Source organism: Kineococcus rugosus, assembly GCF_050871975.1.
Lineage (GTDB): Bacteria > Actinomycetota > Actinomycetes > Actinomycetales > Kineococcaceae > Kineococcus.
The window spans coordinates 1-55,643 of record NZ_JBJLSJ010000007.1 but is presented as its reverse complement, the minus strand read 5'-3'; the positions used below and the strand labels follow the sequence as shown (position 1 = coordinate 55,643).

Here is a 55,643-nt window from a genome sequence, read left to right as displayed (position 1 = left end):
CGCCCTCGAGGCCGTACGTCCCGAACCCCGTGCCGGGGCCGTAGCCGAGGCGGATGCCGAAGTAGTTCCCCACGTAGTCGTTGACGTGGTCGTGCCCGCAGAACATGCCCTTCACGTCGCCGCGCTCGAGGGCGGCGTGGAACAGGCCGGGGTTGAACTGCGCGGTGTACTCGCGCTCGTTGCGCTCCCCGACGATGGAGTGCTTGCCGACGGCCGCCTCGTGCGCCTCGTCGGTCGCCTCGGTGGGGGAGCCGAACCACATGTGCCGGAACTCCCACAGCGGGATGTGGAAGAACATCAGCCCGGGCACGGGGTCGGCCGCGCCGCCCTGGAGTTCCGCCGACGTCTGCCGGTACCAGGCGACCTGGTCGGCGTGGATGGTCTCGTAGGTGTACTCCTCGACGGCCTGCCCGGCGATCTGCTCGGGGGAGTAGCGGCCGGAGTCCAGCAGCCACAGCGCGAACGCGGGCCGGCCGGCGGCGCGGGAGGCGATCGGCAGCACCTGGTTGGAGTCGCCGCTGACCCCGCCGGCGGTGGACCCCACGTGGTGGGGGTAGGTCCGCAGGAACTCGCGGATGCGGGGCTCGGTCATCCCGGTGGCCGCCGCGGAGTCCTCGTCGTGGTTGCCGAAGGTGATGGCCCACGGGATGCCGCGGGCCTCGACCGGGCCGACGACGTTGTCGTAGGCGGTGCGGACCTGCTCGGCGGTGGTCATGTCGCCGTTGACGACGTCGCCGTTGAACACGACGAATCCGGGGTGCTCGGTGTCGAGGACCTTCTCGATGAGCTCGATGGTGCGGACGTCGGTGCGGTGGTTGTCCTGCGTGTCGTTGAACTGGACGACGCGGAAGGTGCCGTCGGCGGCGAACGCGAGGCCGGGGCGCCCGGCGTGCTCGGGCCGGCCGGGGTGGCCGGGGGCGGCGGTGGCGCCGGGGGCGGTGGCCAGGCCGGCGGCGGCCGCCGCGGCGCCGGCGCCGAGCACGTGGCGGCGGGTGGGTCGGGGAGTGGTCACGAGGGGGAACCCTGGCGCCCGCAAGTGACCTGTGCGTCACCTGAGCCTGACGATCAGGTGACGGGCGGTGGCCGTGCCGGGTCCGGGGGTCCAGACTCGGCGGGTGCCCCTCTCGCGTGAGGACCTCGTGCGGCTGCGGCGGGTGCGCGACCGCATCGACCGCGACCACGCCCAGCCGCTGGACGTCGCCGCCCTGGCCCGGCAGGCCCTCATGTCGCCGGGGCACTTCTCCCGCAGCTTCAAGGCCGCCTTCGACGTGACGCCGTACGACTACCTCATGACCCGGCGGATCGAGCGGGCCAAGGCGCTGCTGCGCCGCGGGGACGTGTCGGTCACCGAGGCGTGCTTCGCGGTGGGGTGCTCGTCGCTGGGCTCGTTCAGCGCCCGCTTCACCCGGCTGGTGGGCGTGACGCCCAGCGCGTACCGGGCCCAGGACCACTCCGCGGCGGCGGGCATCCCCAGCTGCGTGCTGGCGCGGGCGGCCCGGCCGGTCAGGATCGGAGAAGCGGGCCGGGCGTGAGCGGTCCTAGCGTCGGGCCCATGACGACCGTCTCGCAGGTGCTGCTGACCGTCCACGACCACGACGAGGCCCTGGCCTTCTACCGCGACCTGCTGGGCTTCGCGGTGACCCAGGACGTGTCCTACGAGGGGATGCGCTGGGTCACGGTGACGCCGCCGGGCGCCGACGTCCACCTCGTGCTGGAGACGCCGCAGTCGTGGCCGGACGCCTCGGCCGCCGACCGGGAGGCCGCCGCGGACCTGCTCGCCAAGGGCCTGCTGTCGCGGCTGGTGTTCACCACCGACGACGTCGACGCCCTGCACGACGCCCTGTCGGCGGGGGGCGCGGAGATCACCTCCGAGCCGGTGGACCAGCAGTACGGCGTGCGGGACTTCGGCGTGCGCGACCCCTCGGGCAACCAGCTGCGGTTCAACCAGCCGCTGACGGCCCCCGCCCGGGGCTGACCCGCCCGCGTCTCGGGCGTGCGGACGTGAGGTCGGTCACCCCCGGCCTCCGACACGCCGTCGTAGACGCCCCTGGGGAGGAGGCACCCCCGCGAGCTTGAGACACTGGGACTCGTGAACGCGTCGACGCCCACCCCGGCGAGCACCTCGTCCAGCGCCGCAGCCGCCGCCTCCGCGGCGCTGTTCGAGCGAGCGGGCGCGGTGATCCCCGGCGGGGTGAACTCCCCGGTCCGCGCCTTCCGGGCCGTCGGGGGCACCCCCCGCTTCATCGCCTCGGCGCGCGGGCCGTACCTGACCGACGTCGACGGCCGCGAGTACGTCGACCTGCTGTGCTCCTGGGGGCCGATGATCCTCGGGCACGCGCACCCCGACGTGCTGGCCGCCGTGCAGGCCGCCGCGGTCGACGGCTTCTCCTTCGGCACCCCCACCGAGCGCGAGGTGCTGCTGGCCGAGGAGATCGTCGCGCGCGTCGAGCCGGTCGAGCAGCTGCGGCTGGTCAGCTCCGGCACCGAGGCCACGATGAGCGCCATCCGGCTGGCCCGCGGCTTCACGGGCCGCCCCGTCGTGGTGAAGTTCGCCGGCCACTACCACGGGCACGTCGACGCCCTGCTGGCCTCGGCCGGCTCGGGGCTGGCGACGTTCGCGCTGCCGGACACCCCCGGGGTGACCGGCACCGCCGCGGCCGACACGATCGTGCTGCCGTACAACGACCCGGAGGCGCTGGCGGAGGTCTTCGCCGCCCACGGCGACCGCATCGCCTGCGTCATCACCGAGGCCGCCGCCGGGAACATGGGCGTCGTGCGCCCCCGGCCGGGCTTCACCGAGCTGCTGCGCCGCACCACCCGCGAGCACGGCGCCCTGCTGGTCTCCGACGAGGTCATGACGGGCTTCCGGGTCAGCGCCGCCGGCTGGTACGGGTACGAGGGCCTGGGCCTGGAGCACGCCCCCGACCTGCTGACCTTCGGCAAGGTCATGGGCGGCGGCTTCCCGGCCGCCGCGTTCGGCGGTCGCGCCGACGTCATGGCGCACCTGGCCCCGGCCGGTCCCGTCTACCAGGCCGGCACGCTGTCGGGGAACCCGATCGCGACCGCCGCCGGCCTGGCGACGCTGCGCGCGACGACCCCGGAGGTCTACGCCGCGGTCGAGGCGAACGCCGCCACCGTCCGCGACGCCGCGAGCGCCGCGCTCAGCGCCGCCGGGGTGCCGCACCTGGTGAACACCGCCGGGTCGATGTTCAGCGTCTTCTTCACGCAGCTGGACGAGGTCGTGGACTACGACCAGGCCCGGCAGCAGGACCTCGGGGCGTTCCGGGCGTTCTTCCACTCGATGCTCGACGCCGGGGTCCACCTGCCGCCGAGCGCCTTCGAGGCGTGGTTCCTGTCCGCCAGCCACGACGAGACCGCGATCGGCCGCATCCTCGAGGCGCTGCCCGCCGCGGCCCGCGCCGCCGCCGAGGGGGCTGGTCGGCTGTGACCCGCACGACGGCCCGCACGACCGTCCACCTCGTCCGGCACGGTGAGGTCTGGAACCCCGAGCGGGTCCTGTACGGCCGGCTGCCGGGGTTCCGGCTGTCCGAGCGCGGTCAGGCGATGGCCGAGCGGCTCGGGGAGTTCTTCGCCGACCACGACATCGCCTCCGTCACCGCCTCGCCGCTGCAGCGCGCCCAGGAGACCGCGGCGCCGATCGCGCGCTCGCACGGCCTGCCGCTGGGCACCGAGCCGCGCATCGTCGAGGCCGCCAACAGCTTCGAGGGCCACAAGGTCACCCAGGGGTCGGGCTCGATCCGCGACCCGCGGGTGTGGCCGCGGCTGTGGAACCCGTTCCAGCCCAGCTGGGGCGAGCCGTACGAGCAGCAGGTCTCCCGCATGGCCTCGGTGGTCCGCGACGCGCGGGACGCCTTCCCCGGCCGGGAGTCGGTGCTCGTCAGCCACCAGCTGCCGGTGTGGGTGACGCGGCTGCGCGCCGAGGGGCGCCCGCTGGTGCACGACCCGCGCCGCCGGCAGTGCGCGCTGGCGTCGGTGACGTCCCTGGAGTTCTCCGGCCGCACGCTGGTCTCGGTCGCCTACACCGAGCCCGCCGCCGACCTGCTCATCGGCGCCGACCCCATCGCGGGGGCCTGATGTCGTTGTCCCGCAGGTCGTTCGGGGTGGCCGCGCTGTCGACGCTCGTCGTCGCGGGCTGCTCCGGCGGCGACGGGCTGCCCGAGCCGGCGACCGACCGGAACTACATCGAGGGCGACGGCACCGTCGTGCAGTGGCCGCCGGAGGAGCGCCGCGAGCCGGTCGAGCTGAGCGGCACCACCGTCGACGGCTCGACCGTCGACCTGGCGGGCTACCGCGGCGAGGTCGTCGTGCTGAACACCTGGTTCGCCGGGTGCGCGCCGTGCCGGAAGGAGGCCGCCGACCTGGAGGCCGTCTGGCAGGAGTACTCCACCCGCGGCGTGCGGTTCCTCGGCATCAACACCTACGACACGGCGGCCGTCGCCGAGGCGTTCCAGCAGGCGCAGGGGATCACCTACCCCTCGATCCTGGACGCCTCCTCGGGCGCGGCGATGCTCGCGCTGCGCACGTACTCCCCGCAGGCCACCCCCACGACGCTGGTGCTGGACGCCGAGGGCCGGGTCGCGGCCCGCGCCTCGGGGATCGTGGAGCGCTCCACGCTGGCCGGGATGCTGGACGACGCCGGGGCCGCACCCGCATGACCCTGCCGGAGTACGTCCAGAGCGGGCCGCTGCTGCTGGCGGTGCCGCTGGCCGCGCTCGCCGGGCTCGTCTCGTTCCTGTCCCCGTGCGTGCTGCCCCTCGTCCCGGGGTTCCTCGCGTACGTGACGGGGCTGTCCGGCGGGGACCTGGAGCGGCAGCGGCGGGGCCGGATGGTCCTGGGCGCGTCGCTGTTCGTGCTGGGGTTCTCGGTGGTGTTCGTCCTCATCGGCTTCACCGCCGGCAGCCTCGGCGGCGCGCTCGCGCAGCTGCGGTACGCCGACGTCTTCCAGCGGGTCGTGGGGCTGCTCGTCGTCGCGGCCGGGCTCGTCCTGCTGCTCTCCCCGGCGTGGGCGCAGCGGGAGCTGAAGGTCCGGTGGCGGCCGCGGGCGGGCCTGGTCGGGGCGCCCCTGCTGGGGGTGCTGTTCGGGATCGGCTGGACCCCGTGCATCGGCCCCGTCTTCGCGGCGATCTCGGCGATGGCGTTCACCACCGGCCGCGGTGACCGGGCCGCGTGGCTGGGCCTGGTCTACTGCCTCGGGCTCGGGGTGCCGTTCGTCCTGGTGGCGCTCGCCTACGGCCGCGGCATGCGGGTCCTGGGCGTCCTGCGCCGGCACCGCGTCGCCCTGGACCGCTTCGGCGCGGTCCTGCTGGTCGTCATCGGGGTCCTGCTCGCGACGCAGCAGTTCCAGCCGCTGGTGAGCTGGCTCCAGTCCACCCTGGTCGACGACTACACGACGGTGATCTGAGCATGGCGAGCACGGACGAGACCCACCTCGACGACCTGCGCGACGCGTACCGCGACGCGGAGAGGAAGCCCCGGCGCGAGCTCGCCTCGGAGATGAAGCCGCTGGAGTTCGCGCGGTACTGCTGGCGGCAGCTGACGAGCATGCGGACGGCGCTGTTCCTCCTCATGCTGCTGGCCGTCGCCGCCGTGCCCGGCTCCACGTTCCCGCAGGAGAACAACGACCCCGCCGGGGTCGCGCAGTGGCAGCTGGACCACCCCACCGCGTACCCGTGGGTCGACCGGCTCCAGGGGTTCCACGTCTACTCCTCGGTCTGGTTCTCGGCGATCTACCTGCTGCTGTTCATCTCCCTCATCGGGTGCGTGACGCCGCGGGTCGCCGTGCACTGGCGGGCGCTGCGCTCCAAGCCGCCGCGCACCCCGGCCCGGCTCGGCCGGCTGCCCGAGCACCGGGGGGCCACCCTCGCCGCCGCGCCCGAGGAGGTCCTGGGCACCGCCCGCGAGGTCCTGGCCCGGCGGCGGTTCCGCGTCGAGCGCCGCGACGGCTCGGTCGCCGCGGAGAAGGGCCACCACCGCGAGACGGGGAACCTGCTGTTCCACCTGTCGCTGGTGGGGCTGCTCGTCGCCATCGCCTCCAGCTCGCTGTTCTCCTACTCGGGGCAGCGGCTCGTCACGACCGGCGGCACCATGACCGGCACCCAGATGGACAGCTTCTCCGGCGGCACCTGGACCACCATCGACGACGTCCCGCCGTTCACGCTGACGCTGGACTCGATGGACGTCGCGTTCGAGGCGCAGCAGACGTCGCAGATCGGTGAGCCCCGCCGCTTCTCCGCCGACGTCACCCTCACCGACTCCCCCGGGGACGACCCGCGGACCGAGACGATCCGCGTCAACCACCCCGCCAAGGTCGGGCACACCCAGATCTCGCTGTCCGGGAACGGGTACGCCCCCGTCCTGGTGGTCCGCGACGGGCGGGGGACCGTCGTGCAGGACGGGCCGACCCCGTTCCTGCCGCAGACGGGCAACTACGACTCCACCGGCGTGGTGAAGGTCCCCGACGCCGTCGACGCGGACGGCGAGCCCGTCCAGATCGGCCTGCGCGGGGTGTTCCTGCCGACGGCCACCACCAACGCCGACGGGGCGCCGGTCTCGGCGTTCCCCGACATGGCGCAGCCGCTGCTGGTCGCCAACGTGTGGACCGGCGACCTGGGGCTGGACGAGGGCGTGGCCCAGAACGTCTACACGCTCGACACCACGGCCATGACGCAGGTGCGGGGCGCCGACGGCCAGGCCCTGGCCCTGACGATGGTCCCCGGGCAGACGGTGCAGCTGCCGGACGGCCTGGGGTCGGTCGAGTTCGTCGGCGTCGAGCGGTTCGCCAGCTTCGACGTCCGCTCCACCCCGGGCCAGACCGCCGCGCTCGTCTTCTCGCTGCTGGCGACGCTGGGGCTGGTCATGTCCCTGTTCCTGCCGCGCCGCCGGGTGTGGGTCAAGGCGGTGCCCGCCGCCGGTGGCGCGGGCTCGCGGGTCGAGGTCGCCGGCCTGTCCCGCGGCAGCGACGCGGGGCTGGCCGAGGAGGTCGAGGGCGTCCTGGCGCGGCTGCGCACCGCGCTGGGCGAGCCCGAGGACCCCGGCGAGGACCCCGGCGAGGACCCCGGCGGCCGGCACGGATCGCCGGCGCACCCCCCGGTGGGGGACCATGAGCAGCCAGTGCACGCTCCCGAGGAGAAGTCGTGACCGTCGACGAGAACATCGCCCAGATCAGCAACGTGCTGCTCTACGGCTCCATGAGCGCCTACCTGTTCTCCTTCATCGCCTACGCCGCGGACCTGGCCGAGGGCGGCAAGGAGATCAAGGCCCGCGAGGCGCGGCGGGAACGGGCCGCGTCGGGCGGGGCCACCGCCACCCTGGAGAAGCCGGTCACCGACCGCCGCCGTCGCGCGGCCGCGGTCGGGACGTCCCTGTTCGCGGTCGCGGCGCTGCTGCACCTGGGCTCGGTGGTCACCCGCGGCGTCTCGGTGCACCGGGTGCCGTGGGGCAACATGTTCGAGTTCGCCCTCACCGGTTCCCTCGTCGTGGCCGCGGCGTACCTGGTCGCCGTCGTCCGCGCCCACCGCGCGGGCCTGGGGGGCGGGCGCGACGCCCGCTACCTGGGGACGTTCGTGGCCGGCCCGGTGCTGGCGACCCTGGGGATCGCGCTGCGCTCCTTCTACGTCGACGCCGCCCAGCTGGTCCCGGCGCTGGACAGCTACTGGCTGATCATCCACGTGTTCGTCGCCATCCTGGCGACCGCGCTGTCGACGCTGGGCTTCTCCGCGACGGTCCTGCAGCTGGTCCAGGAGAAGCGCGACCGGGTGCGGGCCGGCGGGGGCCGGCCCGGCGGGGTCTTCATGGACGCCCTGCCCGGGTCGGTGGAGCTGGAGCGCACCGCGTTCCGCCTCAACGCCGTCGCGTTCGTCATGTGGACGTTCACCCTCATCGCCGGCGCCGTGTGGGCGCAGGTGGCCTGGAACCGCTACTGGAACTGGGACTCCAAGGAGGTGTGGACGTTCGTCATCTGGGTCGTCTACGCCGCCTACCTGCACGCCCGCGCGACCCGCGGCTGGGACGGCAGGCGCGCCGCGTGGCTGTCGGTGCTCGGGTTCGGCTGCATGCTCTTCAACTACCTGGTCGTGAACATCTTCTTCCCCGGCCTGCACTCCTACGCGGGGGTCTGAACGATGGGTGTCACGCTCCGGTACACCGTGCTCCGGCTCGGGATCTTCGTGCTGTGCCTCGTGGTGGCCCGCGAGGCCGGCGCCGTCGGCTGGCTGGCGCTGCTCATCGCGGCGGTCGTGTCGGTCCTGCTGTCCCTGGTCCTGCTGCGCCGCCAGCGCGAGCAGATGGCCGCGGCGCTGCAGCAGCGCATCGACGGCCGGGTGCAGGCCCGGCAGAGCGGCACGGCGAAGCGGTCGCGGTTCTCCCGCGGCGTCGAGGACGACAACGACGCCGAGGACCGCAGGGGCTGACCCGCGCGGTCAGCGCAGCGGCACGCTGCGCAGCAGCTCGGGGCGCGCGGCGTCCAGCTCGCGCAGGTCGACGACGGCCGGGACGGTGCCGCCGGAGGTCTCGGCGGTCTCCAGCAGCACCTCCACGACGCGCCGCACCAGGAACGGCTCCTCGGCGGGGGTGACGGCGACCCGTTCGAGCAGGTCGGGGTCGCTGGTCACGACGTGCTCGGTGCGGGTCCCGTCGGAGCCGCGCAGCGTCGCGAGGTAGCGGTGCTCGCCGTCGGCGACGAGGTCGATGCCCGGAACGGTCTCACCCATGGGCGCACTGTCCCGCGCCGCGGCTCACAGCGCCAGCCCGAGGGCCAGCAGCGCCCCGGTGAGCAGCTCCAGCAGCCCGGTGTCCTTCAGGACGGGGACGAGGTCGCGGCCCCGCGCCCCGCCGAGCACGGTCCGCAGCGGCCGCTGGGCCAGCACCCCGGCCGCCAGCACGAGCAGCGCGAACGGGTGCCAGGGGGCGGTGGTCAGGGCCGCGACGAAGGCGCCGACGACGAGGGCGGCGTACAGCGCGCGGGTGCGGGCCTCGCCGAGGCGCACGGCCAGGGTGCGCTTGCCGACCTGCGCGTCGGTGGGCACGTCGCGCAGGTTGTTCGCCACGAGGATCGCGCAGGCCAGGAACCCGACGCAGCAGGCGCCGGCGACGGCGGTGCCGTCGATCCGCCCGGCCTGGACGTACGTGGTGCCCATCACCGCGACCAGCCCGAAGAACACGAAGACGAAGACCTCCCCGAGCCCGGAGTACCCGTAGGGGCGCTTGCCGCCGGTGTAGTACCAGGCGGCGGCGACGCTGGCGGCGCCCACCAGCAGCAGCCACCAGGTCTGCGAGAGGGCGACGACGGCGAGCCCGGCGAGCGCGGCCACGGCGAAGCAGGCGAACGCGGCGTCGCGCACGTGCCGGGGTTCGGCGGCGCCGGAGCCGACGAGCCGGAACGGGCCGACCCGGTCGTCGTCGGTGCCGCGGATGCCGTCGGAGTAGTCGTTGGCGTAGTTGACGCCGACCTGCAGGGCCAGGGCGACCACGAGCGCGAGGACGGCCGGGACCCACGCGACGCCGTCGATCGCGGCGGCCGCGCCCGTCCCCACGAGGACGGGGGTGATCGCCGCCGGCAGCGTGCGGGGCCGCGCGGCCGACACCCACTGCTGCACGCTGGCGCGGCGGTGGGCCGGCGGGGTGGAGGGCAGCGGGAGGTCAGCGGGGAGCTCAGCGGGGTCCGACACGAGGCACCATCCTCCCACCCCCGCGCCGGCCCCCGGCCGCGCGGGAGGCGCCCGGGCTCACAGGCCCCGCAGGAAGTCCTCGTCGTCGTCCGGGCCGCGGGGGGCCTGCCGCGGGGCGCGGGGGCGCGGGGCCAGGCCGGTGGGGCGCCCGGCGATGACGTAGGCCAGGCCCCCGGCGAGCGGGAAGAACAGGACGAGCAGGATCCAGGCCCACTTCGGCAGGTTGCGCACGGTGCCCTCGGGGGCCTGCACGATGCTCACCAGGCACCACACGGTCAGGGCCAGGACCAGCAGGGTCGGCAGGATCTTGCTCATGCCCCAGTCTGTCACCGGCGGGGTGGTTCCCCCACCGGGGCCCGGCCGCTCGCGAGGTCCCGCAGCCGGGCGCGGTCGGGCTTGCCGGGCCCGCGCAGCGGCAGCGCGGGCAGCACGAGCAGCTGGCGGGGTGCGGCGTACCGGGCCACGGCCCGCCCGACCCGGTCGCGGACGGCCGCCAGCGTCGGGACGGGCCCGCCGGGGTGCTCGGGGACGACGCACGCGACGACCCGCTGCCCCCACTCGGGGTCCTCGACGCCGACGACGACGACCTCGGCGACCCCGGGCATCCCGGCCAGGGCGTCCTCGACGACGGCGGGGGCGACCTTGACCCCGCCGGTGGTGATGAGGTCGTCGACGCGGCCCAGGACGTGGACGCGGCCCCCGCGCAGCTCGGCGGTGTCGTCGGTGCGGAACCGGCCGCCGCCGAAGGCGGGGTGGCCGGGCAGCCCGCGGTAGCCGCGGGCCACGACGGGGCCGGCCAGGACGAGCCGCCCGTCCTCCAGCGACGGCTCGACGCCGTCGAGGGGCACGCCGTCGTAGACGCAGCCGCCGCACGTCTCGCTGGAGCCGTAGGTCGTGACGACGGCGACCCCGGCGGCGCGGGCGCGGGCCAGCAGCGGGGCCGGTGTCGCGGCCGACCCGACGAGGACGGCGGCGTAGCGGGTGAGGGCGGCCACGGCCTCGTCCCCGGCGTCGAGCAGCCGCACGAGCTGGGTGGGGACCAGGGAGGTGAGCAGGTGCTCGCCGGTGGCGGCGGCGGTGGCGGCGACGAAGGCGGCGGCGGTGGAGGGGCCGGCGGGCAGGACGACGGGTTCGGTGCCGGCGCGCACCGAGCGCAGCAGCACCTGCAGCCCGGCGACGTGGTGGGCGGGCAGGGCCAGGACCCACTGCTGGCTGCCGGGCCCGGGGGCCAGGCGGGCGGCGGTGGCGGCGGCGGAGGCCCGCAGCGCCCCGGCGGGCAGCAGCGCGCCCTTGGGGGTGCCGGTGGACCCGGAGGTGGCGACGACGACGGCCGTGGGGTCGTCGGGGGAGTCCTCGGCGGCGGTGAGCGCGGTGCCGGGGGCCAGGGCCGCGGGCGGGGCGGTGCCCTCGGCGTGCGGGGCCAGGGCGTGCGGCAGCTCCCCGGCCAGCGCCCGGGCCAGGACGGGCAGCAGGGCGAGGACGGCGTCCCCGGCGGGGACGGGCAGCGGCAGCAGCGGGCGCACCGGCGCAGGGTAGGTCAGGGAGCCGGACACCTGTTGAACACGTACCGTGGTGGTTCGGAACGCGCAGTGAGTCGTTCCAGGTGACGGCCCGTTCGCCTTGCTCCATCCGGGGGGAAGCAGGCCGCTGATCTTCGATGGAGCGTGACCACCCGGTGTCGGAGTGTCAGGATGAGCCCCGGTCCGGCGGACAGCAGGGAGGTGGCGGATGAGCGGAGCCGTCCGCGAGCGCCGCCCGCTCGCCAGCGCGGTCTACGACGGCCTCGTCGTCCTCGCCGCCCTCGCCACCTGCGTGATCACCGCCTGGACCTTCCTCGGCGCCGACGAGCCCGGCCGCTGGCGCGAACTGGCCCTGTGCCTGGTCGTCGGCTTCCCGCTCATGCAGCTGCTCACCCGCTTCCCGTTCGCGATCAACACCAAGCACGCGGGCATCGAGGTCCAGTTCGACATCGGCGTCCTCGTCTTCCTGCTGTGCTTCGCCCGGCCCGCCACCGCCGCGCTCGCCTGGTGCCTGTGCGTCGTGCCCACCAACCTGCTGCAGCGCAAGAGCTGGGTCAGCCGCGTCTACAACGCCGGCATCGGCGTCCTGTTCATGCCCGTCGCGCTCGCCGTCCTCGACGCGCTCGGCACCTCCGGGACGGTCGACGGGCAGCCGCGGGCCGTCGCCGTGCGGATGGACCCCGGTGAGCTGCTGGCCGTCGCGCTGGCCGTCGTCGCGGTGTTCGTCGTCGACGTGGGCGTCTCGGCCGTCTCGGTGGCCGTGCAGGAGCGCACCTCGGTCAAGGACGAGCTGCTGCACTCCGGGGCGGGGCTGGCGATGGGCACCAGCGTGGCCGTCGGCGGGCTGGGCTACCTCGGGGCGCTGGTCTACGAGCACCTGGAGCCCTGGGCGGCGCTGCTGCTGGTCATCCCGATGGTGGTGACGATGGTCGCGACCCGCGCGATGCGCCAGACCCGCGACGTGGCCCGCCGCAGCGAGGCCCTGTTCGAGGCGGCCACCGCGCTGCACACCCAGGGCCGGCGCGCCGACCTGGCCCGCGCCCTGCAGAAGCACGCCCGGATGGTGGCCGGCACCCCCGCGGCGATGGTCCGCTCCGTGGGGCCCTCGGAGGACGAGATCGGCGTCCCCGTCGTGGCCGGGGACGGCGTCGTGCTGTACGTCACCGCCCCGCGGCGGCGGGACCCGAACCAGCGCGCCTCGGACGAGAAGGCCCTGGAGGCGCTGGCCTCGGTGGGGGAGGCGGCGTTCTTCCGGGTCAGCGCCAGCGAGGAGATGCACGGGCTGGCCCGCCGCGACGTCGTCACCGGGCTGCCGAACCGGCTGCAGTTCTCCGAACGGCTGGCGACCGAGCTGGACCGGGCCCGCGAGGGCGGCCGCCTCGACCGGCTCGTCGTGCTCTACCTGGACCTCGACGGGTTCAAGGGCGTCAACGACCGCTTCGGGCACGACGCCGGGGACGAGCTGCTGCGCCTGGTCGGGTCGCGGCTGCGCGACACCCTGCGCGGCGGCAGCACCGTCGCGCGCCTGGGCGGGGACGAGTTCGCGGTGCTGCTGCCGGACTGCCCCGACGTCGAGGGGCTGTGCCGCCGGGTCCTGGTGGCGCTGCGCGTGGAGGTCCGCATGCGCGGGCACGTCCTGCGCGTGCAGGGGTCCATCGGGCTGTCCCGGGCCCGCCCCGGCGACGACGTGGGCACGCTGCTGCGCAACGCGGACACCGCGATGTACCGGGCGAAGGTCACCGGCAAGAACCGCTGGGTCGAGTTCCGCCCCGAGCTGCTGGAGGAGGAGATCGCCCGGCTGCAGGTGATCGAGGACCTCCAGCAGGCGCCCGCGGAGGCGTTCGTCGTGCACTACCAGCCGATCGTGGACCTGCAGGGCGCGGGCGCGGGGGCGGTGGGCGCCCCGGTCGTCGGGCTGGAGGCGCTGGTGCGCTGGCGCCGCGACCGCGGCGGGACCGTCGAGCCGCTGGTGGGGCCCGACGAGTTCATCGGCCTGGCCGAGCGGTCCGGGACGGTCGTGGGCATCGGCGACTCGGTGCTGCGGCAGGTCGCGCGCGACGCCCCGCACATCCAGCGCAGCGCCGGCCGCCGGCTGGACCTCATGGTCAACGTCTCGCCCGTGCAGCTGCGCCACCCCGACTTCACCGAGCGGGTCGCGGCGGCCGTGCGGCAGACCGGGGCCAGCGGCTGCCGCCTGCACCTGGAGATGACCGAGTCGGTCATGATCGACGACGACACCGTCGACCGGTTGCGCGAGCTCGCCGAGACGGGGGCCCAGCTCACGATCGACGACTTCGGGACGGGCTTCTCCTCCCTCGGCTACCTGCGGCACCGGCCGTTCTCGTCCTTCAAGATCGACCGCAGCTTCGTGCGCGACATCGCGACCGAGCCGACGGCCCGCGCCCTGGTCGAGGGCATGGTGAAGATGGGGCAGGCCCTGGGCCTGACGATCGTCGCCGAGGGCGTCGAGCACGTCGAGCAGGCCGAGATCCTGCGGGAGATGGGCTGCCAGCTCGCCCAGGGGCACCTCTACTGCCGGCCGGTGGCGGTGGACGAGATCGCCGACGTGCTCGGCACCCCCGTCCTGCCGCAGTTGTCCGCCTGAGCGTGCGGGCCGGCCGGTGACGGGCGCGCCCGCCCCGTCGCCGGTGACGGCCGCGGCCGTCGTCCCGGCGCTGCTCGTGGCGCTCGCGCTGTCCCGGTCGCTGCGGCGGCAGCGGGAGGCGCTGCGCACGGTCCGCGCCGAGCTGGCCCGCGCCGAGCGGGGGGTGCGGGAGGCGCGGGCCCGGGAGCGGGCGGCCCTGGACCTGCGCGGGCGGGCGGCCCCGCGCACCGACCCGGTGACGGGCCTGCTCAGCGGGGCGGGGTTCTCCGCCGTCGTGCAGGAGGCGCTGCGGGGGCCGGGGCGCGCGGGAGCGCCGGTGGCGGCGCTGCACCTGGACCTCGTGGGGTTCCGGGCGCTGAACCGGGCGCACGGCCGGGCCGCCGGGGACGCCGTGCTCGGGGAGGTGGCGCGCCGGTTGCGGGCCGCGGTCCGCGGGACCGACGAGGCGGCCCGGCTCGGCGGCGACGAGTTCGCGGTGCTGCTGACCGACGCCGACGCGGCCGTCGACGTCGCCGTCCGGCTGCTGGCGGTGCTCTCGGAGCCGTACGAGGTCGGGGCGAGCCGGTTGCGGGTGGGCGTGGCCGTGGGGGTCGCGCACGGCCGGGTGGCCGGGGCGGGGCTGCTGCGGGCGGCGGAGTCGGCGGTGGCGGCGGCGAAGGCGGCCGGCGGCGGGTGCGTGCGGGTGTGGGACGAGGCCGCGGACCGGCGGCGCGAGGAGGTGGTCGGCACCGTCGAGCGCCTGCGCCGCGCCGTGCACGCCCCCACCGGCGACAACCGCCTGGAGGTGCACCACCAGCCGACGGTGGACGTGGACGCGGGGGTCGTCTCCGGCGTCGAGTGCCTCGTCCGGTGGGTGCGCGACGGCGTCCTCGTCCCGCCCGACGAGTTCGTCCCGCTGGCCGAGGAGCACGGGCTGGTCACCGACCTGGGCCTGGTCGTGCTGGAGCGGGCGGTCGCCGAGGCGCCGGTCCTGCACGAGGCCGCCGGTCGCGCCCTCGTCGTGGCGGTGAACGTCTCCGCGCCGCAGCTGCACGACCCCCGGTTCCTGCCGGCGGTGCAGCGGGCCGTGCGGGCCCTGGGGGAGGACCGGCTCGTCCTGGAGGTGACCGAGAGCGTCCTGGTCGCCGAGGACGAGGGGACCACCGCCGCGCTCGACGCCGTCGTGGCCGCCGGGGCGCACCTGACCGTCGACGACTTCGGGACGGGGTGCGCGACGCTGGCGTACCTGCGGCGGCGGCCGTTCACGTCGTTCAAGGTCGACCGCTCCTACGTGCGGGACCTCGAGACCGACCCCCGGACCCGGGCCCTGGTCGAGGGGCTGGTGCTGCTCGCCGCGACGATGGGGATGGGGCTGGTCGCCGAGGGCGTCGAGACGCCCGGGCAGGCCGAGCTGCTGCGGCGCATGGGCGCCCCGACCCACCAGGGTTTCCGGTACGCCCGGCCCGCACCGGTGGGCGAGGCCGCGCGGGTCGTCGCCGACCTGCAGCACCGGCTGGGCGCGGGGTTCCGCGGCGGCGCGAGCGACCGCTGACCGCGTCCCGCGTCCCTCCCTCTGGGTGTTCACCCTGGGTGTACACACTTCATCCGAAGACAACACACAGGAAACACCGGCGAAACACCTGATCACGAGGGTGTTCCCGACCGGCCCACCCCCGGACCGGCCGAGGAGCTCGAGGAGAACCGTGCGCGTTTCCCGCAGGAACTTCCTCCGTGGCGTGGGTGCCACCGGAGGAGCCGGAGCCATGTTCGGGGCGATGGGAGCGCTGGGCCTGGCGCCCGCCGCCGTCGCCACCCCCACCACCGCGTTCACCCCGCCCAAACCCTCCGACTTCACCCTCTCCGGCCGGTCGGCGCGCACCGTCCTCGTCCTCGGCGCCGGCATCGCCGGGCTGACGACGGCGTACGAACTCGGCAAGGCCGGGTACCGGGTCACCCTCCTGGAGGGCCGCGGCCGCCCCGGCGGCCGGAACTGGACGGTCCGCGGCGGGGACACCGAGACCGACCTGAACGGCGAGACCCAGCGGGTCCGGTTCGCCGACGGGCAGTACATGAACGCCGGCCCCGGCCGCATCCCCCAGCACCACGTCACGATGGACTACTGCCGCGAGCTCGGCGTCCCGCTGGAACCGTTCGTCAACCAGAACGCCAACGCGCTGCTCTACTACACCGGCGACACCGCGGTCTCGAACCAGGCCGTCACCCACCGCGCGGCCAAGGCCGACGTGTACGGCTACGTCTCCGAGCTCCTCGCCAAGGCCACCGACGCCGGGGCCCTCGACGGGGAACTGTCCGGCACCGACCGCGAGGCGCTCATCGAGTTCCTGCGCGACTTCGGCGACCTGGGGAACTCCACCGGCGACCCCGCCGCGGCCAACCTCTACCTCGGGGGCTCGGGCCGCCGCGGGTACGACGTCGCCCCCGGCGCCGGCCTGCAGTCCGGAACCGTCTCGCCCGCCCCCGCCCTCAGCGACGTCATCGCCAGCGGCATCGGCCGGGAGTTCTCCTTCGAGTTCGGCTGGGACCAGGCCGTCATGATGTTCCAGCCCGTCGGCGGGATGGACCGCATCGCCTACGCCCTCGAGCGCGCCGTCGGCCCCTCGAAGATCCGTTACGGCGCAACGGTCACCGGGATCCGCAACACCCCCACCGGGGCCGACGTCGACTACACCGACGCCGCCGGCGTCCCGCACACCGCCACCGCCGACTTCGTGGTCAACACGATCCCGCCGCACATCGCCGCGCGCATCCCGCACAACCTCGGCCCCGCCATCACGACCGCGCTGCAGGCCCCCCGCCCCTCGCCCACCGGCAAGATCGGCCTGGAGTACTCCCGCCGCTGGTGGGAGGAGGACCGGCGGATCTACGGCGGCATCACCAACACCGACCTGGACCTGTCGCACATCTGGTACCCGTCGTCCGGTTTCCACGGGTCCTCCGGCGTCGTCGTCGGCTACTACAACTACGGCCAGGACGCCCTGGACTACGCGGCCCTGCCGCACTCCGCCCGCCGCAGCCGGGCCGTCGTCAACGGCGCCCAGATCCACGGCGACGTCTACGGCCGGGACATCACGTCCTCGTTCTCGGTGTCCTGGAGCGCGACGAGGTTCTCCGAGGGCGGCTGGGTCGGCTGGGCCGACCAGGAGGGCCCGGACTACCGGACGCTGCTGGCGCCGCAGGGCAACGTCTACTTCGCCGGCGACCACCTCTCGCACGCCATCGCCTGGCAGCACGGCGCGATGACCTCCGCCCGCGCCACCGTCACCGCCCTGCACGAACGGGTCATGACCTCGTGACCACCCCGCCGTCCCCGACCGGAAAGAACTCCTGGAGGCCCGTCGTGAAGAAGCACCGCCGTCCCCTGGCGATCGCCGCCGGCGCCGCCCTGCTGCTGGGGGCCGGAGCCGGGGCCGGGGTCGCCGCGGAACGGTTCTCGACCCCCGAACCCGGGACCGTCGCGGTGAACCTGCCCGTCGGCAGCACCAACCCGAACATCGCCCGCGGCGTCGGGATCGGCGCCGGGACCGCGATCTACAAGTCCTCCGGCACCGGGCCCTCGCTCGTGAACCCCGACGCCCCCGCCGGCTCGGCGGAGAGCTACGTCGACTACGCCTCCTTCGGCGGGGAACTGCCCGAGGGCGTCACCCTCACCGAGGCGCAGGGCCTCAACGCGCTCGCCGCGATCGGGGAGAACCTCGCCTCGGTGGGCCTGGACTTCGACGACGTCATCACCATGCGGGTGTTCCTCGACAACGAGGCCGGGGCCGAGGTCGCCGACTTCGCGGGCTGGAACCGCGCCTACCGGCAGTACTTCGCGAACGTCGACCTGGAGACCCGCGAACCGGTGCTCGTCCCGATGGGCACCGGCGAACCGGCCGCCCCGCTGCGGGAGAACGCCGCCGTGCCCTCGCGCGCCGCCCTGGAGATCGGCACGCTGCCGGTGCCGGGCTGGCTCGTGGAGATCGAGGTGGACGCCGTCTACCCCGAGCAGCACCCCGTCGACTGATCGACGCCGACCGAGGACCGGTTCCCCGGGGCGGTGGGTCACCGCCGCGGGGGACCGGTCAGAAGTACCAGGGGAACGGCGACCAGTCCGGTTCCCGCTTGCCCAGGAACGCGTCGCGCCCCTCGACGGCCTCGTCGGTCATGTACGCCAGCCGCGTCGCCTCCCCGGCGAACACCTGCTGGCCGACCATGCCGTCGTCGACGGCGTTGAACGCGAACTTCAGCATCCGCTGCGCCGTGGGGGACTTGCCGTTGATCTCGGCGGCCCACTGCAGCGCGACGGCCTCCAGGTCGGCGTGCGGGACGACCTCGTTGACCATGCCCATGGCGTGCGCCTGCTGCGCGGTGTAGGGCCGGCCGAGGAAGAAGATCTCCCGGGCGAACTTCTGCCCCACCTGCCGCGCCAGGTACGCCGACCCGTACCCGGCGTCGAACGAGCCGACGTCGGCGTCGGTCTGCTTGAACCGGGCGTGCTCGGCGCTGGCCAGGGTCAGGTCGGCCACGACGTGCAGGCTGTGCCCGCCGCCGGCGGCCCACCCGGGCACGACCGCGATGACGACCTTCGGCATGAACCGGATGAGCCGCTGCACCTCCAGGACGTGCAGCCGCCCGCCCTCGGCCTTCGTGCGCCGCTCGTCGACGGTGTCGGCGGTCTCGCCCTGCGCGTACTGGTACCCCGAGCGGCCGCGGATGCGCTGGTCCCCGCCGGAGCAGAACGCCCAGCCGCCGTCCTTCGGGCTCGGGCCGTTCCCCGTCAGCAGCACGCAGCCGACGTCGGGGGTGCGCCGGGCGTGGTCCAGGGCCCGGGCCAGCTCGTCGACGGTGCCGGGGCGGAACGCGTTGCGCACCTCCGGGCGGTCGAAGGCGATCCGGACGGTCCCGCGGGCCGGGCCGTCCACCGTGCTGCGGTGGTACGTGATGTCCTGCAGGTCCTCGAAACCGGGCACCTCCGCCCAGGCCGAGGGGTCGAAGGTCTCGCTCACACCGTCAAGGGCCGACACGTCAGGCAGGGTAGTCCGGGGCATGCTGGGCCGGTGCCGCCCGCAGCCCTCCCCACCCTGCCCGAACTGCCCGACCTGCTCGACGCCGCCCACGTCGTCCGGCTCCCGCTGCGCCGCCGCTTCCGCGGCATCCTCGAGCGCGAGGCCGTCCTGCTCCACGGCCCCGCCGGCTGGGGGGAGTTCGCGCCCTTCCTGGAGTACGGGCCCGCGGAGTCCTCCCGCTGGCTCGCCGCCGCCGTCGAGGCCGCCTGGGAGGGGTTCCCGGCCCCCCGGCGCGACCGGGTCGAGGTGAACGCCACCGTCCCGGCCGTGGCCGCCGCCGACGTCCCGGCCGTCCTGGCCGGGTTCCCCGGCTGCCGCACCGCGAAGGTCAAGGTCGCCGAGGCCGGGGCGGACTTCCCCACCCGCCTCGCCGAGGACGTCGCCCGCGTCGCCGCCGTCCGCGCCGCCCTCGGCCCGGACGCGGCGGTGCGCGTCGACGCCAACGGCGGCTGGAGCGTGGACGAGGCCGAGCGCGCCCTGGGCGAGCTGGCCCCCCACGGCCTGGAGTACGCCGAGCAGCCCTGCGCGACGCTGGAGGAGATGGCCGGGCTGCGCCGCCGCCTGCACGCCGCCGGGACCGCCGTGCCGCTCGCGGCCGACGAGAGCGTCCGCAAGGCCGAGGACCCGCTGCGGGTCGCCGGCCTGGAGGCCGCCGACGTCGTCGTCCTCAAGGTCGCCCCCCTGGCCGGGGTGCGCCGCGCCCTGGACGTCGCGGCGGGCTGCGGGCTGCCCGTCGTCGTCTCCTCGGCCCTGGACACCAGCGTCGGCATCGCCGCCGGGACCGCGCTGGCGGCCGCGCTGCCGGACCTGCCGTTCGCCTGCGGGCTGGGGACCGCCGCGCTGCTGGAGCACGACGTCGTGACCGAGCCGCTGCTGCCCGTGGGCGGGTCGCTGCCGGTGGGGCCGGTGGCCGCCGACCCCGACCTGCTGGAACGCTCCCGCGCCCCGCGCGAGCGCGAGCAGTGGTGGCGCGAGCGGATCGCGGCCGCCCACGCCCACCTGACCTGACCGAACCGGACCGGGCCGGGGAGCGGGCGGGGGTCAGGCGCCCGCCGCGCGCACGGAGTTCGTGATGCGCGCCGTGCACAGCCGGCGGCCCTCCTCGTCGGAGATGACCACCTCGTGGCTCGTGAGGGTCCGCCCCAGCGAGATCGCCGTCGCCACCCCCGTCACCCGCCCCGAGCGCACCGACCGGTGGTGCGTGGCGTTGATGTCGGTGCCCAGCGCCAGCCCGCCCGGCCACACGTGCAGGTACGCCGCGACCGAGCCCAGCGTCTCGGCCAGCACGCAGCTGGCCCCGCCGTGCAGGAACCCCGCCACCTGCGTGTTGCCCTCCACCGGCATCGTCGCGACGGCGCGCTGCGCGCTCAGCTCGACGAACTCGATGCCCATGCGGTCGATGAGGGTCCCGGGGGTGAAGGAGGCGAGGATCTCCTCCAGCGGGGGTGTCGGCTGCGTCACCCGCGGCAGGTTGCCACACCCGGGCGGGCGCACCATGGAGGGGTGAACCCCTCGACCGCCCTCGCGACGGTCCTCGTCGACGCCTTCGTCCGGCTCGGCCTGCGACACCTCGTGCTCAGCCCCGGCTCGCGCAGCGCGCCGCTGGCCTACGCGGCCGCCCGCGCCGCCGACGAGGGCCGGCTGCGGCTGCACGTGCGCGTCGACGAGCGCAGCGCCGGGTTCCTGGCCCTCGGGCTGGCCCGGGCGGGTGAACTGGTCGCCGTCGTCACGACCAGCGGCACCGCCGTCGCGAACCTGCACCCCGCCGTCCTGGAGGCCCACCACGCCGGGGTCCCGCTCGTGGTGCTCTCGGCCGACCGCCCGCACGAGCTGCGCGGGTCCGGCGCCAGCCAGACCGCCGACGCGCAGGCCCGCATGTTCCTGCCGTCGGTGCGCTACAGCGCCGACCTGCCCGCCCCCGTCGACGCCCGCGCCCAGGCCCCGGCGTGGCGGTCGGTGGTGTCCCGCGCGGTCGCCGCGGCCCGCGGCCTGCGCGGTGACGGGCCCGGCCCGGTGCACCTCGACGTCGGGTTCGCCGACCCGCTGACCCCCTCGCCGGGGGACCTGCCCGCCTCGGCGACCGGGCTCACCGAGGTCGCCGGGACCGCCGCGCCGCGACCGGTCGCGCTGCCGCGCGGGCCGCGCACCCTGGTGCTGGCCGGTGACGCGCCCGACCCGGCGACCGGGGCGGCGGCCCGGGAGCTGGCCGAGTCCGCCGGCTGGCCGCTGCTGGCCGAGCCCAGCTCCGGGGCCCGCGGCGGCGAGCGCGCCGTCGGCCCGTACCGGCTGCTGCTCGACGCCTCCGACGAGGCCGGGCCGCTGGGCGCGGTGGAGCGGGTCGTCCTGTTCGGGCACCCGACGCTGTCGCGGCCGGTGACCCGGCTGCTGGCCCGCGACGACGTCGAGCTCGTCGTCGTCAGCCCCGCCGGGACGTGGCCCGACGCCGGGTTCCGCGCCGCGCGGGTGCTGCCCGCCGTCACCGTCGAGGGACCGGCCGGTGCCGCCGAGCAGGACTTCGCCGGGCGCTGGGACCGCGCCGCCAAGCTCGCCGTGGAGGCCGTCGACGCGGTGCTCGACGAGGCCGCGGACCTGTCCGGGCCGTGGGCGGCCCGCGAGGTCGTGCAAGCCTGCGCGGCCGACGGGTCCGCCCTCGTCGTCGCCGCCAGCAACCCGGTGCGCGACGTCGACCTCGCCGCCCGGCCGCTGGGGGTGCGGACCGTGTCCAACCGCGGCCTGGCCGGGATCGACGGGACGCTCGCGACCGCCGAGGGCGTCGCGCTGGGGCTGGGCCCGACCCGCCTGCTCGTGGGCGACCTGGCCTTCCTGCACGACATCAACGCGCTGCTGCCGGTGCCCGCCGAGACGCGCCCGGACCTGACGGTCGTGCTGGTCAACGACGACGGCGGCGGGATCTTCGAGACGCTGGAGCACGCCGCCGCGGTGCCGCGCTCCACGTTCGAGCGGGTGGTGGCGACCCCGCACGGGGTGGACGTCGCGGCGCTGTGCGCGGCCTACGGGGTGCCGCACGCGCGGCCGGCGACCCGGGCGCAGGCCGCGGCGGCGCTCGCCGAGCGCCCGCGCGGGGTGCGGGTCGTGGAGCTGGTCACCGACCGGGCCGCGGTCCGGCCGCGGCTGGAGCGCGTCGCCGCGGCGGTGCGGGCGGCGGTCCTGGACGCCTGAGCCGGCGGCGCCGGGGCGGGGTGGCGGGGATCACCGTGCCGGGGCGGTCGGCTGGAGGGTGGGGCCCGCGCGCGGCTGCGAGACTGGACGGGTGGGTACCTCCGACGTCCAGGCCCGACGCGAACTGGCCGACCTCACCAAGCGCCCGGCGCAGGTCGCCGGGATGTTCGACGACGTGGCGCAGAGGTACGACCGCACCAACGACATCCTCTCCGCCGGGCAGGACCGGCTGTGGCGGCGGGCGGTGCTGCGGGCCGTCGACGCGCGGCCGGGGGAGCGGGTCCTGGACCTGGCCGCGGGGACGGGCCGCTCCAGCGAGCCGTTCGCCGACCGCGGGGTCCTGACCGTCCCGTGCGACTTCTCCCCGGGGATGGTCCGGGCGGGCAAGCGCCGCCGCCCCGACCTGGGGTTCGTGGTGGGGGACGCGACGCGGCTGCCGTTCGCCGACGGCGTCTTCGACGCGGCCACGATCTCCTTCGGGCTGCGCAACGTGGTGGACCCCGACCTGGGGCTGCGGGAGATGGCCCGGGTCGTGCGCCCGGGGGGACGGCTCGTGGTGTGCGAGTTCTCGACCATCCCGAACCCGTTGCTGCGCAAGGCGTACACCGCGTACCTGCACCACGGGCTGCCGCGGGTGGCCAAGCTCGTCAGCTCGCACGGGGAGGCGTACGACTACCTCGTCGACTCGATCGACGCCTGGCCGGACCAGGCGGGGCTGGCGGAGCGGATCGCGGCCGCCGGGTGGGAGCGGGTGGCCTGGCGCGACCTGTCCTTCGGGGTGGTGGCCATGCACCGGGCCGTCCGTGCGCACGACTGAGCGCCGGCGACTAGACTTCGTGAAAGTTTTCACGAGCAGGACTCAGGAGCGGGGGACAGATGGACACGCCTGACGCGGACGTCCTCGTCGTCGGGGCGGGCCCGGCCGGGACGACCCTGGCCCGGCACCTCGCCGACGCCGGCCGGCGCGTCCTGGTGCTGGAGAAGTCCGCCTTCCCCCGCGAGAAGGTCTGCGGCGACGGCCTGACCCCGCGCGCGGTGCACGAGCTCGACCAGCTCGGCGTCAAGACCCCCGAGCGCGACGGCTGGCGCCGCAACCGCGGCCTGCGCCTGCTCGGCGGCGGCGTCCGCCTCCAGGTGCCGTGGCCGGAGATCTCCGACTACCCCGGCCACGGCCTCGTCCAGACCCGCCGCCGGTTCGACCAGACCCTCGCCGAGCACGCCCGCGACGGCGGCGCCACCGTCCAGGAGCGCACCAGCGTCACCGGCCCCGTCCTCGACGAGCGCACCGGGCACGTCGTCGGCGTCACCGCCCGCCCGGTCGACGAGTCCGGCCGCAAGGCCGGCGAGGAGCGCACCTACCGCGCCCCCGTCGTCGTCGCCGCCGACGGCGTCGGCGGCCGGCTGGCCCTGTCGCTGGGCCTGGCCAAGCGCGACGACCGCCCCCTGGGGATCGCCGTCCGCACCTACTTCACCAGCCCCCGCCACGACGACGACTGGATGGAGGCCTGGATGGAGCTGCGCGAGGGCGACAGCTCCACCGGCCCCCTGCTGCCTGGCTACGGCTGGGTCTTCGGCGTCGGCGACGGCACCTCCAACGTCGGTCTCGGGGTCCTGGACCCCGGGTCCGGCGACCTGGACTACCGGCAGCTGCTGCGCCGCTGGACGGCCGCGATGCCGCCGGAGTGGCGCTTCCGCGAGGAGGACCAGGTCGGCCCGATCCGCGGGGCCGCGCTGCCGATGGCCTTCAACCGCACCCCGCACTACACCCGCGGGCTCGTCCTGCTCGGCGACGCCGGCGGCATGGTGAACCCGTTCAACGGCGAGGGCATCGCCTACGCCATGCAGTCCGCGCGGCTGGCCGCGCACGCCGTCGACGACGCCCTGCGCGCCGGTGACGAGCGGGCCCGCGAGCGGGCGCTGCTGTCCTACCCCGCGGCGGTTCGCGCGGACCTGGGCGGGTACTACACCCTGGGTCGCGTGTTCGTGTCCCTCATCGGCCACCCCGAGGTCATGCGGGTGGCGACCCGCTTCGGCCTGCCGCGGCCGGGGCTGATGAAGCTGGTCGTGAAGCTGCTGGCCAACCTGGCCGACCCGACGTCGAAGGACGCCACGGACCGCGTGGTCGTGGCGCTGAAGCGATTGGCCCCTGCCTCGTGAACACGTCCGTGAACGTCCCCGGCACGACCCGGGGCCTGCCGACCACCGACCCCGCCCTCGAGGACGCCCTGCGCGACGGCCTCGACGTGGTGGAGGAGCGGCTGCGCGCGGCCGTCGCGAACACCGACCCGCTCGCCGACACCACCTCCCGGCACCTCGTGGAGGCCGGCGGGAAGCGGGTGCGGCCCATGCTGACCCTCCTGGGGGCGCACCTGGCGAACCCCGGTGCCCCGGTGCCGTCCGAGGTCCTGGCCGCGGCCGTCGTCTGCGAGCTCACCCACCTGGCCTCGCTCTACCACGACGACGTCATGGACTCCGCCCCCACCCGGCGCGGAGCCCCTGCGGCGCAGCACGTCTGGGGCAACAACGTCGCCATCCTCACCGGTGACCTGCTGTTCGCCCGCGCCTCCAACGTCGTCGCCGACCTGGGCCCGGCCGCGGTGCGGCTGCAGGCCCGGACGTTCGAGCGGCTGTGCCTGGGGCAGCTGCACGAGACCGTCGGGCCGCGCCCGGACGAGGACGCCGTGGAGCACTACCTCGACGTCCTGTCCGACAAGACGGCCTCGCTCATCGCGACCGCCGGCCGGTTCGGGGCGATGTTCGCGGGCGGGTCCGAGGACGTCGTGCAGGCCATGGTCCGCTACGGCGAGGACGTCGGCGTCGCGTTCCAGCTCGCCGACGACGTGCTCGACCTGACCAGCGAGACCGGCGAGTCCGGCAAGCGCCCCGGCACCGACCTGCGCGAGGGGGTGCCCACCCTGCCGGTGCTGCTGGTCCGGCGGGCCGCCGCCGGGGGCGACGCGGACGCGCGCGCGGTCGTGGACCTGCTCGACTCCGGCGCCCTGGGCGACGACGACGTGCTCGCCCGCGCCGTCGCGGCCCTGCGCGCCCACCCGGCCACCGACGCCGCCCGGGCCACGGCCCGCGAGTGGGCGCGCCGGGCGTCCACGCACCTGGCGCACCTGCCCGCCTCGCCCGCCCGCGAGGCGCTGGAGACGTACGCGGCGACCGTCGCCGACCGCGTCGCCTGACCGTCCCTCCCGGGTCAGCCGGAGACCCGGTCGGCGAACCGGGGCCCCACCAGCCGCAGCAGCGGGCGGCGGGGGACCCGCCGGGCCAGCGCCGCGAGCACCTCGTTGACCCGGCCGTCCACGACGACGGGCCGGTCGGCGTCCAGGGTGTCGAGGAACGTCGCGACGACCTGGTCGACGGTGCGCCGGCGCATCCCGGCGCCGGTGGCCTCGCCCGCGACGTCGAAGAACCCGGTGTCGGTGACCGTGGGCGACAGGGCCGCGACCCGCACCCCGGTGCCGCGGGTCTCGGCCCACAGGGCCTCGGTCAGGGACAGGACGTACGCCTTCGTGGCGGCGTAGGCGGCCAGCCCGGGGGCGGGGAAGTACCCCGCCATGCTGGCGACGTTCACGACGGCTCCGCGCCGGCGCGCCACCATCGCGGGCAGGAACCGGGCGGTGAGCTCGGTCAGGGTCGTGCAGTTGAGGGTGACCATGGCGCTGAGGCGGGCCGGGTCGTCGGTGTCGGTGAGCCTGCCGCCGAGGCCGAAGCCGGCGTTGTTGACGAGGACGTCGACCTCGCGCCCCCGCACGGCCCGCTCGACGGCGGCCGCGGCCCCCGGCGCGGACAGGTCGGCGGTGACGACGAGCGCGTCGCGGCCGTGCCGCTCGCGCAGGGTGCGGGCGAGCTGCTCGAGCGCGTCGGTGCTGCGGGCCACGAGCACGAGGTCGCTGCCCCGGGCCGCGAGGGCGGTCGCGATGCCCGCGCCGATGCCTCCCGAGGCTCCGGTGACGAGGGCGGTCCGTCCGGTGAGGTCCACGGTGATCTCCTGTCGATTCGTGTCGGAATGGCACGATGTGACAGAAAGGCCCGAGTTGTCAAGCATGGTGGAATGGGGACGTGACCGACCGCCCCAGCACCCGTGAACGCCGGCACGCCGCGACCCGCCGCGCGCTGGCCGAGCACGCCCTGCGGCTGTTCGCCGAGAAGGGGTACGACGCGACCACCGTCGCCGACATCGCCGACGCCGCCGACATGTCCACCCGCACGTTCTTCCGCCACGTGCGCGACAAGGACGAGGCCCTCTTCGCCGCCGACGAGGACGTCTTCGACACCGTCGTCGAGGCCGCCGACCGCGCCGCCGACCTGCCCCCGCTCGCCCGGCTCGTCGCCGCCCTCGGCGCCCTCGTCGAGCACGCCGAGAAGGCCCCCGACGCCAAGTGCACCCGCGAGGAGGTCCTCGACGCCCACCCCGCGCTGCGCGCCCGGGACCTCGCCCAGCAGCTGCGCTGGCAGGGCCAGGCGGAGGGGTACCTGCGCGAGCGGGGCGTCCCCGCCGACGACGCGGCGCTCGCCGCCGGTCTCACCCTCACCGTCTGGCGGGAGGGCTACCGGCGCTGGATCGGCGGCGCCGGCCGCGCCGGGACGCTCACCCGCTGCCTCGACGAGGTCGTCGCCGAGCTGCCCGGGCACCTCACCGCGCTGCGGCCCCGCACCGGCTGAGCCGGGCTCAGACCGTGAAGCGGGTCACCAGGAAGCTGAGCTCGCCCGACAACCGCACCAGGTCGTCGGTCGCGGTCCGCGACCCCGCGACGACCTCGGCCGTCGTGGCGGCCGACCCGGTGATCCCGCGGATGCTGTCGGCGATCCGCTCCGACCCCGCGGCGGCCTCGCCGACGCTGCGGCTCATCTCCGCCGTCGTGGCCGACTGCTCCTCGACCGCCGAGGCGATCGTCGTCTGGTGGTTGCCGATCTCGGCGATGACCTCGGCGATGCTCTCGATGGCCCGCACCGCCTCGGCCGTGTCGGTCTGGATGGACCCCACCCGGGCCGCGATGTCCTCCGTGGCGCGCGCGGTCTGCGCCGACAGCTCCTTGACCTCCCCGGCGACCACGGCGAAGCCCTTGCCGGCCTCCCCGGCGCGGGCGGCCTCGATGGTCGCGTTGAGGGCCAGCAGGTTCGTCTGCTCGGCGATGGCCGTGATGGCCTTCACCACGTCGCCGATCTGGGCGGAGCTGACGCCCAGGCGCGCGACGGTCTCCCCGGCGCGCCCGGCCAGCTCGTCGGCGCGGGCGGCGACGGCCGTCGCCTCCGAGGCCCCGTTGGCGATGTCGCGGATCGCGGCCTGCATCTCGGTGGCGCCCATCGCGACCGTCTGCACGCTCGCGGACACGGTGGCCGCGGTGTCGGCCGCGGACGCGGCGACCGAGGCGGTCTCCCCGGCGGTGCCGCCGATCCGCTCGCTGTCAGCGGTCAGCTGGTCCGAGGCCAGCAGCAGCGACTCCGAGGACTGCCCGATGGCGGCGATGGTGCTGCGGACGCTGTCGCGGGCCCGCTCCAGGGACGCGGCCATCTGCCCGAGCTCGTCGCGGGAGTCGACGTCCGCGCCGACCGTCAGGTCGCCGTTCGCCACCGCCTCCAGGGACGCCGAGACGGCCCGCAGCGGGCGGACGATGGACCGCACGACCGCCAGGCCCAGGGCGGTGGACAGCCCCAGGCCCAGCACCAGGGCCACGACGACGAAGTCGCGCGAACGGGCCGCGCCGGTCGTGGAGGCCTCGGCGGCGGCCTCGGCGCGCTCGTTCTCGGCGGCCTCGGCCGCGTCGAGGGCGTCGGCGGCCGCGCTCACCAGCGGCTGCGCGACCTCGGCGTTGGCGGCGGCCCACCCGGCCTGGTCCCCGGCCAGCGACAGCGGCAGCAGCTCGCGGTCGCGCGCCTGGCGCCACTGCTCCCACGCGTCGGCGAAGGCCTGCCAGTCGGCGGCGTCGGCCGGGGAGCCGGAGGTGTACTGCGCGGCCCAGTCGTCGAGCTCGGCGTCGCTGTCCACGATCTTCTGCGCGACCTCGGCCTTGCCCTCCGCGTCCGGGGTCGCGGCGTGCTGGGCCACCAGCATGCGGGTCTTCAGCTCCTCCTGGTGGACCCGGCCCAGGGCGGTCGCCCCGATCACGCTGTCCCGGTAGAGGGCCTCGGCGCGCTCACCCCCGGCGTGCAGCGTCACCAGCGAGGTGGTGCTCACCCCGACGGTGACCAGGCCGAGCGCCGCGAGCGCGCTCAGCACCTTCGTGCGCACGCTGCGGTCGGCGAGGAGGCGGGCGGCGGTGCTCGGCATGGAGGTCCTCCGGGAGGCGGTGCCGGCGACCCGCCGGTCTCACCCCATCGGCGTACCGGGCCCGGCACTTGAGGGGCCGGCGCCACCGCCCTCCCGGGCCCGCGACGGCTGCACCCGTCTCGGCTCGCCCGGCATCTTCGGGTAGTTCGGCGGGTAGGGCAGGTCGCCGAGGCCGTCGGCGGCGTCGCGGTCGGCCAGCGCCAGCAGCGGCTCCAGCGGGCAGGCCCGCTCCCCGCGCCCGGCCCACAGGTCACCCACCGCGGCGTACCGGGCCGGGAACGTCGCGAGGGTGAAGTCGTCCGGGTCCAGGTCGTGGGCCAGCTCCTCCCAGCGCAGCGGCGCGGAGACCGTCGCGCGCGCGGTGCGGCGCAGCGAGTAGGCGCTCGCCATCGTCCGGTCGCGGGCGTTCTGGTTGTAGTCGACGAAGATCCGCTCGCCGCGCTCCTCCTTCCACCACGCGGTGGTGACCAGGCCGTCGGCGCGGCGCTCCACCTCGCGGGCCAGCGCGATCCCGGCCCGGCGGACCTCGGTGAACGTCCAGCGGGGTTCGATCGAGACGAAGACGTGGAGGCCGCGGCCGCCGGAGGTCTTGACGTGCCCGACCAGGCCCAGCTCGTCCAGCAGGGGCCGCAGGACGTCGCGGGCCACGGTGCGGGCCTGGGTGAAACCGGTGCCCGGTTGCGGGTCCAGGTCGACGCGCAGCTCGTCGGGGTGGTCGACGTCGGGGGCGGTGCACGGCCACGGGTGGAACGTCAGGGTCGACTGCTGGGCGGCCCACACGAGCGTGGCGGTGTTCTGCGGGCGGATCGCGGTGGCCGACCGGCCCGAGGGGAACGTGACGTCCACGGTCCCCACGAACTCCGGCGCGAACCGCGGGACGCGCTTCTGGTACACCTCCTCGCCCTCGATCCCGTCGGGGAACCGCTGCAGGTGGGTGGGGCGGTCGCGCACGGCGGCCAGCAGCGCGGGCGCGACGAGCCGGTAGTGGTCCACGACGGCCCGCTTGCGCCCGGCCTCGCCCAGCCCGGGGTAGTAGGGCTTGTCGGGGGAGGTGAGCCGGACGGTCACGCCGTCGACGTCGATCTCCTCGGCGGGAGCGCGGGAACTCATCGCGCGGCCCCCGACAGGACGTCGGCGAGGTCGTACCCGGCGGGGGTGTCGAGCTGGTCCAGCCGGCACTGGGCGGGTTCCTTGTCCGGCCGCCAGCGCAGGAACCGCGGGTTGTGCCGGAACCGCGAACCCTCCAGCTGGTCGTACTCGACCTCGCAGACGAGTTCCTCCCGCACCGGCACCCAGGAGGTGTCCTCGCGGGCGTTCCACCGGTTCTTCTCGCCCTCCGCGTCGTCCCCCGCGCGCAGCGGTGCCAGCTGCTCCAAGAGCTCGACCCGCCGGGCCTTCGTGAAGGCGGCGGCGCCCCCCACGGACACCGTCCCGGTGTCGGTCCGCAACCCCAGCAGCATCGACCCGATCCCGGGGAAGCTCTTGTGCAGCCGGTACCCGATGACGACGCAGTCCGCGGTGCGGCGGTGCTTCACCTTCGTCATGACCCGCTCCCCCTGCTGGTACGGCGCGTCGAGGGGTTTGGCGACGACCCCGTCCAGCCCGGCGCCCTCGAACCGGGTGAACCACTGCCGGGCCACGTCCGCCTCGCGCGTCGCGGTCGTGACGTGGGTGACCGGGCCGCAGCCCGCGAGCGCCGTCACGAGCAGTTCCCGGCGCTGCGCCGTGGTCCGGCCGGTGAGGTCCTCGTCGTCCAGGGCCAGCAGGTCGAAGGCGACGAACTGCGCGGGGGTCTCCACGGCCAGCTTCCCGACGCGGCTGGCCGCGGGGTGGATGCGCTGCGACAGCAGTTCCCAGGCCAGGCGCCCGCCGCCGGGCTGGGCGACGAACAGCTCCCCGTCGACGACGCACCGGCGCGGCAGTTCGGCGCGCACGGCCTCGACGACCTCCGGGAAGTACCGGGTGAGGGGCTTGTTGTTCCGCGAGCCCAGTTCCACCTCGTCGCCGTCGCGGAAGACGACGCAGCGGAAACCGTCCCACTTGGGTTCGTACAGCCAGGCGGGTCCGCCCTCGGGCTGCGCCGGGACCTGTCCGGCCGACGTGGCCAGCATCGGGTCCACGGGCGGGTTCACCGGCAGGTCCACGGTCCCCACTGTGCCGCACCCGGCGGGAGCGCACGAGGGGTCTGGTCTACTGCGGGGGTGAAGACGGTGGTGCTGGACGACGACCCGACCGGGACCCAGTCCGCGACGGGGGTGCACGTGCTGCTGGAGTGCGACGCCGACCGGCTCGAACGGGCGCTGCGCGCCGCGGACAGCGTGTACGTCCAGACGAACTCCCGCGCCCTGGACGAGGCCGCCGCCGTGGCGCTGGTGAGCGCGGTGCGCGAGGACGCCCTGGAGGCCGGCCGCCGCCTCGGGGCGCCGGTGCGGTTCGTGCTGCGCGGGGACTCCACCCTGCGCGGTCACGTGTTCGCCGAGACCGACCGGTTCACCGGCGCCGGCGACGTGGTCCTGTTCGTCCCGGCGTTCCCCGCGGGGGGCCGCACCACCGTCGGCGGCGTCCACCTCGTGCGGACCGCCGACGGCGACGTCCCGGCGGGGGAGACCGAGTACGCCGCCGACCCGGTGTTCGGGTTCACCAGCTCGGCCCTGACCGACTACGTCGTGGAGAAGTCCGGCCGCCGCGCCGTCGCCGTCCCCCTCGACGTCGTGCGCGACCCGGACGCGCTCGCGGCGGTGCTCGCCGGGGCCCCCGCCGGGTCCGTCGTCGTGCCGGACGTCACCACCGACGACGACGTCCGGGCCCTGGCCGCCGCGGTGCGCGCCACCGGGCGGGGCGTGGTGGTGCGCTGCGCGGCGCCGCTGGCCGCCGAGCTGGCCGGGGTCGCCAGCGCCGGGTACCTGCCCCGGCCCCTGGCGCCCACCGGGCCCACCGGGCCCCGCGTCCTGGTGGTCTGCGGGTCGCACACCGACGGGGCCCGGGCCCAGCTGGCCGAGCTGGCCGGGACCTGGGGCGCCCCGCACGTCCTGCCCACCGCGGACGCCCTCGCCGACCCGGTCGCGGCCGGGCACGCCCTGGCCGACCGCGCCCGCGGCACCGCCGTGCCGTGCCTGGCCAGCGAGCGCGTCCGCAGCACCGACCACGGCACCCTCGCCCACGGCGAGAAGGTCATGACGGCGCTCACGACGGCCGTGCGGGACCTGCTGCCCGACGTCGACGTCGTCGTCAGCAAGGGCGGCATCACGGCGGCGGAGGTGGCGCGCACCGGGATCGGGGCGCTCGAGGCCGTCGTCGAGGGGCAGGTGGCGGCCGGGGTCTCGGTGTGGCGGATGGCCGCGCGCGACGGCCGCCCGGTCCGGCAGGTCGTCGTGCCCGGCAACGTCGGCGGTCCCGGGGCCCTCGTCGACGCCCTCGCCGCGCTCGGCCTCGCCCCGGCGGCCGGGCAGCGGTGAGGCGCTGGGGCACCGCCGCGGCCCTGGCCGCGGTCGCCGCCCTCACCAACGCGAACTTCCTGCTCGCCCCGCTCACCGGGTCGCGCGTCGACCTCGGCACCGGGGTGATCAGCGAGCTGTCGGTGCCCTCGCAGCCGGGGTCGGCGTGGTTCCGGCTCGGCGACGGCACCGCCGGGGTCCTGGGCGTCGCCCTCGCGGTCCTGGCCTGGCGCGCGGTGGCCCCGCGCGCCCGGTTCCGCGCGGTGTGCCTGGCCGCGTTCGGGGCCGCGACCCTCGCCTCGGCGCTCGTGCCGCTGACCTGCGCGCCCTCGCTGGGCCCGTGCCCCGCGTCGGCGTCGGGGGCGGCGGCCGTCCACGACGGGGTGTCGGTGGTCGCGACGACCGCGGCGGTGCTCGGCGGCGTGGAGCTGGCCGTGCGGGCCCGCGGGTGGCTGCGGCCGCCCGCCGTCGCCGTGGCCGCCGTCGCCCTGGGCTGCGGGCTGTACGAGGCCGTCACGTTCGCCCTCGGCGGCACCGGCGGCGGCGGGGCGGCCCAGCGCTGGCAGGTGCTGGCGGTCTCGGCGTGGCTCGTCCTGGAGGTCTGGACCTGGCGGGCCCCGGCCCGGCGGTGAGGGCCGGGGTCAGGTCTCCGGCAGCGCCGGGGACGTGGCCAGCACCGCCGAGCAGCCCACGACGACGGCGAGCGCCGCGACCGCCGCCCCCGTCCAGCCGGGGCGGACGCGGTCGCCGAGCAGCGCGACGCCCGCGACCGCCGGGACGACGACCTCCACCGACCACAGCAGCGCGGTGGCCGGGCCCACCGGTCCGCGCGCCAGCGCCGCCGCGTACCCCAGGGTCCCGGCGACGCCGGCGACGACGACGGCCCACGCGAGGGGTTCGAGCGCGATCCGCCACCACTGCGGCCACTGCGGCGGCAGCGTCACCGCGCGCGCCCCCAGCGCCGCCACGGAGCACCCCAGCCCGGCCAGGACCGCGCACGCGGCGGAGGAGGCGCGGTGCGGGACGAGCGCGGCGGCCAGCACGAGCGCGGCGGCCGCGCACAGCGCCACCTCCACGGCCGCGGGCACCGCGGGCACCGCGGGCACCGCGGGCCCGGCCTGCCCGGTGCCCGACCCCCCGACCACGCCGAGGGCCGCGACGAGCAGCAGCACCGCGGCGGTGTCGCGCCGGCGCAGCCGCGCGCCCAGGGCGAGGCGGGCCAGCAGCACGGTCAGGGCCAGCGACCCGGCGAGCAGGGACTGCACCGCGAACGTCGGCAGCCGCCGCAGCGCCACGAGCGAGAGCAGCCACGCCACCCCGTCGCAGCCCAGCCCCGCCAGGTACCGCGGGGACCGCGCCGGCGCCGCCGCGCCGGACCCGGCGCGCACCCCCAGGGCCTGCAGCACCGACCCGGCCGCGCAGCCCGCGGCGGCCAGGACCGCGGCCCCCAGCGCGAGAGCCATCAGCGGGTCACCGGCGCCGGCCCAGGAACCGCCCCACGACGGGCAGCTCGGCGAGGCCCTCCGCGCCGGCGATCGTCAGCCCCTGCGCGGCGGCGAACTCCACCGAGTCCAGCACGACGTACCGGGGCCGCCACTGCGGGTCGTACTTCGCGGTGAACCGCCACAGCGACTCGATCTGGGCGCTGCGGGACAGGACGTGCAGCGCGCGGCGGCCCAGGTCGGCCACCGCGCCCTCCCGGACCCCGGCGACGACCTCGCGCAGCACCGCGAAGTTCAGCCCCAGCCCGCGCACCCCGAGCCCGGCCAGGTGCTGCGCGGTGGCCACGATCAGCGCGTCGGTCAGGCCGTTGGGCACCTCCGGGGCGGTGGAGCGGCGCATGACGTCCAGGGAGTAGCCCTGCACCGCCGGGGCGGGCACCCACTGGACGAACCCGGCCGCCCGGCCGTCGGCGGACCGGGCGACGCTGACCAGGACCCCGGTGTCGGCCGGGTCGAACAACCGCGACAGCGTCATGGAGTACCCGCGCTCGGCCTCCCCCTGCCGGGACTGCCCGGACAGGGCCAGCAGCTCGGCGCGCAGCTCCGGCGCCAGGGTGGGGCCGTCGTGGAACTCGACGTGGACGCCCGCCTTGGCGACCCGGTTCACCGACCCGCGCAGGCTCTTCATCGACGAGCCCTTCAGGGAGAACGTCGAGCAGTCCAGGACCGCCTCGTCGCCCAGGTACACCGGCCGCAGGCCGACGGCCTCGTACAGGGGCAGCCACGGCGCCGCCGCGCCCACGACGGCGACCGACCAGCCGTTGCGCTCGACGTGGTCGAGGAACTCGGTGAGCAGCGCCCCGTGCCGTCGCGGCGGCCCGATCGGGTCGGGGGAGACCAGGCACACGCCGTTGCGGACGCTGTGCGCGACGACCCCCTCGCCCTCGGGGAAGGCGACGAAGAAGAAGTCCTTGTCGTCGCGCAGCGCGAAGTGGTCCAGGGTGTCCCCGCCCCAGCGGGCCACGACGGCGCGGGCGCGCTCGCGCTCGGCCGGCCGCTGCCGGGGGTCCAGGGCCCGCGGCCGGTGCGGGCTCGACAGCGTCCACCCCAGGACGGCGACCAGCGTCACGCCCAGGGCCAGCAGCGCCGGGCTCAGCAGCGGCAGCACGACGTGGTGCTCGTCCCCGCGCAGCGGCAGCGGCCGCCGCTCGTCGCCGACGAGGCGCTCGACGACCACGGCGGTCGCCTCCCCGGGGTGCCGCTCGGCGCCCACGGCCACCACGAGCACGGCGGAGACGGCGACGGTGACGACGGCGCCGACGCCCAGCACCGCCCCGGCCCGCCGGGCCCGGGCCGCGCTGGGCAGCACGGGGAACGCGCGGGCGTTGACGGCCAGCCAGGCCAGCAGGACGACGTCGAGGACGGCCTCCTCCACGTCGATGCCCTTGAGCAGGTGCAGCACCGCGGAGGTGCCCAGCAGGGCCAGGGCCACGGCCCAGGCGAGCCGCTGCCCGTGCCGCAGCCCGCGCGCCAGCAGCAGCAGCGCCACCGAGACGGGCACCAGGACCGTCCCCGTCACCAGCGGCACCCCCAGCGGCAGGACCTCCAGCAGCGGCCCGAACCGCTCCCGCAGCGGCGGCGTCAGCGCCGAGACCAGACCCACCACGGCCAGGGCGGTGACGGCGGCGGCGCCCAGGCGGCGGGTGCGGGCCCGCCGGGCGCGGCGGGCGAGGAGCGGGGGGAGCACGCCCAGCAGTCTGCTGAGCCGGTCACGGCGGCGACAGGGCGCGAGGTGGTCTCACGGGGGACTGGCAGCCGGCTCCCAGGGACGGGCCCGCCGCTGCCGGTGCAGCGCGTCGGCGGTCAGGACGGCCAGCGCCAGCCACACCAGCCCGAACCCGATCCAGCGCGAGGCGGGCATCGTCTCGCCCAGGACCAGCGCCGCGCAGAACTGCAGGACGGGCGTGAGGTACTGCAGCATCCCGATGACGCTCAGCGGCACCCGGGCCGCGGCCGTCGCGAACAGCACCAGCGGCACCAGCGTCGTCGGCCCGGCCAGGACCAGCAGCGCGGTGTGCAGCGGTCCCTCGCCCGCGAAGGTCAGCGACCCGCCGAGGGCGGTCAGGGCCAGCGCGGCGGGCGCGGCGAGCACGAGGGTCTCCACGGTCAGCCCGGTGAGCGGGTCGACACCCCCGCCGCGCTGCCCGACCCGGTTCTTCAGCAGCCCGTACACGGCGAAGGACACCGCGATCGTCAGGGCCATCCACGGCAGCCGGCCCAGGTCGGCGGTGATGACGGCCACGGCGGCCAGCCCGGTCCCGACCGCCACCCACTGCGCCGGCCGCAGCCGCTCGCGCAGCACGAGCACGCCGAGCAGCACCGTCAGCAGCGGGTTCACGAAGTACCCCAGCGCGGCCTCCAGGACGTGCCCGGTGACGACGGCCAGCCCGTAGACGCCCCAGTTCACCGCGACCGCGACCGCCGCCAGCGCCAGCAGCCCCCGCTGGGCCCGCGAGCGCAGGACGGCGGCGACCCGCCCCCAGCGCCGCAGGCCGGTGACCAGCAGCAGGCACACGGCCAGCGACCACACGACCCGCCAGGCCAGCAGCTCCACGGCCCCGGCCGCGCGCAGGGCGTGGAAGTAGAAGGGGAAGGCGCCCCAGACGCCGTAGGCGGCCAGCCCCGCCGCGACGCCGCCGCGGCGGGTGTGGACGTCCTGTGCGGGGGGCGGGGGGCGTTCGTCCACGCAGGTCATCGTCGCGCGGGCGGTGTCGCCGGGCGGCGTTAGGCTTGCCTACGAACGCCAGACGATTCCTCGAGCGATAGGGACACCGAGAGCTGTGACCGATTCGAACCGTCCGCTGCGCGTCGCCGTCGTGGGAGCCGGACCGGCCGGGATCTACGCCTCGGACATCCTCTCCAAGGCCGACCTGTCGGCGTCCGGCTTCGACGGGGTGAGCATCGACCTCGTGGAGCGGCTGCCCGCGCCGTTCGGCCTGGTCCGCTACGGCGTCGCCCCCGACCACCCCCGCATCAAGCAGATCATCGTGGCCCTGCAGAAGGTCCTGGGCCGCGGGGACATCCGGCTCCTGACGAACGTCGACTTCGGCACCGACGTGGGCCTGCAGGACCTGCAGCGCTTCTACGACGCCGTCGTCTTCTCCACCGGCGCGATCCGCGACGCCCCGCTCACGATCCCCGGCGTCGACGCCCCGGAGAGCTTCGGCGCCGCCGACTTCGTCTCCTGGTACGACGGGCACCCCGACTACCCGCGCGAGTGGCCGCTGGACGCCGCCAGCGTGGCCGTCCTCGGCGCCGGCAACGTCGCCCTCGACGTGGCCCGGGTCCTGGCCAAGCACGCCGACGACCTGCTGCCCACCGAGATCCCGGACAACGTCTACGAGGGCCTGAAGTCCTCCAAGGTCACCGACGTGCACGTCTTCGCCCGCCGCGGCCCGGCGCAGGTGAAGTTCTCGCCGCTGGAGCTGCGCGAGCTCGGCCACGTCCGCGACGTCGACGTCCTCGTCGACCCGGAGGACTTCGAGTTCGACGAGGGCAGCGAGCAGGCCATCGCGGCGTCCAACCAGACCCGGCAGGTCGTCAAGACGCTGACGGACTGGACGCTGAAGGAGGGGGAGTCGACGGCCTCGCGCCGCATCCACCTGCACTTCCTGCACGCCCCGGCCGAGATCGTCGTCGGCGCCGACGGGCACGTCACGGGCCTGCGCACCGAGCGCACCCGCCTCGTGGGCGACGGCACGGTCGAGGGCACCGGCGACGTCCACCACTGGGACGTCCAGGCCGTCTACCGCGCGGTGGGGTACTTCGGGTCCCCGCTGGAGGGGCTGCCGTTCGACGAGCTCAAGGGCGTCGTGTCCAACCACGAGGGCCGCGTCCTGGAACCGGGCGGCGACACCGTCGCGGGCGTCTACGTCACCGGCTGGATCAAACGCGGCCCGGTCGGGCTCATCGGGCACACCAAGTCCGACGCCTCCGAGACGATCAGGCACCTGGTCTCCGACGCCGCGCAGCTGCCCCGCGCGGCCGAGCCGGACCCGCAGGCCGTCCTGGACTTCCTGGGCGGCAAGGGCGTCGACGTCCTGACCTGGACCGACTGGGAGAGCCTGGACGCGTTCGAGCGGGCGCTGGGCGAGCCGCACGGCCGCGAGCGCGTCAAGGTCGTGTCCCGCGAGGACATGATCAAGGCCTCGCGCGGGATCGCCTGACGTGCGCGTCGTCGTCTGCGTCAAGCACGTCCCCGACCTGCAGTCCCCGCGGTCCCTCGGCGAGGACGGGCGGCTGGTCCGCGGCGGGGACGACGACACCCTCAACGAGCTCGACGAGGACGCCCTCGAGGCCGGTCTGCGCACCGCCGAGGCTGCCGGGTTCCCCGGCGAGGGGCACGACGTCACCGTCCTGACCGTGGGCCCGGCCCCCGCCGTGGAGGCCCTGCGGCGCGGGCTGGCGATGGGCGCCTCGACCGCCGTGCACGTCACCGACGAGGCCGTCGCCGGGTCCGACGCGATCGCCACCGCCCGGGTGCTGGCGGCGGCCGTCGCGAAGCTGCACGCCGAGCAGCCCGTCGACCTGGTGGTCGCGGGGATGGCCGGCCTGGACGGGCTGACGTCCCTGGTGCCCGCCGCGCTGGCCGAGGTGCTGGGCTGGCCCCAGCTCACCCTGGTCGACCGCGTCAGCGTCGCCGACGGCGTGGTGAGCGTCCGCCGGGAGACCTCCACCCACGTCGAGGAGCTCACCGCGCCCGCCCCGGCGGTGCTGTCGGTGACCGACCAGGCCTTCCGCCCCCGCTTCCCGAACTTCAAGGGGATCATGGCCGCCCGCAAGAAGCCGGTGACCACCTGGTCGCTGGCCGACCTCGGCCTCGACCCCGCCGCGGTGGGCCCGGACGGGTCCACCACCCGCGTCGTGGAGGCCGCCGAGCACCCCGAGCGCACCGGCCGGGTGCTCGTCACCGGCGACGCCGAGACGGTCCCGGCGCTGGTGGACTACCTGTCGCAGAAGGGTTTCGCGTGACCATCGCAGTCCTGGTCGACCACACCGACGGCTCCGTCCGCAGCACCTCCCTGGAGCTGCTCACGGCCGCCCGCGGCCTGGGGCAGGAGGTGCACGCCGTCTGGATCGGCGACGACCCGCAGACCGGGGTCGTCGCCGCGCACGGCGCCGACGTCCTGCACCGGGTCACCGTGACCGGCGCCGACGAGCAGCTCACCACCTCCGTGGTCGACGGGGTGCAGACCGTCCTGACCGCGGTCGGCGACGTGTCGCTGCTGCTGGTCGCCTCCACCTTCGAGGGCAAGGAGGTCGCGGCGCGGCTCGCGGTGCGCACCGGGGCCGGCGTCGTCACCGGGGCCCGCGCCGTGGAGCTCACCGACGGGCGCTGGAGCGCCCGCAAGACCGTCCTGGCCGGGTCCTGGGACACCACCTGCGCCGTGACCGGGCCGCTGGCCGTCGTCGCGCTGTCCCCGCACGCCGTGCAGGCCGCCCCGCTCGCGGTGGCCGCCGAGGCGCGCGTCGTGGAGCACTCCGTGCAGGCGTCGGCCGCCGCCCGCGCGGTCACCGTCGTCTCCCGGTCCCCGCGCCCCCGCTCGGACCGCCCGGCCCTGGCCGAGGCCGAGGTCGTCGTCGTCGGCGGCCGCGGCGTGGAGGGCGACTTCAGCGCCGTCGAGGAGCTCGCCGACGTCCTCGGCGCGGCCGTGGGCGCCACCCGCGTCGCGACCGACGAGGGGTGGATCGGGCACGAGGCGCAGGTCGGGCAGACGGGCGTGACCGTCTCCCCGCGGCTGTACGTCGGCGCGGGCGTCTCCGGCGCCGTGCACCACAAGGGCGGGATGGCGGCCTCCGAGGTCGTCGTCGCCATCAACAACGACCCCGACGCCCCGATCTTCGAGTTCGCCGACTACGGGATCGTGGGCGACCTCGGCGAGGTGCTGCCCGCGCTCACCGCGCAGCTGCGCGCCCGCCGCGAGCAGGCCTAGGGCACGGTCCGCGCGCCGCGGGGCACCCCGGCGCGCGGGCTCAGGACACGTCCCGCACGGCCAGCACCGCGCAGTCGTCCTCGCTGTTGGCGACGTGCTCGGTGACCAGTTCCCCCAGCAGCGTCTCCAGCGGCTCGGTGTGGGTCCGTTCCAGCCCGGCGCGCAGGACGAGGATGCCGGCGCCCACGTCCCGGCCGCGGCGCTCCACCAGGCCGTCGGTGTACAGCACCAGCGTCCCCCCGGGCGGCCAGGGGCGGCAGTGGTCGTGCCGGGGCCGGTCCGGGAGCACGCCCAGGGGCAGGTCCGGTTCCTCCTGCAGCACCGTGGAGCGGCCGCGGGCGTCCACCAGCACCGGCGGCGGGTGGCCCGCCGTCGTCCACCGCACCCGCCGGTCCGGTCCGGGGGCGTCGAGCCGCACGACCGCCATGGTGGCCAGGGTCTGGTCGCCCAGGACGTCCAGCACGTGGTCGAGGCGGCTGACCAGCGCCGCCGGGTGCTCCTCGGGGTGGTCGACGGCCAGGGCGCGGAACATCGAGCGCACCCGGCCCATCCGCGCCGCCGCCTCCGTGTCGTGGCCGGCGACGTCCCCGATGAGCAGCAGGACGCCGCCGTCGGGCAGCGAGATGGCGTCGTACCAGTCCCCGCCGACCTGCTCGTCCGTCGTCGACCACGGCAGGTAGCGGCTGGCGATCTCCAGCCCGGGCAGCACCGGCAGCTCGGGCAGCATCGCGGCCTGCAGCGTGTGCGCGACGTCGCGGCGCTCGCGGTACAGCTGGGCGCGGCGCGCGGCCTGCGCGGTGGCGTCGGCGACCGCCGTCGTGAGCACGGCCTCGTCCGGGTCGAAGGCGCGGTCGGCGTCCCAGGCGATGGTCAGCGCCCCGATGCGGAAGCCGCCGGAGATGAGCAGCGGCAGCACCACGCCGCAGCGCAACCCGGTGCGCTGCAACGCCCTCGCCGTGCCCGGGTAGGCGGCGGCCAGCTCCTCGGGGGAGGTGAACCGCAGCGGCTGCCCGGAGCGGGCGACGCGGTGCGCGGGGCTGTCGAGGTCCAGGGGCAGCCGCAGCCACCCGTGCTCGGTGTGGTCGTCGAGCTGGCCGAGGGCGGGGGTCGTCAGCCACGGCCCGTCGATCATCGACACCGACGTGAACGCCGCCCCGAGGTCCTTGCCCAGCACGTCCCGCACGGCGAGCGCCACGTCCTCGACGCTGTCGGTGGCGGCCAGCGCGGTGGCCAGGGACAGCAGCGTCCCGGCCCGTCGCTCGGCGGTGCCCGTGTTCACCGTGAACCCCCGTCAGGTGTCGTCCGCCGGACACCCGACGTGCTGGGAAGTCACTCACAGTCCGGCCTCGTGACGCAACTGCCCTTCCCGGGGCGCCGCACCGGAACGCGCGGGCCGCCTGCGGCGTTCTGCCTGCGAGAACGTCGGCACGGGGGAAGGGACCGGATGCACCGGCACCACAACGGCTTGAAGACGGCCGTGCTGTTCGGCGCGATCTGGGCGGTGCTGCTGCTCATCGGCGGTCTGCTCGCCTCCTCCTTCGACGCGCCGGTGATCCTGCTCGTCTTCCTGCTCGTCGGGATCGGCACCTCGGCCTACGGGTACTGGAACTCCGCGACCCTCGCCCTGCGGGCCATGCGCGCGCGCCCCGTCTCGGAGGCCGAGCAGCCCGCGATGCACCGCATCGTCCGGGACCTGTCGACCGCCGCCCGCCAGCCGATGCCGCAGCTGTACGTCTCGCCCACCATGGCGCCCAACGCCTTCGCCACCGGCCGCAACCCCGAGAACGCCGCCGTCTGCTGCACCGAGGGCATCCTGCAGCTGCTCGACGAGCGCGAGCTGCGCGGGGTCCTGGGCCACGAGCTCATGCACGTCTACAACCGCGACATCCTCACCAGCTCGGTCGCGGGGGCGCTCGCGGGCGTCATCACGTCCGTCGCCCAGTTCGGGCTGTTCTTCGGGTCGATGCTCGGCGGCGGCCGCGACGAGGACCGGCCCAACCCGCTGGCGGTGCTGCTGCTCTCGCTCATGGCCCCGCTGGCCGCGACCGTCATCCAGCTCGCCATCTCCCGCACCCGCGAGTACGACGCCGACGAGGACGGCGCGAAGCTGACGGGCGACCCGCTCGCGCTGGCCTCGGCGCTGCGCAAGCTGGAGCTGGGCACCCGCCAGCTGCCGCTGCCGCCCGAGCGCGAGCTGGTGAACTCCAGCCACATGATGATCGCGAACCCGTTCCGCGGGCAGGGGGTGGCGAAGCTCTTCTCCACCCACCCGCCCATGGCCGAGCGCATCGCCCGCCTGGAGGCCCTGGCCGGGTACCGGCGCTGACCCGGCGCCGACCCGGGCTGGACCGGTCGGCCCGGGCCCTCAGGCCAGCCGCTGCTCCAGCCAGGCCCGGAACAGCGGCACGATCGGCCCGCCCGGGTCCTTGCCCGCGACGTGGTCCGCGCCGTCGACGAGCTGCTCCTCGACGGTGTCGCCGGCCGCGGTGACGGCGTCGACGAAGAACTGCGTCTGGGAGTAGGGGACCACCTCGTCGGCGGTGCCCGCCCCGGCCCACAGCGGGATGCCGTACGGCGCCCGGCGGGACGGGTCGCCCAGGGCGAACCGGTCGTCCACCTCCGCGGGGGACCCGCCGAACAGGCCCACGACGTTGGCGTCCTCGCCGTAGGCGACCGAGGGGTGCAGCACCCCCGACAGCGACGCCGCCAGCGCCGGTTCGACCTTCGGGTCGGCCCCGGGGGCGCCGGACGGCAGCGTGCCCCGCGAGGCGGCCCACATCGCCAGGTGCCCGCCGGCGGAGTGCCCCACGAGGCAGACCCGCTCCAGCGGGAGCGAGAACTGCGTCGCGGCGACGGCGGCGAGGTCGACCGCGGTGGCCGTGTCCGTGAACGTCGTGGGCCACCCCCCGCCGTCGCCGAACCCGCGGTAGTCGACGTTCAGGGTCGGGTACCCGCGGGTGACGAGGTCGCCGACGAGGTCGTTGATGTCGCGGCGGTCGTAGCCGGCCTCCCAGCCGCCGCCGTGCACGACGACGACGAACGCGTCCCGCCGCTCGCCGGTGGGCAGCCACAGGTCGCTGACCTGCCGGTAGTGGTCCCCGTAGCGGTAGACGGTCCGCTGCGTGGAGCTCAGGCCGCTGGGCACGAAGCTCGGGTCGGTCTCGGCGTCCGGCGCGCCGGTGGCCGTCGCCGTGGCCGTCGCCGTGGGCGTCGCGGTGGTGGTCGCGGTCGTGGCGGCGGGCTCGGGCTCCCCGCCGGAGCAGCCGGCGAGGACGCCGCCGGTCAGCGCCAGCCCCAGGAGCGCGCGGCGGTCCAGGTCCGGCACGTCAGCGGTAGTTGACGAACTGGAGCGCGACGTCGAGGTCGGCGCCCTTGAGCAGCGCGATGACCTCCTGCAGCTCGTCGCGGCTCTTGGAGGTGACGCGCATCTCGTCCCCGGTGATCTGCGTCTTGACGCCCTTGGGGCCCTCGTCGCGGATGATCTTCCCGATCTTCTTCGCGACGTCCTGGGCCAGGCCCTCCTTGAGGCCGGCGGTGATCCGGTACTCCTTGCCGGAGGCGACCGGGTCGGACAGGTCGAGCACCTTCAGGGAGACGCCGCGCTTGACCAGCTTGGTCTGCAGCACGTCGAGGACGGCGTTCACGCGGTCCTCGGAGTTGGCGACCATGACGATCGACTCCCCGCTCCACCTGACGTCGGCGCCGACGCCCTTGAAGTCGTAGCGCTGGGCGATCTCCTTCGCGGCCTGGTTGAGCGCGTTGTCGACCTCCTGGCGGTCGACCTTGCTGACGACGTCGAACGACGAGTCGCTGGGCACGGTGGGGGTCCTCCTGAGGTGGTCCGGGCTGGGGCTGCCGGGGTCGGTTTCCGTGAACCGCCCCGGGCTTGCTATCGTCTCACCGTCGCCAGCTCGCTGGTGGCACTGGCGGGTTGCCCGAGCGGCCAAAGGGAGCGGATTGTAAATCCGCCGGCGTAGCCTACGTTGGTTCGAATCCATCACCCGCCACGTCGCGAGTCGCGACCCGGTGCTCGTCCCGAGCACCGGGTCGTGGCGTGTAAGGTCATCACAGACCGCGCACGCGGCAGTGCACGACGCAACGCCCCGATAGCTCAGTGGTAGAGCACTTCCTTGGTAAGGAAGAGGTCTCGAGTTCAATCCTCGATCGGGGCTCGCAGCCGGCGGCCTCCGCCGGACGCACGGCGGGGTAGCTCAGTTGGTAGAGCAAGCGGCTCATAATCGCTGTGTCGCCGGTTCAAGTCCGGCCCTCGCTACAGCGCACGACAGCCCCGAGCGGTCGCCCTCCCCGGGTGGCCGCTCGTCGCACGTTCGGGCGTTGCGCGCTCGTCGCGTACCCTGGAAGGCAGATCGGCGGCGCACTCGACCGCCCGCGTTTCACGACACTGAGGAAGAGGCACCCGGCCGTGGCCAAGAGCACCGACGTCCGCCCGAAGATCACCATGGCTTGCACCGAGTGCAAGGAGCGGAACTACATCACCAAGAAGAACCGTCGGAACGACCCCGACCGTCTCGACCTGGCGAAGTTCTGCCCGCGCTGCGGCAAGAAGACCACGCACCGCGAGACCCGCTGACCCTCCGTCCCGCCGAGGGAGAACGCACCGCCGTGACGACCGTCAACGTGGACGAGTCCTTCGCGGGTCGCGTCTACCCCCCGACCGGTACGACCACGGTGACCGCCGACGCGGTCCGGGCCTTCGCCCGGGCCGTGCGGGCGGCCCACCCCAGCCACCACGACACCGCCGCGGCCCGCGAGCTCGGGCACGCCGACGTCGTCGCCCCGCCAACCTTCGCCGTGACCCTCGCCCAGGCCGCGGAGGCGCAGTTCGTCTCCGACCCCGCCGCCGGGATCGACTTCACCCGCGTCGTGCACGGCGAGGAGCAGTTCACCCACCACCGCCCGATCGTGGCCGGGGACGAGCTGACCGCCGAGGTCCACGTCGACCGCGTGCGCGTCGTGCGCGGCAACGCCATGGTCACCACCCGCACCGAGCTCGCCCTCACCGACGGCACCCCCGTGACGACCGTCACGTCGATGCTCGTGGTGCGGGCCCCGGAGGAAGCGTGAGCGTCGAGGTCGGCACCGAGCTGCCCACCGCCCGGTACGAGCTGTCCCGCGAGGACCTGCGCACCTACGCCGAGGCCTCCGGGGACCGCAACCCCATCCACCTCGACGAGGCCACCGCGCGCTCGGTCGGCCTGCCCGACGTCATCGCCCACGGGATGCTGACGATGGGGCTGGCCGGGACCGTCGTCGCCGACTGGGCGGGCGACCCCACCCGGGTCCTGTCGTACGGCACGAAGTTCACCGCACCCGTCGTCGTGCCCGCCGGTGAGAACGCCGTCGTCGACGTCACCGGCACCGTCGTCGCCCGCGACGACGCCGCCGGCACCGTCGAGGTCGACCTCACCGTCACCAGCGGCGGCACCAAGGTCCTCACCCGCGCGCGAGCGGTCGTCAAGCTGCCGTGAGCGCGGCCTCGCCCGCCGCGTCGCGCGCGAGGACGGCCGTCTACGCGGCCTTCGTCCTCAACGGCTTCGCCTTCGCGTCCTGGGCCTCGCGCATCCCCTCGGTGCGCGACACCCTGGACCTCAGCGCGGGCCGCCTCAGCCTGCTCCTGCTCGCGCTGTCCCTCGGCTCGGTCCTGACGATGCCGCTGGCCGGGGCCGTGGTGCTGCGCATCGGCCGCGCCCGCACCGTGCTGGCCGGCGCCGGCGCCGTCGCGGCCGGGATGGCGCTGGCCGCCCTCGCCGTCGACGGGCTGCACAGCCTGCCGCTGGCCGCGGTCGGGCTGTTCGTGCAGGGCGCGGGCACGGCCAGCTGGGACGTCGCGATGAACGTCGAGGGCACCGTCGTCGAGCGGCGCCTGGACCGGGCGATCATGTCCCGCTTCCACGCCGGCTACAGCTTCGGCACCGTCGTCGCGGCCGGGCTCGCCGTCCTGCTCGTGCGCGCCGGGCTGCCCACCTGGGTGCAGCTGGGCGCCACCGCCGTCCTGGCCCTCGCCGGCGCCGCGGTGCTGGTCCGCTCCTTCCTGCCCGACGCCGCCCCGGAGGAGGACGCGCCGGCGGGCATCTCGCTGCGGCGGGCCTGGACCGAGCCGCGGACCCTGCTCATCGGCGTCATGGTCCTGGGGATGGCGTTCGTCGAGGGCACCGCCAACGACTGGCTGGCCGAGGGCCTCGTGGACGGCCACGACGTCGCCCACGAGGTCGGCGTCGCCGGGTTCGCCGTCTTCGTCACCGCCATGACGCTGGGCCGCCTCGCCGGGCCGGTCGTCCTGGCCCGCGTGCCGCGCGTCCTGGCGCTGCGGCTGTGCGCGGGCCTGGCCGTGGCCGGGATCCTGCTCTTCGTGCACGCCCCCGGCGTCCCGCTGGCCGTGGTCGGCGCCGCGCTGTGGGGGGTGGGGGCCGCCCTCGGCTTCCCGCTGGGCATGACGGCCGCCGCCGACGAGGAGGTCAACGCCGCCGTCCGGGTCAGCGTCGTGTCCTCCGTCGGCTACGCCGCCTTCCTGGCCGGCCCCCCGCTGCTGGGTTTCCTGGCCGACCGCGTCGGCGTCCTCGACGCGGTGACCGCGGCCGCGGTCCTGGCCGCGCTCGCCCTGGTGGTCGCCGGCTCGGCGAGGCCGCACCGCGACGGGGTGGCCCTCGGTGCGGGGAACCGGGCGGCGGACGGCAAGCTGTCCTCGTGACCTCCCTGGCTGACCTGACCACCCTGCACGTCGGGGGCCCCGCCCGCCGCCTCGTCGAGGCCGCGACGGAGACCGAGCTGGTCGAGGCCGTCGCCGCCGCCGACGCCGCGGGCGAGCCCCTGCTGCTGGTGGCCGGCGGCTCGAACCTGCTGGTCGCCGACGACGGCTTCCCCGGGACCGTCGTGCACGTCGCGACGCGGGGGTTCTCCGTCGCCTCCCAGGACGCCTGCGGCGGCGGGGTCGTGACCGTCGCGGCCGGGCACCGCTTCGACGACCTGGTCGCGACGGCCGTCGAGCGCGGCTGGGGTGGGATCGAGGCGCTGTCCGGCATCCCCGGCAGCGTCGGCGCGACGCCGGTGCAGAACGTCGGCGCCTACGGCCAGGAGGTCGCGCAGACCGTCGAGACCGTCCGCACCTGGGACCGCGCGGAGCGGCGGCAGCGGACGTTCGCGGCGGCCGAGCTGGGCTTCGGGTACCGCACGTCGCTGCTCAAGCGGTCCCGCGTCGCGCTGGCCGGGTCGCACGCCGAGAGCCGCTACGTGGTGCTGGACGTGACGTTCCAGTTCCCGATGCGGCCCGCGCCGGTGCGCTACCCGGAGCTGGCCCGGCGCCTCGGCGTCGAGGTGGGGCAGGTGGCCCCGGCGCGCGCCGTGCGCGAGGCCGTCCTGGAGCTGCGCGCCGGCAAGGGGATGGTGTGGGACCCGGCCGACCGCAGCGACCACGACACGTGGAGCGCGGGCTCGTTCTTCACCAACCCGGTCCTGACGGCGGACGCCGCCGACCGGCTGCCGGCGGACGCGCCCCGCTTCCCGGCGGGGGAGGGGCGGGTGAAGACCTCCGCCGCCTGGCTCATCGACCGGGCCGGCTTCGGCAAGGGCTTCGGCGCCCCCGGTCCGGCGACGCTGTCGACGAAGCACACGCTGGCGCTGACCAACCGGGGGTCGGCGACCGCCGAGGACCTGCTGGCCCTGGCCCGCACGGTCGCCGACGGCGTGGAGCAGCGGTTCGGCGTGCGGCTGGTCAACGAGCCGGTGCTGGTCGGCGCCTCCCTCTAGGTCCGGCTGCGCCCCACGCTGACCAGCGCCGCGCGGACGACGTCGAGGGCCTGGTCGGGGCTGAGCCCGGACGACAGCGCCCGTTCGACGAACCCCTCCGCCGCCCACCGGACGTCCTCCTCCACGCTGACCCCGGCCGTCACGACGGTCCCGGTGCGCCGCCGCGAGGCGACCGTCCCGGCGAGCTCGAGCTCGCGGTAGGCGCGCTGGACGGTGCCGACGGCCAGGCCGAGGTCGGCGGCGAGCGCCCGCGCCGCGGGCAGCCGGTCGCCCTGGCGCAGGGCGCCGGTGGTGACCAGGACGGTGACCTGCTCGCGGATCTGCTCGTAGGCGGGGACGGCGGAGTGCGTGTCGACCAGCAGGCGCAGTCCGCTCACGCGAGCACCGCCTCCGCAGGGGCGCGTAGGCCGCGGGCCGGGACGGCGAGCACGACCAGCCCCAGCAGGACGAGCACGAACCCGGTGGTCACCGTGGCGCTCTCCAGCCCGGCGAACGGCCCGGGGGACGGGGTGCCGGTGGCGTCGTAGCGCGTGCCGTACAGCCCGACGGCGTGGTGCCACAGCACGACGAGCACCCCGGCCGTGCCGAGCAGGGCCGAGGCCGTGATCCGCAGCACCCGGTGCCCGGCCGCCCGGCGCAGGGCGGCGTCGACGGCCGGGTCGGCGCAGGGGACCGCAGGCCTCCCCGGGATGCGCCCGAGGACGGCGCAGGTCGCCGCGACGCACAGCGCGGTCGCGATCAGCACCGGCACCGCGACGGCCGCGCCGGGGAAGGGGTCGGCGCTGGAGCTGGAGTTCGGGGTGGTCCACAGGTAGGTGCTCGTCCAGCCGTCGGTCACCACCAGGCCGCCGGTGCAGGTGAGCAGGACCACGGACGTCCCCAGGAGCGCGGCGACGGTCAGGACGGGCGGGGTGCTGTGCCGCACCGAGCGCGCGGTGAGCCCCGCGCCCCGGACTCGGCCGGTGGGGCGGGGCCAGCTGAGCTCGCCGTGCAGCGCGACCGCGGCGTGCCCGGCCGCGGCGGCCGGGACGGCGGCGAGGACCAGGCCCGGGGCGGCGAGCTCGACGCCGGTCGCCACCAGCGCCGCCCCGACGAGCAGCCCGGCCGCGACGGCGCCGGCCGACCACCGCAGGCCCCGCGCTCGCGCCGCGGCCACCGGCAGGGGCAGCGCCCGGGGGTGGACGTCCCCGCGGGCGAGCACCAGCGCGGCCAGCAGACCGGCCAGGGCGAAGGCCACGGGGGCCAGGACGAGCAGGGGAACAGCCACGGGGGACCTCCGCGAGTCAATGAGTCAACTCATTGAGTCAATCACACGGTGAGGTGGTCCGTCGTCCGTTGCGCGACGTCCTCACCCTTCCCGGTCAGCCAGTCGTCCACCTCCGCGTGCCACCGCCGCTTGAGGTCGGCCGGCGCCCGGGAGGCGCTGATCGACGCCTTCGCCAGCCCGGCCAGCCCGGCGTCGTCGAACCCGTGGTCCTCGCGCGCGCTGCGGTACTGCGCCGCCAGCCGGGGCCCGAACAGCAGCGGGTCGTCCGCGCCCAGCGCCACGGTCGCGCCCGCGGACACCAGCTGCCGCAACGGGACGCGCTCCAGCTCGGGGTAGACGCCGAGGGAGACGTTGCTCGTCGGGCACACCTCCAGGGCCACCCCGGCCTGCACGACCCGCTCCAGGACGGCGGGGTCCTCGCCGCTGCGCACGCCGTGGCCGAGGCGGTCGGGCCGCAGCGCCGCCAGGGTCGCCTCGACGTGCGCCGGCCCCAGCAGTTCCCCCGAGTGCGGGACGCAGGCCAGCCCCGCGGCGCGGGCGATGTCGAAGGCCCCCGCGAACTCGGCCGTGTCCCCGCGCCGCTCGTCGTTGGACAGGCCGAACCCCACGACGGTGCCGGGGCCCTGCCCGGCGTAGCGCGCGGCCAGCCGGGCCAGCGTCCGCGCGTCCAGCGGGTGCCGGGTGCGGCTGGCCGCCACGACGACCGCGACCGACGTCCCCGTCAGCGCGGTGGCCTCCCGCGCGGCGTCCAGGACGATCTCCAGGGCGGGGGTGAGGCCGCCGACGTGGACGGCGTAGCTCGTGGGGTCGACCTGCAGCTCCAGCCACCGCGACCCCTCGGCCGCGTCGTCGGCCGCGGCCTCGAGCACGATCCGGCGCATGTCGTCGGCCGTGCGCACGCACGCGCGGGCCGCGTCGTACAGCCGCTGGAAGCGGAACCAGCCCCGCTCGTCCGGCGAGAGGGTGATCATCGCCTGGGAGCTCAGGGTGGCCGGCAGCCGGGTGCCGTGCCGGTCGGCGAGGTCGAGGAGGGTGCTGGGTCGCATCGACCCCGTGAAGTGCAGGTGCAGGTGGGCCTTCGGCAGGGTCTCGACCGCGCGTGTCACGCTCCGTGAGTCTGCCAGCACGTCGAGTCCCCGTCTCGGGATCACCGCCGCGGCGCTCAGACCGGTGGGGGGAGCAGACCGCGCCGGATCGCCACCGTCACCGCGTGCGTCCGGTCGTCGACCCCCAGCTTCGCGAAGGCGCGCAGCAGGTGGGTCTTGACGGTCGCCTCCCCGATGAACAGCTCCCGGCCGATCTCCGCGTTGGTCGACCCCCGGGACACCGCCCCCAGCACCTCCAGCTCGCGGGGGGTCAGCGACTCCTGCGCCGGCGCCCGCAGCCGGGCCATCAGGCGCGCCGCGACCGGTGGGGCCAGCACCGTCTCCCCGCGCGCGGCCGCCCGCACCGAGTCCGCCAGCTGCGCCAGCGGGGTGTCCTTGAGCAGGTACCCCGTCGCCCCGGCCTCCACGGCCCGCACGATGTCGGCGTCCGTCTCGTACGTCGTCAGCACCAGCACGTGCACCGACGGGTGCTCGCGCCGGATCCGCTCGGTGGCGCTCGCCCCGTCCACCCCCGGCATCCGCAGGTCCATCAGCACGACGTCCGGCAGCAGCCGCGCGACCAGCTCCAGCGCCTCGCGGCCGTCCCCGGCCGACCCCACGACCTCCAGGTCGCCCGCCGTGGCCAGCAGCGCCTCCAGGCCCCCGCGCACCACCGGGTGGTCGTCGACCACCACCACCCGCGTCACGACGCCTCCCCGGCCGCGAGCGCCGGCACCGCGATGCGCAGCCGCGTGCCGCTGCCGGGCTCCCCGACCACCTCGAACACCCCGCCCGCCTCCTCGACCCGCCGCCGCATCCCCGCCAGGCCGAACCCGGTGGCCGTCTCCACGTCCGCGGCCCGGATGCCGACCCCGTCGTCGCGGACCTCGAGCGTCGCGCTGCCGTCGGCGCTGGTCAGCACGACCTGCGCGCTGCGCGCCCCGGCGTGCTTGCGGACGTTGCCCAGCGCCTCCTGCGCCGCCCGCAGCAGGACCACCTGCTGCGCCTTCGGCAGGGCCAGCGGGTCGTGGTCGGCGAGGACCACCTCGACCCGCACCCCGCTCTCCCGCGAGACGCGCTCGGCCAGCCGCTGCAGGGCCTCGCCCAGCGTGCCCGCGTCCTCCAGCCCCACCGGGCTCATCGCCGCGACCAGGGTCCGCGCCTCGGCCAGCCCGGCGCGGGCGGCCTCCTCGATGACCCCCAGCCGGCGCCGGGTGGCCTCGTCGGGGGCCGACGCCGCCGCCGACTGCGCCAGCAGCACGATGCCGGTGAAGCCCTGCGCCAGGGTGTCGTGGATGTCGGCGGCCAGCCGCGCGCGCTCGGTCGCGACCCCGGACTCGTGGTGCGCCGCAGCCAGTTCGGCGCGGGTGCTCTCCAGCTCGCCGATGAGCTCGGCCCGCACCTCGCTCTGCTCGACGACCTGGGAGATCCAGAACCCCAGCGCGCACGTGAAGGCCACCGAGACGAGCATCGAGACGGCCACGTCCACCGTCCGGGCCGCGTCGCCGTGGGCCAGGCCCATGCCCACGAGCCCCGCTCCGGCGGTGGCGACCGTCCAGGCCGTCCCCTCGCGGCGGGTGCGGGTGAAGACCCAGGTCTGCGGGAACGCGATGAAGAGCAGGAAGTTGAGCCGCGGCTCGCCGACGAGGGCGACGGCCAGGCCCGCCACGAGCACGGCGAGGTAGGCCCGGGGGCGCCAGCCGCGGCCGGGCACCGACCGGACGGCCAGCGCCGCGTACGCCGCCGTCACCCCCGCCAGCGCGAGCGCCGCCCACCCGCGCCCGGGGCTGTCGGAGACGACGAGCAGCGCCGCGGCGATGACGATGAACAGGGCGAAGGCCGCGTGCCAGCCCGGGACGCTGCGCACCCACCAGGAACGGGTGTGCGCGGCGGCACCGGGCGACCAGCGCTCCCGGGGTGTCGACACGTCCCCCATGGTGCCGCCCGGCCGGGTCCGGCGGTCACGTCCGGGCGGGGGAGCGGGCACCGGTCGAGCCTGCCGCCCGGCCGGCGCTCCCCGGCACCACCGCGTGCCGGGCGCGGCCGTCCACCGGGCGGCGTACGCGCTACTCCACCTCGGCCAGCAGGCGCTGGACGCGCTCGACGCCGGTGACGAGGTCGTCGTCGGCCAGGGCGTAGGACAGCCGCAGGAAGCCGCTGGGGCCGAACGCCTCGCCCGGGACCACGGCGACCTCGGCCTCGGTGAGGACCAGTTCGGCCAGCGTCGCCGAGGAGTCGATCCGGCGCCCGCGCAGCGAGCGGCCGATGAGCCCCTCGACGCTGGGGTAGGCGTAGAAGGCGCCCTGCGGCAGCGGGCAGGACACGCCCTCGATCGCGTCCAGCATCGAGACCATCGTGCGGCGGCGCCGGTCGAAGGCCTCGCGCATCGCCGCCACGGCGGTGAGGTCACCGGTCAGCGCCTGCAGCGCGGCGCGCTGGGACACGTTGGCGACGTTGGACGTCAGGTGCGACTGCAGGTTGGCGGCGCCCTTGACCACGTCGGCCGGGGCGATCATCCAGCCCACCCGCCAGCCGGTCATCGCGTACGTCTTGGCGACCCCGTTGAGGACGATGGTGGTGTCGGCGAGCTCGGGCACCTCCACGACGATGGAGGCGGCGCGCACGCCGTCGTAGACGAGGTGCTCGTAGATCTCGTCGGTGACGACCCAGACGCCGTGCTCCAGCGCCCACCGCCCGACCGCCCGGACCTCCTCGGGGGAGTAGACGGCCCCGGTGGGGTTGGAGGGGGAGTTGAACAGCAGGGCCTTGGTCCGCGGGGTGCGGGCGGCCTCGAGCTGCTCGACGGTCACCTTGTAGCCCTGCTCCAGCCCGGCGAAGACCTCCACGGCCACCCCGCCGGCCAGGCGGGCCGCCTCGGGGTAGGTGGTCCAGTACGGCGCCGGCAGCAGCAGCTCGTCGCCCGGGTCGAGGATCGCGGCGAACGCCTCGTAGACGGCCTGCTTGCCGCCGTTGGTCACCAGCACCTGGCCGGGGGAGACCTCGTACCCGCTGTCGCGCAGCGTCTTCGCCGCGATGGCCTCCTTGAGGGCGGGCAGTCCGCCGGCGGGGGTGTAGCGGTGGTTCGCGGGGTCCTGGCAGGCGGCGACGGCGGCGTCGACGACGGCCTGCGGCGTCGGGAAGTCCGGCTCGCCGGCGCCGAACCCGATGACCGGCCGGCCCGCGGCCTTCAGGGCCTTGGCCTTGGCGTCCACCGCGAGCGTCGCGGACTCGGCGATCCCGGCGACGCGGGCGGAGACGCGGGGGCGGGCGGCGGGCTGGGGACTCGTCTGCGCGGTCACGAAGGTCATCCTTCCACCCCCCTGCGGTCGACTGGTTCGACTCCCGGGCCCTGCGTCACCTATGGTGGTCGCGGCGGTCCCCGTACCGCCGTGCGTGAAAACGGTGGAGAGGCGCCCTGGTGGCCCGGCTCCGCTGAAGGGCAGTGGCGCAATTGGTAGCGCACCGGTCTCCAAAACCGGCGGTTGTGGGTTCGAGTCCCTCCTGCCCTGCGAGCACCACCGCGAGCCGGGTCTCCCGGCCGCGTCCGCAGAAGGCGAGCACACGGAAGCGGGGAAGCCCGAGGTGAGCCAGACGACGAAGGCCACGGCGGAGCCCGCCGAGGCCAAGAAGCGCACGGGGCTGCTCCTGTTCCTGCGCCAGGTCGTCGAGGAGCTGCGCAAGGTCGTCTGGCCGAGCCGGCGCGACCTGCTGAGCTACACCGGCGTGGTCCTGGTGTTCGTCGTGGTGATGATGCTCTTCGTCTCCTTGCTGGACTACGGCATCGGCAAGCTCATCCTGCTGGTGTTCGGGTCCTGACGAGCGCCGGTGCGCACCTGCCGGGTGCGCGCGAGTCCCGTATCCCGAAGGAAGCAGGTCAGCACGTGTCGGAGCAGTGGGGTCCCTCGGACGACGACAAGTCGGACGAGCAGTTCGACGCGACCCAGTCCTACGACGCCGAGGACGTCCGCGACGACGTCGAGGCGGACGCCGAGGCTGCCGACGAGCAGGCTGCTGACACCTCCGACGTGCCCGTCGGCGAGGCGCTGGACGCCCCCGGGGCCGAGCCGGAGGACGCCGGGGCCGGTGACGACGCCGTGTCCGGCGGGGCCGCCGACGACGCGCTGCTCGACGACGCCGTGGCCGTCGAGGCCGGCGAGGCCGGCGACGAGGCCCTCGACACCGGTGAGGGTGACCTCGACGAGGCCGAGGAGTTCCGCAAGAAGCTGCGTCGCGCTCCCGGCGAGTGGTTCGTCATCCACTCCTACGCGGGGTACGAGAACCGCGTGAAGACGAACCTCGAGACCCGCATGACCTCCCTCAACATGGAGGACTACATCTTCCAGGTCGAGGTGCCCATGGAGGAGGTCGTCGAGGTCAAGAACGGCCAGCGCAAGAACGTGCGCCGCGTCCGCATCCCCGGCTACGTCCTCGTCCGCATGGACCTGACCGACGAGTCGTGGGGCGCGGTCCGGCACACCCCGGGCGTCACCGGCTTCGTGGGCAACACCCACCAGCCCGTGCCGCTGTCGCACGACGAGATCTTCTCGATGCTGGCCCCCGCCCTGACCGCCAAGCCGCAGGCCGGCGAGAAGGCCGCGGCCAGCAGCGGCGGCACCGCGACCGCGGCCCCGACGCGGGTCGTGGACTTCGAGGTCGGCGAGTCGGTCACGGTCATGGAGGGCCCCTTCGAGACGCTCCCCGCGACGATCTCGGAGATCTCCGCGGACCGCCAGAAGCTCACGGTGCTCGTCTCGATCTTCGGCCGCGAGACCCCGGTCGAGCTGAACTTCAACCAGGTCGCCAAGATCTGAGGTCGTCGCCGCTCCACCGGACCCCCCGGCCCACGACGGGCCGGGGGGTCCGGTGCGTCCGGGGCGCCGCCGGTGTCGGCGCCGCGCCGCGGACCCCGTAGACTGGACGACGGCCTCCAACCACTCGTCGCCCGAACCGCGGGCACCGAAGGGCCGTTCACGCACCCGAGGAAGGGATCGCTCATGCCCCCCAAGAAGAAGGTCGCCGGGCTCATCAAGCTCCAGATCAAGGCCGGCCAGGCGACGCCCGCGCCGCCGATCGGTCCCGCGCTCGGTCAGCACGGCGTGAACATCATGGAGTTCTGCAAGGCGTACAACGCCCAGACCGAGGCCCAGCGCGGCAACGTCATCCCGGTCGAGATCACGGTCTACGAGGACCGCTCCTTCACCTTCATCACCAAGACCCCGCCGGCCGCCGAGCTGATCAAGAAGGCCGCCGGCGTGGAGAAGGGCTCCGGCGAGCCCCACGTGAAGAAGGTCGCCAACCTGACCAGCGCCCAGGTGCGCGAGATCGCGGAGCAGAAGCTCCAGGACCTCAACGCCAAGGACGTCGACATGGCCGCGCGCATCATCGCCGGCACCGCCCGCTCCATGGGCATCACCGTCTCCGACTGAGCACCCGCTCGGCCGGTCAACCCAGTGGCAGGGCCCGCGCGGCCCGTCCGACCACGAACTCCACCCCTGAGGAGCTGAAGTGAAGCGCAGCAAGGCCTACCGCGCAGCCGTCGAGAAGATCGACGCCGACGAGCTGTACGCCCCGCTGGACGCCGTCAAGCTGGCCCGCGAGACGTCGACCGTGAAGTACGACGCGACCGTCGAGGTCGCGTTCCGCCTCGGCGTCGACCCCCGCAAGGCCGACCAGATGGTCCGCGGCACCGTCAACCTGCCGCACGGCACCGGCAAGACCGCCCGCGTGCTGGTCTTCGCCGTCGGTGACCGCGCCGCGCAGGCCGAGGCCGCCGGCGCCGACATCGTCGGTGGCGACGAGCTCATCGACGAGGTGGCCAAGGGCCGCCTCGACTTCGACGCCGCCGTCGCCACGCCCGACCTCATGGGCAAGGTCGGTCGTCTGGGCAAGGTGCTGGGCCCCCGCGGCCTGATGCCGAACCCGAAGACCGGCACCGTGACCATGGACGTCGCCAAGGCCGTGTCGGAGATCAAGGGCGGGAAGATCGAGTTCCGCACCGACAAGCACGCCAACCTGCACTTCATCATCGGCAAGGCGTCCTTCGACGACACCCAGCTCGTCGAGAACTACTCCGCCGCCCTCGACGAGGTGCTGCGCCTGAAGCCGTCCTCCTCCAAGGGCCGCTACCTGCGCAAGGCGACCATCACGACGACGATGGGCCCGGGCATCCCGGTGGACCCCGCCCTCACCCGCAACCTGACGGGCGAGGCCACCAGCGCCTGATCCTGAGGCGCACCACCCGCGAGGGGGGGTCCCGGCCGGGGGCCGCCCGCGCGCGGGGCCCCGGCCCCGGGCCGCGCGTGGCGCGTTCCACCCCCGACAGCGAGTTAAATTTTAGGGTTAAGA

General features: G+C 75.6%; 57 protein-coding genes and 4 tRNA genes (1 of these 61 running past the window's edge). 38 read left to right on the top strand and 23 right to left on the bottom strand.

Annotation, left to right across the window (positions count from 1 at the left end):
* Positions 1–1,012: the 5' portion of a metallophosphoesterase family protein gene (locus ACRYM6_RS05385; protein ID WP_432541680.1), read on the bottom strand. It extends 140 nt beyond the left edge of the window; only the first 1,012 of its 1,152 coding nucleotides appear in the window; it begins with the start codon at positions 1,010–1,012; the stop codon falls past the left edge of the window.
* Between the two features lie 103 nt (positions 1,013–1,115).
* On the opposite strand from ACRYM6_RS05385, the gene ACRYM6_RS05380 reads away from it, so the two are divergent.
* From ACRYM6_RS05380 to ACRYM6_RS05340, 9 genes are all read left to right on the top strand, one after another.
* On the top strand, positions 1,116–1,532 hold the full coding sequence (locus tag ACRYM6_RS05380) for a helix-turn-helix transcriptional regulator (protein WP_432541678.1): 417 nt from the start codon (positions 1,116–1,118) through the stop codon (positions 1,530–1,532).
* 20 nt (positions 1,533–1,552) lie between these two features.
* On the top strand, positions 1,553–1,975 hold the full coding sequence (locus tag ACRYM6_RS05375) for a VOC family protein (RefSeq protein ID WP_432541677.1): 423 nt from the start codon (positions 1,553–1,555) through the stop codon (positions 1,973–1,975).
* Positions 1,976–2,089: 114 nt separating this feature from the next.
* Positions 2,090–3,448: a glutamate-1-semialdehyde 2,1-aminomutase gene (gene hemL, locus ACRYM6_RS05370; RefSeq protein ID WP_432541676.1), complete on the top strand. Its 1,359-nt coding sequence runs from the start codon at positions 2,090–2,092 to the stop codon at positions 3,446–3,448.
* Positions 3,445–4,095, top strand: coding sequence for a histidine phosphatase family protein (locus tag ACRYM6_RS05365; RefSeq protein WP_432541675.1), 651 nt, complete (start codon positions 3,445–3,447; stop codon positions 4,093–4,095). Before hemL ends, ACRYM6_RS05365 begins: the two co-directional genes overlap by 4 nt.
* The gene (locus tag ACRYM6_RS05360) at positions 4,095–4,676 is read left to right on the top strand and encodes a TlpA family protein disulfide reductase (RefSeq protein WP_432541674.1); all 582 of its coding nucleotides are present in this window, start codon (positions 4,095–4,097) and stop codon (positions 4,674–4,676) included. The genes ACRYM6_RS05365 and ACRYM6_RS05360 overlap by 1 nt, the downstream gene beginning before the upstream one ends.
* Positions 4,673–5,422: a cytochrome c biogenesis CcdA family protein gene (locus ACRYM6_RS05355; protein ID WP_432541673.1), complete on the top strand. Its 750-nt coding sequence runs from the start codon at positions 4,673–4,675 to the stop codon at positions 5,420–5,422. The genes ACRYM6_RS05360 and ACRYM6_RS05355 overlap by 4 nt, the downstream gene beginning before the upstream one ends.
* 2 nt (positions 5,423–5,424) lie before the next feature.
* Complete coding sequence (resB, locus tag ACRYM6_RS05350; protein ID WP_432541672.1) at positions 5,425–7,158, top strand: cytochrome c biogenesis protein ResB; 1,734 nt, start codon at positions 5,425–5,427, stop codon at positions 7,156–7,158.
* Positions 7,155–8,138, top strand: coding sequence for a c-type cytochrome biogenesis protein CcsB (ccsB, locus tag ACRYM6_RS05345; protein WP_432541671.1), 984 nt, complete (start codon positions 7,155–7,157; stop codon positions 8,136–8,138). The genes resB and ccsB overlap by 4 nt, the downstream gene beginning before the upstream one ends.
* Positions 8,139–8,141: 3 nt before the next feature.
* On the top strand, positions 8,142–8,429 hold the full coding sequence (locus tag ACRYM6_RS05340; RefSeq protein WP_432541670.1) for a DUF4229 domain-containing protein: 288 nt from the start codon (positions 8,142–8,144) through the stop codon (positions 8,427–8,429).
* A 9-nt stretch (positions 8,430–8,438) separates the two neighbouring features.
* Here the strand turns inward: ACRYM6_RS05340 and ACRYM6_RS05335 are convergent, their stop codons facing one another.
* The 4 genes from ACRYM6_RS05335 to menE all read right to left on the bottom strand — a co-directional run bounded on the left by ACRYM6_RS05335 (position 8,439) and on the right by menE (position 11,209).
* Positions 8,439–8,729, bottom strand: coding sequence for a hypothetical protein (locus ACRYM6_RS05335; protein WP_432541669.1), 291 nt, complete (start codon positions 8,727–8,729; stop codon positions 8,439–8,441).
* Between the two features lie 24 nt (positions 8,730–8,753).
* Positions 8,754–9,650 carry a 1,4-dihydroxy-2-naphthoate polyprenyltransferase gene (locus ACRYM6_RS05330; RefSeq protein ID WP_432541797.1) on the bottom strand — a complete coding sequence of 299 codons (897 nt, stop codon included), beginning with the start codon at positions 9,648–9,650 and terminating at the stop codon, positions 8,754–8,756.
* A gap of 93 nt (positions 9,651–9,743) precedes the next feature.
* Positions 9,744–10,001 carry a PLD nuclease N-terminal domain-containing protein gene (locus ACRYM6_RS05325; protein ID WP_432541668.1) on the bottom strand — a complete coding sequence of 86 codons (258 nt, stop codon included), beginning with the start codon at positions 9,999–10,001 and terminating at the stop codon, positions 9,744–9,746.
* Between the two features lie 11 nt (positions 10,002–10,012).
* The gene (gene menE / locus ACRYM6_RS05320; RefSeq protein ID WP_432541667.1) at positions 10,013–11,209 is read right to left on the bottom strand and encodes an o-succinylbenzoate--CoA ligase; all 1,197 of its coding nucleotides are present in this window, start codon (positions 11,207–11,209) and stop codon (positions 10,013–10,015) included.
* A 205-nt stretch (positions 11,210–11,414) separates the two neighbouring features.
* On the opposite strand from menE, the gene ACRYM6_RS05315 reads away from it, so the two are divergent.
* From ACRYM6_RS05315 to ACRYM6_RS05300, 4 genes are all read left to right on the top strand, one after another.
* The gene (locus tag ACRYM6_RS05315) at positions 11,415–13,811 is read left to right on the top strand and encodes a putative bifunctional diguanylate cyclase/phosphodiesterase (RefSeq protein ID WP_432541666.1); all 2,397 of its coding nucleotides are present in this window, start codon (positions 11,415–11,417) and stop codon (positions 13,809–13,811) included.
* 16 nt (positions 13,812–13,827) lie between these two features.
* Complete coding sequence (locus tag ACRYM6_RS05310) at positions 13,828–15,342, top strand: putative bifunctional diguanylate cyclase/phosphodiesterase (protein WP_432541664.1); 1,515 nt, start codon at positions 13,828–13,830, stop codon at positions 15,340–15,342.
* Between the two features lie 211 nt (positions 15,343–15,553).
* Entirely contained in the window at positions 15,554–17,104 is a 1,551-nt protein-coding gene (locus ACRYM6_RS05305; protein WP_432541662.1) for a flavin monoamine oxidase family protein, read from the top strand.
* 44 nt (positions 17,105–17,148) lie between these two features.
* A complete protein-coding gene (locus ACRYM6_RS05300; protein WP_432541661.1) occupies positions 17,149–17,814 on the top strand; it encodes a Rid family hydrolase in 666 nt (221 codons plus the stop codon).
* A 58-nt stretch (positions 17,815–17,872) separates the two neighbouring features.
* Here ACRYM6_RS05300 and ACRYM6_RS05295 read toward each other — a convergent pair whose 3' ends face one another.
* Entirely contained in the window at positions 17,873–18,838 is a 966-nt protein-coding gene (locus tag ACRYM6_RS05295) for a 1,4-dihydroxy-2-naphthoyl-CoA synthase (protein ID WP_432541660.1), read from the bottom strand.
* 9 nt (positions 18,839–18,847) lie between these two features.
* Here ACRYM6_RS05295 and ACRYM6_RS05290 point away from each other — a divergent pair, with 9 nt between their 5' ends.
* A complete protein-coding gene (locus ACRYM6_RS05290; RefSeq protein WP_432541659.1) occupies positions 18,848–19,864 on the top strand; it encodes an o-succinylbenzoate synthase in 1,017 nt (338 codons plus the stop codon).
* A 33-nt stretch (positions 19,865–19,897) separates the two neighbouring features.
* Here the strand turns inward: ACRYM6_RS05290 and ACRYM6_RS05285 are convergent, their stop codons facing one another.
* A complete protein-coding gene (locus tag ACRYM6_RS05285; protein WP_432541796.1) occupies positions 19,898–20,326 on the bottom strand; it encodes a hotdog fold thioesterase in 429 nt (142 codons plus the stop codon).
* 33 nt (positions 20,327–20,359) lie between these two features.
* On the opposite strand from ACRYM6_RS05285, the gene menD reads away from it, so the two are divergent.
* From menD to ACRYM6_RS05265, 4 genes are all read left to right on the top strand, one after another.
* Positions 20,360–22,036, top strand: a complete 1,677-nt coding sequence (menD, locus tag ACRYM6_RS05280; protein WP_432541658.1) for a 2-succinyl-5-enolpyruvyl-6-hydroxy-3-cyclohexene-1-carboxylic-acid synthase — start codon at positions 20,360–20,362, stop codon at positions 22,034–22,036.
* 91 nt (positions 22,037–22,127) lie between these two features.
* Complete coding sequence (locus ACRYM6_RS05275) at positions 22,128–22,853, top strand: demethylmenaquinone methyltransferase (RefSeq protein ID WP_432541657.1); 726 nt, start codon at positions 22,128–22,130, stop codon at positions 22,851–22,853.
* A gap of 59 nt (positions 22,854–22,912) precedes the next feature.
* On the top strand, positions 22,913–24,193 hold the full coding sequence (locus ACRYM6_RS05270; protein WP_432541656.1) for a geranylgeranyl reductase family protein: 1,281 nt from the start codon (positions 22,913–22,915) through the stop codon (positions 24,191–24,193).
* Entirely contained in the window at positions 24,190–25,224 is a 1,035-nt protein-coding gene (locus tag ACRYM6_RS05265) for a polyprenyl synthetase family protein (protein WP_432541655.1), read from the top strand. Before ACRYM6_RS05270 ends, ACRYM6_RS05265 begins: the two co-directional genes overlap by 4 nt.
* Before the next feature lie 14 nt (positions 25,225–25,238).
* Here ACRYM6_RS05265 and ACRYM6_RS05260 read toward each other — a convergent pair whose 3' ends face one another.
* Positions 25,239–26,024 carry an SDR family NAD(P)-dependent oxidoreductase gene (locus ACRYM6_RS05260; protein WP_432541654.1) on the bottom strand — a complete coding sequence of 262 codons (786 nt, stop codon included), beginning with the start codon at positions 26,022–26,024 and terminating at the stop codon, positions 25,239–25,241.
* Positions 26,025–26,104: 80 nt separating this feature from the next.
* Between ACRYM6_RS05260 and ACRYM6_RS05255 the strand changes: the two genes are divergently transcribed.
* Complete coding sequence (locus tag ACRYM6_RS05255; RefSeq protein ID WP_432541653.1) at positions 26,105–26,707, top strand: TetR/AcrR family transcriptional regulator; 603 nt, start codon at positions 26,105–26,107, stop codon at positions 26,705–26,707.
* 7 nt (positions 26,708–26,714) lie between these two features.
* Here the strand turns inward: ACRYM6_RS05255 and ACRYM6_RS05250 are convergent, their stop codons facing one another.
* Genes ACRYM6_RS05250 through ACRYM6_RS05240 form a run of 3 tightly spaced genes read right to left on the bottom strand, consistent with a single transcriptional unit; the run spans position 26,715 to position 30,457 of the window.
* Positions 26,715–28,313: a methyl-accepting chemotaxis protein gene (locus ACRYM6_RS05250; RefSeq protein WP_432541652.1), complete on the bottom strand. Its 1,599-nt coding sequence runs from the start codon at positions 28,311–28,313 to the stop codon at positions 26,715–26,717.
* Between the two features lie 39 nt (positions 28,314–28,352).
* Positions 28,353–29,423, bottom strand: coding sequence for a DNA polymerase domain-containing protein (locus ACRYM6_RS05245; RefSeq protein ID WP_432541651.1), 1,071 nt, complete (start codon positions 29,421–29,423; stop codon positions 28,353–28,355).
* Positions 29,420–30,457 carry an ATP-dependent DNA ligase gene (locus tag ACRYM6_RS05240; RefSeq protein ID WP_432541650.1) on the bottom strand — a complete coding sequence of 346 codons (1,038 nt, stop codon included), beginning with the start codon at positions 30,455–30,457 and terminating at the stop codon, positions 29,420–29,422. Before ACRYM6_RS05240 ends, ACRYM6_RS05245 begins: the two co-directional genes overlap by 4 nt.
* A gap of 57 nt (positions 30,458–30,514) precedes the next feature.
* On the opposite strand from ACRYM6_RS05240, the gene ACRYM6_RS05235 reads away from it, so the two are divergent.
* Together ACRYM6_RS05235 and ACRYM6_RS05230 are read left to right on the top strand one after the other, a co-directional pair.
* Complete coding sequence (locus tag ACRYM6_RS05235; protein ID WP_432541649.1) at positions 30,515–31,768, top strand: four-carbon acid sugar kinase family protein; 1,254 nt, start codon at positions 30,515–30,517, stop codon at positions 31,766–31,768.
* Positions 31,765–32,379 carry a DUF998 domain-containing protein gene (locus ACRYM6_RS05230; protein WP_432541647.1) on the top strand — a complete coding sequence of 205 codons (615 nt, stop codon included), beginning with the start codon at positions 31,765–31,767 and terminating at the stop codon, positions 32,377–32,379. Before ACRYM6_RS05235 ends, ACRYM6_RS05230 begins: the two co-directional genes overlap by 4 nt.
* A gap of 9 nt (positions 32,380–32,388) precedes the next feature.
* Here the strand turns inward: ACRYM6_RS05230 and ACRYM6_RS05225 are convergent, their stop codons facing one another.
* Genes ACRYM6_RS05225 through rarD form a run of 3 tightly spaced genes read right to left on the bottom strand, consistent with a single transcriptional unit; the run spans position 32,389 to position 35,944 of the window.
* Entirely contained in the window at positions 32,389–33,210 is an 822-nt protein-coding gene (locus ACRYM6_RS05225) for a hypothetical protein (protein ID WP_432541646.1), read from the bottom strand.
* 7 nt (positions 33,211–33,217) lie between these two features.
* Positions 33,218–34,936, bottom strand: coding sequence for a bifunctional lysylphosphatidylglycerol flippase/synthetase MprF (locus ACRYM6_RS05220; protein ID WP_432541644.1), 1,719 nt, complete (start codon positions 34,934–34,936; stop codon positions 33,218–33,220).
* Positions 34,937–34,987: 51 nt separating this feature from the next.
* Positions 34,988–35,944 carry an EamA family transporter RarD gene (gene rarD / locus ACRYM6_RS05215; protein ID WP_432541643.1) on the bottom strand — a complete coding sequence of 319 codons (957 nt, stop codon included), beginning with the start codon at positions 35,942–35,944 and terminating at the stop codon, positions 34,988–34,990.
* 85 nt (positions 35,945–36,029) lie between these two features.
* On the opposite strand from rarD, the gene ACRYM6_RS05210 reads away from it, so the two are divergent.
* The 3 genes from ACRYM6_RS05210 to ACRYM6_RS05200 are packed head-to-tail and all read left to right on the top strand — an operon-like array spanning position 36,030 to position 39,182.
* Entirely contained in the window at positions 36,030–37,415 is a 1,386-nt protein-coding gene (locus tag ACRYM6_RS05210; protein ID WP_432541642.1) for an FAD-dependent oxidoreductase, read from the top strand.
* Position 37,416: 1 nt separating this feature from the next.
* The gene (locus ACRYM6_RS05205; RefSeq protein WP_432541641.1) at positions 37,417–38,220 is read left to right on the top strand and encodes an electron transfer flavoprotein subunit beta/FixA family protein; all 804 of its coding nucleotides are present in this window, start codon (positions 37,417–37,419) and stop codon (positions 38,218–38,220) included.
* Complete coding sequence (locus tag ACRYM6_RS05200; RefSeq protein ID WP_432541640.1) at positions 38,217–39,182, top strand: electron transfer flavoprotein subunit alpha/FixB family protein; 966 nt, start codon at positions 38,217–38,219, stop codon at positions 39,180–39,182. Before ACRYM6_RS05205 ends, ACRYM6_RS05200 begins: the two co-directional genes overlap by 4 nt.
* Positions 39,183–39,222: 40 nt before the next feature.
* On the opposite strand, the gene ACRYM6_RS05195 is transcribed toward ACRYM6_RS05200, so the two are convergent.
* Positions 39,223–40,461, bottom strand: coding sequence for a PP2C family protein-serine/threonine phosphatase (locus ACRYM6_RS05195; protein WP_432541639.1), 1,239 nt, complete (start codon positions 40,459–40,461; stop codon positions 39,223–39,225).
* Between the two features lie 165 nt (positions 40,462–40,626).
* Between ACRYM6_RS05195 and htpX the strand changes: the two genes are divergently transcribed.
* On the top strand, positions 40,627–41,508 hold the full coding sequence (htpX, locus tag ACRYM6_RS05190; protein ID WP_432541638.1) for a zinc metalloprotease HtpX: 882 nt from the start codon (positions 40,627–40,629) through the stop codon (positions 41,506–41,508).
* Between the two features lie 39 nt (positions 41,509–41,547).
* Here htpX and ACRYM6_RS05185 read toward each other — a convergent pair whose 3' ends face one another.
* Both ACRYM6_RS05185 and ACRYM6_RS05180 read right to left on the bottom strand, forming a co-directional pair.
* Positions 41,548–42,507, bottom strand: coding sequence for an alpha/beta hydrolase family protein (locus ACRYM6_RS05185; RefSeq protein WP_432541637.1), 960 nt, complete (start codon positions 42,505–42,507; stop codon positions 41,548–41,550).
* Position 42,508: 1 nt separating this feature from the next.
* Positions 42,509–43,000, bottom strand: coding sequence for a YajQ family cyclic di-GMP-binding protein (locus ACRYM6_RS05180; RefSeq protein ID WP_432541635.1), 492 nt, complete (start codon positions 42,998–43,000; stop codon positions 42,509–42,511).
* Between the two features lie 107 nt (positions 43,001–43,107).
* Between ACRYM6_RS05180 and ACRYM6_RS05175 the strand changes: the two genes are divergently transcribed.
* From ACRYM6_RS05175 to ACRYM6_RS05140, 8 genes are all read left to right on the top strand, one after another.
* A tRNA-Tyr gene (locus ACRYM6_RS05175) sits at positions 43,108–43,189 on the top strand.
* Between the two features lie 93 nt (positions 43,190–43,282).
* Positions 43,283–43,354 (top strand) — tRNA-Thr (locus ACRYM6_RS05170).
* A 28-nt stretch (positions 43,355–43,382) separates the two neighbouring features.
* Positions 43,383–43,455, top strand: a tRNA-Met gene (locus ACRYM6_RS05165).
* Positions 43,456–43,605: 150 nt separating this feature from the next.
* Positions 43,606–43,773, top strand: coding sequence for a 50S ribosomal protein L33 (rpmG, locus tag ACRYM6_RS05160; RefSeq protein WP_106209674.1), 168 nt, complete (start codon positions 43,606–43,608; stop codon positions 43,771–43,773).
* A 32-nt stretch (positions 43,774–43,805) separates the two neighbouring features.
* The gene (locus ACRYM6_RS05155) at positions 43,806–44,267 is read left to right on the top strand and encodes an FAS1-like dehydratase domain-containing protein (RefSeq protein WP_432541634.1); all 462 of its coding nucleotides are present in this window, start codon (positions 43,806–43,808) and stop codon (positions 44,265–44,267) included.
* On the top strand, positions 44,264–44,671 hold the full coding sequence (locus ACRYM6_RS05150; protein ID WP_432541633.1) for a MaoC/PaaZ C-terminal domain-containing protein: 408 nt from the start codon (positions 44,264–44,266) through the stop codon (positions 44,669–44,671). The genes ACRYM6_RS05155 and ACRYM6_RS05150 overlap by 4 nt, the downstream gene beginning before the upstream one ends.
* The gene (locus tag ACRYM6_RS05145) at positions 44,668–45,891 is read left to right on the top strand and encodes an MFS transporter (RefSeq protein ID WP_432541632.1); all 1,224 of its coding nucleotides are present in this window, start codon (positions 44,668–44,670) and stop codon (positions 45,889–45,891) included. Before ACRYM6_RS05150 ends, ACRYM6_RS05145 begins: the two co-directional genes overlap by 4 nt.
* Positions 45,888–46,946, top strand: a complete 1,059-nt coding sequence (locus tag ACRYM6_RS05140) for a UDP-N-acetylmuramate dehydrogenase (RefSeq protein WP_432541630.1) — start codon at positions 45,888–45,890, stop codon at positions 46,944–46,946. Before ACRYM6_RS05145 ends, ACRYM6_RS05140 begins: the two co-directional genes overlap by 4 nt.
* Here the strand turns inward: ACRYM6_RS05140 and ACRYM6_RS05135 are convergent.
* The 6 genes from ACRYM6_RS05135 to ACRYM6_RS05110 form a co-directional block, all read right to left on the bottom strand.
* Positions 46,943–47,323 (bottom strand): GntR family transcriptional regulator, encoded by a 381-nt coding sequence (locus ACRYM6_RS05135; RefSeq protein WP_432541629.1) that lies wholly within the window; start codon positions 47,321–47,323, stop codon positions 46,943–46,945. The two genes, ACRYM6_RS05140 and ACRYM6_RS05135, sit on opposite strands and share 4 nt — an antisense overlap.
* Positions 47,320–48,213: a hypothetical protein gene (locus tag ACRYM6_RS05130; protein WP_432541628.1), complete on the bottom strand. Its 894-nt coding sequence runs from the start codon at positions 48,211–48,213 to the stop codon at positions 47,320–47,322. Before ACRYM6_RS05130 ends, ACRYM6_RS05135 begins: the two co-directional genes overlap by 4 nt.
* Before the next feature lie 41 nt (positions 48,214–48,254).
* A complete protein-coding gene (locus tag ACRYM6_RS05125; protein WP_432541627.1) occupies positions 48,255–49,319 on the bottom strand; it encodes an adenosine deaminase in 1,065 nt (354 codons plus the stop codon).
* 56 nt (positions 49,320–49,375) lie between these two features.
* Positions 49,376–50,005, bottom strand: a complete 630-nt coding sequence (locus tag ACRYM6_RS05120) for a response regulator (protein ID WP_432541626.1) — start codon at positions 50,003–50,005, stop codon at positions 49,376–49,378.
* Positions 50,002–51,225, bottom strand: a complete 1,224-nt coding sequence (locus ACRYM6_RS05115) for a sensor histidine kinase (protein WP_432541625.1) — start codon at positions 51,223–51,225, stop codon at positions 50,002–50,004. The genes ACRYM6_RS05120 and ACRYM6_RS05115 overlap by 4 nt, the downstream gene beginning before the upstream one ends.
* Positions 51,226–51,364: 139 nt before the next feature.
* The gene (locus ACRYM6_RS05110; RefSeq protein WP_432541624.1) at positions 51,365–52,606 is read right to left on the bottom strand and encodes a pyridoxal phosphate-dependent aminotransferase; all 1,242 of its coding nucleotides are present in this window, start codon (positions 52,604–52,606) and stop codon (positions 51,365–51,367) included.
* Positions 52,607–52,734: 128 nt separating this feature from the next.
* Here ACRYM6_RS05110 and ACRYM6_RS05105 point away from each other — a divergent pair.
* The 5 genes from ACRYM6_RS05105 (at position 52,735) to rplA (ending at position 55,520) form a co-directional block, all read left to right on the top strand.
* Positions 52,735–52,807: transfer RNA gene (locus ACRYM6_RS05105), tRNA-Trp, on the top strand.
* 73 nt (positions 52,808–52,880) lie between these two features.
* Positions 52,881–53,114, top strand: a complete 234-nt coding sequence (gene secE, locus ACRYM6_RS05100) for a preprotein translocase subunit SecE (RefSeq protein WP_432510259.1) — start codon at positions 52,881–52,883, stop codon at positions 53,112–53,114.
* A gap of 65 nt (positions 53,115–53,179) precedes the next feature.
* Positions 53,180–54,109 carry a transcription termination/antitermination protein NusG gene (gene nusG / locus ACRYM6_RS05095; protein ID WP_432541623.1) on the top strand — a complete coding sequence of 310 codons (930 nt, stop codon included), beginning with the start codon at positions 53,180–53,182 and terminating at the stop codon, positions 54,107–54,109.
* Positions 54,110–54,292: 183 nt separating this feature from the next.
* Positions 54,293–54,724, top strand: a complete 432-nt coding sequence (gene rplK, locus ACRYM6_RS05090; protein WP_432510257.1) for a 50S ribosomal protein L11 — start codon at positions 54,293–54,295, stop codon at positions 54,722–54,724.
* 79 nt (positions 54,725–54,803) lie between these two features.
* Complete coding sequence (rplA, locus tag ACRYM6_RS05085; RefSeq protein WP_432541622.1) at positions 54,804–55,520, top strand: 50S ribosomal protein L1; 717 nt, start codon at positions 54,804–54,806, stop codon at positions 55,518–55,520.
* Positions 55,521–55,643: the final 123 nt, after the last annotated feature.

Excerpts from the sequence above, each read along its gene's own strand:
- ACRYM6_RS05335 (WP_432541669.1), bottom strand. The coding sequence starts at position 8,729 with ATGGGTGAGACCGTTCCGGGCATCGACCTCGTCGCCGACGGCGAGCAC.
- ACRYM6_RS05110 (WP_432541624.1), bottom strand. The coding sequence starts at position 52,606 with ATGACCTTCGTGACCGCGCAGACGAGTCCCCAGCCCGCCGCCCGCCCC.
- resB (WP_432541672.1), top strand. The coding sequence starts at position 5,425 with ATGGCGAGCACGGACGAGACCCACCTCGACGACCTGCGCGACGCGTAC.
- htpX (WP_432541638.1), top strand. The coding sequence starts at position 40,627 with ATGCACCGGCACCACAACGGCTTGAAGACGGCCGTGCTGTTCGGCGCG.
- ACRYM6_RS05270 (WP_432541656.1), top strand. The coding sequence starts at position 22,913 with ATGGACACGCCTGACGCGGACGTCCTCGTCGTCGGGGCGGGCCCGGCC.
- ACRYM6_RS05245 (WP_432541651.1), bottom strand. The coding sequence starts at position 29,423 with ATGAGTTCCCGCGCTCCCGCCGAGGAGATCGACGTCGACGGCGTGACC.
- ACRYM6_RS05360 (WP_432541674.1), top strand. The coding sequence starts at position 4,095 with ATGTCGTTGTCCCGCAGGTCGTTCGGGGTGGCCGCGCTGTCGACGCTC.
- ACRYM6_RS05340 (WP_432541670.1), top strand. The coding sequence starts at position 8,142 with ATGGGTGTCACGCTCCGGTACACCGTGCTCCGGCTCGGGATCTTCGTG.
- ACRYM6_RS05250 (WP_432541652.1), bottom strand. The coding sequence starts at position 28,313 with ATGCCGAGCACCGCCGCCCGCCTCCTCGCCGACCGCAGCGTGCGCACG.
- ACRYM6_RS05295 (WP_432541660.1), bottom strand. The coding sequence starts at position 18,838 with ATGCCCCGGACTACCCTGCCTGACGTGTCGGCCCTTGACGGTGTGAGC.
- ACRYM6_RS05305 (WP_432541662.1), top strand. The coding sequence starts at position 15,554 with ATGTTCGGGGCGATGGGAGCGCTGGGCCTGGCGCCCGCCGCCGTCGCC.
- ACRYM6_RS05325 (WP_432541668.1), bottom strand. The coding sequence starts at position 10,001 with ATGAGCAAGATCCTGCCGACCCTGCTGGTCCTGGCCCTGACCGTGTGG.
- rarD (WP_432541643.1), bottom strand. The coding sequence starts at position 35,944 with ATGACCTGCGTGGACGAACGCCCCCCGCCCCCCGCACAGGACGTCCAC.
- ACRYM6_RS05375 (WP_432541677.1), top strand. The coding sequence starts at position 1,553 with ATGACGACCGTCTCGCAGGTGCTGCTGACCGTCCACGACCACGACGAG.
- ACRYM6_RS05355 (WP_432541673.1), top strand. The coding sequence starts at position 4,673 with ATGACCCTGCCGGAGTACGTCCAGAGCGGGCCGCTGCTGCTGGCGGTG.
- rplK (WP_432510257.1), top strand. The coding sequence starts at position 54,293 with ATGCCCCCCAAGAAGAAGGTCGCCGGGCTCATCAAGCTCCAGATCAAG.
- ACRYM6_RS05225 (WP_432541646.1), bottom strand. The coding sequence starts at position 33,210 with ATGGCTCTCGCGCTGGGGGCCGCGGTCCTGGCCGCCGCGGGCTGCGCG.
- ACRYM6_RS05315 (WP_432541666.1), top strand. The coding sequence starts at position 11,415 with ATGAGCGGAGCCGTCCGCGAGCGCCGCCCGCTCGCCAGCGCGGTCTAC.